Annotated in this window: 47 protein-coding genes (1 of these 47 running past the window's edge); 44 read left to right on the top strand and 3 right to left on the bottom strand. The window is 44.9% G+C overall.

Annotated elements, in window-relative coordinates:
- Nucleotides 1-292 precede the first annotated feature (292 nt).
- The 9 genes from AB5150_RS12260 (at nucleotide 293) to feoB (ending at nucleotide 9,968) form a co-directional block, all read left to right on the top strand.
- Nucleotides 293-451 (top strand): hypothetical protein, encoded by a 159-nt coding sequence (locus AB5150_RS12260; RefSeq protein WP_156327937.1) that lies wholly within the window; start codon nucleotides 293-295, stop codon nucleotides 449-451.
- 481 nt (nucleotides 452-932) lie between these two features.
- Nucleotides 933-1,910, top strand: coding sequence for a TAXI family TRAP transporter solute-binding subunit (locus AB5150_RS12265; protein ID WP_055273907.1), 978 nt, complete (start codon nucleotides 933-935; stop codon nucleotides 1,908-1,910).
- 124 nt (nucleotides 1,911-2,034) lie between these two features.
- The gene (gene gltS, locus AB5150_RS12270; RefSeq protein ID WP_055273905.1) at nucleotides 2,035-3,222 is read left to right on the top strand and encodes a sodium/glutamate symporter; all 1,188 of its coding nucleotides are present in this window, start codon (nucleotides 2,035-2,037) and stop codon (nucleotides 3,220-3,222) included.
- Between the two features lie 15 nt (nucleotides 3,223-3,237).
- On the top strand, nucleotides 3,238-3,432 hold the full coding sequence (locus AB5150_RS12275; RefSeq protein WP_004851427.1) for a hypothetical protein: 195 nt from the start codon (nucleotides 3,238-3,240) through the stop codon (nucleotides 3,430-3,432).
- A gap of 126 nt (nucleotides 3,433-3,558) precedes the next feature.
- On the top strand, nucleotides 3,559-4,509 hold the full coding sequence (locus AB5150_RS12280; protein ID WP_368291952.1) for an arginase: 951 nt from the start codon (nucleotides 3,559-3,561) through the stop codon (nucleotides 4,507-4,509).
- A gap of 99 nt (nucleotides 4,510-4,608) precedes the next feature.
- Entirely contained in the window at nucleotides 4,609-5,283 is a 675-nt protein-coding gene (locus AB5150_RS12285) for a DNA alkylation repair protein (RefSeq protein WP_368291953.1), read from the top strand.
- 112 nt (nucleotides 5,284-5,395) lie between these two features.
- A complete protein-coding gene (locus AB5150_RS12290) occupies nucleotides 5,396-6,022 on the top strand; it encodes a methylated-DNA--[protein]-cysteine S-methyltransferase (RefSeq protein WP_161172214.1) in 627 nt (208 codons plus the stop codon).
- 33 nt (nucleotides 6,023-6,055) lie between these two features.
- Nucleotides 6,056-7,471 carry an MATE family efflux transporter gene (locus tag AB5150_RS12295; RefSeq protein ID WP_015534042.1) on the top strand — a complete coding sequence of 472 codons (1,416 nt, stop codon included), beginning with the start codon at nucleotides 6,056-6,058 and terminating at the stop codon, nucleotides 7,469-7,471.
- Nucleotides 7,472-7,631: 160 nt separating this feature from the next.
- The gene (gene feoB, locus AB5150_RS12300; protein ID WP_055224543.1) at nucleotides 7,632-9,968 is read left to right on the top strand and encodes a ferrous iron transport protein B; all 2,337 of its coding nucleotides are present in this window, start codon (nucleotides 7,632-7,634) and stop codon (nucleotides 9,966-9,968) included.
- A 61-nt stretch (nucleotides 9,969-10,029) separates the two neighbouring features.
- On the opposite strand, the gene AB5150_RS12305 is transcribed toward feoB, so the two are convergent.
- Entirely contained in the window at nucleotides 10,030-11,334 is a 1,305-nt protein-coding gene (locus AB5150_RS12305; RefSeq protein ID WP_055224544.1) for an MATE family efflux transporter, read from the bottom strand.
- Nucleotides 11,335-11,529: 195 nt separating this feature from the next.
- Between AB5150_RS12305 and AB5150_RS12310 the strand changes: the two genes are divergently transcribed.
- From AB5150_RS12310 to AB5150_RS12395, 18 genes are all read left to right on the top strand, one after another.
- Nucleotides 11,530-12,408, top strand: coding sequence for an AraC family transcriptional regulator (locus AB5150_RS12310; protein ID WP_161172215.1), 879 nt, complete (start codon nucleotides 11,530-11,532; stop codon nucleotides 12,406-12,408).
- A 101-nt stretch (nucleotides 12,409-12,509) separates the two neighbouring features.
- On the top strand, nucleotides 12,510-14,015 hold the full coding sequence (locus AB5150_RS12315) for an AAA family ATPase (protein ID WP_015534039.1): 1,506 nt from the start codon (nucleotides 12,510-12,512) through the stop codon (nucleotides 14,013-14,015).
- Entirely contained in the window at nucleotides 13,999-14,766 is a 768-nt protein-coding gene (locus AB5150_RS12320) for a hypothetical protein (protein WP_015534038.1), read from the top strand. The genes AB5150_RS12315 and AB5150_RS12320 overlap by 17 nt, the downstream gene beginning before the upstream one ends.
- 39 nt (nucleotides 14,767-14,805) lie before the next feature.
- Nucleotides 14,806-14,940: a hypothetical protein gene (locus AB5150_RS12325; protein ID WP_015534037.1), complete on the top strand. Its 135-nt coding sequence runs from the start codon at nucleotides 14,806-14,808 to the stop codon at nucleotides 14,938-14,940.
- A gap of 94 nt (nucleotides 14,941-15,034) precedes the next feature.
- Nucleotides 15,035-16,438, top strand: a complete 1,404-nt coding sequence (trkA, locus tag AB5150_RS12330) for a Trk system potassium transporter TrkA (protein ID WP_055147099.1) — start codon at nucleotides 15,035-15,037, stop codon at nucleotides 16,436-16,438.
- A gap of 23 nt (nucleotides 16,439-16,461) precedes the next feature.
- Nucleotides 16,462-17,961 carry a TrkH family potassium uptake protein gene (locus tag AB5150_RS12335; protein WP_117874842.1) on the top strand — a complete coding sequence of 500 codons (1,500 nt, stop codon included), beginning with the start codon at nucleotides 16,462-16,464 and terminating at the stop codon, nucleotides 17,959-17,961.
- 254 nt (nucleotides 17,962-18,215) lie between these two features.
- Nucleotides 18,216-18,926: a response regulator transcription factor gene (locus AB5150_RS12340; RefSeq protein ID WP_015534035.1), complete on the top strand. Its 711-nt coding sequence runs from the start codon at nucleotides 18,216-18,218 to the stop codon at nucleotides 18,924-18,926.
- A 1-nt stretch (nucleotide 18,927) separates the two neighbouring features.
- The gene (locus AB5150_RS12345; protein ID WP_022216934.1) at nucleotides 18,928-20,463 is read left to right on the top strand and encodes a HAMP domain-containing sensor histidine kinase; all 1,536 of its coding nucleotides are present in this window, start codon (nucleotides 18,928-18,930) and stop codon (nucleotides 20,461-20,463) included.
- A 106-nt stretch (nucleotides 20,464-20,569) separates the two neighbouring features.
- Nucleotides 20,570-21,559, top strand: a complete 990-nt coding sequence (locus AB5150_RS12350; protein WP_368291955.1) for a 2-hydroxyacid dehydrogenase — start codon at nucleotides 20,570-20,572, stop codon at nucleotides 21,557-21,559.
- A 41-nt stretch (nucleotides 21,560-21,600) separates the two neighbouring features.
- Complete coding sequence (locus AB5150_RS12355) at nucleotides 21,601-22,401, top strand: tetratricopeptide repeat protein (RefSeq protein ID WP_015534032.1); 801 nt, start codon at nucleotides 21,601-21,603, stop codon at nucleotides 22,399-22,401.
- A gap of 74 nt (nucleotides 22,402-22,475) precedes the next feature.
- Complete coding sequence (locus AB5150_RS12360) at nucleotides 22,476-23,435, top strand: MoxR family ATPase (RefSeq protein ID WP_015534031.1); 960 nt, start codon at nucleotides 22,476-22,478, stop codon at nucleotides 23,433-23,435.
- A 36-nt stretch (nucleotides 23,436-23,471) separates the two neighbouring features.
- On the top strand, nucleotides 23,472-24,563 hold the full coding sequence (locus tag AB5150_RS12365) for a DUF58 domain-containing protein (protein ID WP_055224555.1): 1,092 nt from the start codon (nucleotides 23,472-23,474) through the stop codon (nucleotides 24,561-24,563).
- 39 nt (nucleotides 24,564-24,602) lie between these two features.
- The gene (locus tag AB5150_RS12370) at nucleotides 24,603-26,723 is read left to right on the top strand and encodes a transglutaminase family protein (RefSeq protein WP_368291957.1); all 2,121 of its coding nucleotides are present in this window, start codon (nucleotides 24,603-24,605) and stop codon (nucleotides 26,721-26,723) included.
- A 32-nt stretch (nucleotides 26,724-26,755) separates the two neighbouring features.
- Nucleotides 26,756-27,460 carry an AzlC family ABC transporter permease gene (locus tag AB5150_RS12375; RefSeq protein ID WP_118758158.1) on the top strand — a complete coding sequence of 235 codons (705 nt, stop codon included), beginning with the start codon at nucleotides 26,756-26,758 and terminating at the stop codon, nucleotides 27,458-27,460.
- Nucleotides 27,460-27,768, top strand: a complete 309-nt coding sequence (locus AB5150_RS12380) for an AzlD domain-containing protein (protein WP_117874832.1) — start codon at nucleotides 27,460-27,462, stop codon at nucleotides 27,766-27,768. The genes AB5150_RS12375 and AB5150_RS12380 overlap by 1 nt, the downstream gene beginning before the upstream one ends.
- A 90-nt stretch (nucleotides 27,769-27,858) precedes the next feature.
- Nucleotides 27,859-28,878, top strand: coding sequence for a S66 peptidase family protein (locus tag AB5150_RS12385; RefSeq protein WP_368291959.1), 1,020 nt, complete (start codon nucleotides 27,859-27,861; stop codon nucleotides 28,876-28,878).
- A gap of 440 nt (nucleotides 28,879-29,318) precedes the next feature.
- Nucleotides 29,319-31,082: a threonine--tRNA ligase gene (thrS, locus tag AB5150_RS12390; protein ID WP_055147116.1), complete on the top strand. Its 1,764-nt coding sequence runs from the start codon at nucleotides 29,319-29,321 to the stop codon at nucleotides 31,080-31,082.
- Between the two features lie 95 nt (nucleotides 31,083-31,177).
- The gene (locus tag AB5150_RS12395; protein ID WP_055147119.1) at nucleotides 31,178-32,374 is read left to right on the top strand and encodes a hypothetical protein; all 1,197 of its coding nucleotides are present in this window, start codon (nucleotides 31,178-31,180) and stop codon (nucleotides 32,372-32,374) included.
- 29 nt (nucleotides 32,375-32,403) lie between these two features.
- Here AB5150_RS12395 and AB5150_RS12400 read toward each other — a convergent pair whose 3' ends face one another.
- Nucleotides 32,404-32,838: an Rrf2 family transcriptional regulator gene (locus tag AB5150_RS12400; protein WP_015534027.1), complete on the bottom strand. Its 435-nt coding sequence runs from the start codon at nucleotides 32,836-32,838 to the stop codon at nucleotides 32,404-32,406.
- 504 nt (nucleotides 32,839-33,342) lie between these two features.
- Between AB5150_RS12400 and AB5150_RS12405 the strand changes: the two genes are divergently transcribed.
- The 15 genes from AB5150_RS12405 to argJ all read left to right on the top strand — a co-directional run bounded on the left by AB5150_RS12405 (nucleotide 33,343) and on the right by argJ (nucleotide 53,382).
- On the top strand, nucleotides 33,343-34,653 hold the full coding sequence (locus AB5150_RS12405; protein WP_022058096.1) for an O-acetylhomoserine aminocarboxypropyltransferase/cysteine synthase family protein: 1,311 nt from the start codon (nucleotides 33,343-33,345) through the stop codon (nucleotides 34,651-34,653).
- A gap of 79 nt (nucleotides 34,654-34,732) precedes the next feature.
- On the top strand, nucleotides 34,733-35,662 hold the full coding sequence (gene cysK / locus AB5150_RS12410; protein ID WP_015534025.1) for a cysteine synthase A: 930 nt from the start codon (nucleotides 34,733-34,735) through the stop codon (nucleotides 35,660-35,662).
- Between the two features lie 224 nt (nucleotides 35,663-35,886).
- The gene (locus tag AB5150_RS12415; protein WP_055273885.1) at nucleotides 35,887-36,933 is read left to right on the top strand and encodes a Fic family protein; all 1,047 of its coding nucleotides are present in this window, start codon (nucleotides 35,887-35,889) and stop codon (nucleotides 36,931-36,933) included.
- A gap of 149 nt (nucleotides 36,934-37,082) precedes the next feature.
- Nucleotides 37,083-38,150 carry a lysylphosphatidylglycerol synthase transmembrane domain-containing protein gene (locus AB5150_RS12420; protein WP_156337955.1) on the top strand — a complete coding sequence of 356 codons (1,068 nt, stop codon included), beginning with the start codon at nucleotides 37,083-37,085 and terminating at the stop codon, nucleotides 38,148-38,150.
- Nucleotides 38,151-38,251: 101 nt separating this feature from the next.
- On the top strand, nucleotides 38,252-40,945 hold the full coding sequence (locus AB5150_RS12425; RefSeq protein ID WP_055273881.1) for a translation factor GTPase family protein: 2,694 nt from the start codon (nucleotides 38,252-38,254) through the stop codon (nucleotides 40,943-40,945).
- Between the two features lie 336 nt (nucleotides 40,946-41,281).
- A complete protein-coding gene (glpK, locus tag AB5150_RS12430; RefSeq protein WP_161172246.1) occupies nucleotides 41,282-42,769 on the top strand; it encodes a glycerol kinase GlpK in 1,488 nt (495 codons plus the stop codon).
- 58 nt (nucleotides 42,770-42,827) lie between these two features.
- The gene (locus AB5150_RS12435) at nucleotides 42,828-43,793 is read left to right on the top strand and encodes an ROK family protein (protein WP_055273877.1); all 966 of its coding nucleotides are present in this window, start codon (nucleotides 42,828-42,830) and stop codon (nucleotides 43,791-43,793) included.
- Nucleotides 43,794-43,892: 99 nt separating this feature from the next.
- Nucleotides 43,893-45,311 (top strand): glycoside hydrolase family 1 protein, encoded by a 1,419-nt coding sequence (locus AB5150_RS12440; protein WP_055224569.1) that lies wholly within the window; start codon nucleotides 43,893-43,895, stop codon nucleotides 45,309-45,311.
- 301 nt (nucleotides 45,312-45,612) lie between these two features.
- Nucleotides 45,613-46,587 carry an aldolase catalytic domain-containing protein gene (locus AB5150_RS12445; RefSeq protein WP_015534020.1) on the top strand — a complete coding sequence of 325 codons (975 nt, stop codon included), beginning with the start codon at nucleotides 45,613-45,615 and terminating at the stop codon, nucleotides 46,585-46,587.
- Nucleotides 46,588-46,884: 297 nt separating this feature from the next.
- Nucleotides 46,885-47,841, top strand: coding sequence for a Gfo/Idh/MocA family protein (locus AB5150_RS12450; RefSeq protein ID WP_117874817.1), 957 nt, complete (start codon nucleotides 46,885-46,887; stop codon nucleotides 47,839-47,841).
- Nucleotides 47,838-48,587: a 1-acyl-sn-glycerol-3-phosphate acyltransferase gene (locus AB5150_RS12455; RefSeq protein WP_055147142.1), complete on the top strand. Its 750-nt coding sequence runs from the start codon at nucleotides 47,838-47,840 to the stop codon at nucleotides 48,585-48,587. Before AB5150_RS12450 ends, AB5150_RS12455 begins: the two co-directional genes overlap by 4 nt.
- Nucleotides 48,562-49,446, top strand: a complete 885-nt coding sequence (locus AB5150_RS12460; RefSeq protein ID WP_055147145.1) for a diacylglycerol kinase family protein — start codon at nucleotides 48,562-48,564, stop codon at nucleotides 49,444-49,446. Before AB5150_RS12455 ends, AB5150_RS12460 begins: the two co-directional genes overlap by 26 nt.
- Before the next feature lie 105 nt (nucleotides 49,447-49,551).
- Complete coding sequence (locus tag AB5150_RS12465) at nucleotides 49,552-50,070, top strand: pyridoxamine 5'-phosphate oxidase family protein (RefSeq protein ID WP_015534017.1); 519 nt, start codon at nucleotides 49,552-49,554, stop codon at nucleotides 50,068-50,070.
- Between the two features lie 145 nt (nucleotides 50,071-50,215).
- Nucleotides 50,216-51,892 (top strand): glutamate--tRNA ligase, encoded by a 1,677-nt coding sequence (gene gltX, locus AB5150_RS12470; RefSeq protein WP_015534016.1) that lies wholly within the window; start codon nucleotides 50,216-50,218, stop codon nucleotides 51,890-51,892.
- 245 nt (nucleotides 51,893-52,137) lie between these two features.
- Nucleotides 52,138-53,382, top strand: a complete 1,245-nt coding sequence (argJ, locus tag AB5150_RS12475) for a bifunctional glutamate N-acetyltransferase/amino-acid acetyltransferase ArgJ (RefSeq protein WP_022216915.1) — start codon at nucleotides 52,138-52,140, stop codon at nucleotides 53,380-53,382.
- Nucleotides 53,383-53,436: 54 nt separating this feature from the next.
- Here the strand turns inward: argJ and AB5150_RS12480 are convergent, their stop codons facing one another.
- Nucleotides 53,437-53,664: a helix-turn-helix transcriptional regulator gene (locus AB5150_RS12480; RefSeq protein WP_055224577.1), complete on the bottom strand. Its 228-nt coding sequence runs from the start codon at nucleotides 53,662-53,664 to the stop codon at nucleotides 53,437-53,439.
- Nucleotides 53,665-53,861: 197 nt separating this feature from the next.
- On the opposite strand from AB5150_RS12480, the gene AB5150_RS12485 reads away from it, so the two are divergent.
- Complete coding sequence (locus tag AB5150_RS12485) at nucleotides 53,862-57,116, top strand: RICIN domain-containing protein (RefSeq protein ID WP_349818844.1); 3,255 nt, start codon at nucleotides 53,862-53,864, stop codon at nucleotides 57,114-57,116.
- A gap of 227 nt (nucleotides 57,117-57,343) precedes the next feature.
- On the top strand, nucleotides 57,344-57,671 hold the 5' portion of the coding sequence (locus tag AB5150_RS12490; protein WP_349818843.1) for a Fic family protein. It continues 140 nt past the right edge of the window; the window shows 328 of its 468 coding nt (coding positions 1-328); its start codon is at nucleotides 57,344-57,346; its stop codon lies off the right edge, out of view.

Below are 57,671 nucleotides of genomic sequence, written 5' to 3' on the forward strand. Positions count from 1 at the left end.
ACCTGTACAATACAGGATAGCATCCATGTGTTCAGCCTAGTTCATAAATATGTGTCCAGGATTCTGGGTACATATCAGACTCCGCCGTTTATTTTGTTTATATTCCGGAGTGCTCCGGCATTTGCAATAAAATAAAATATGATAAAAATAATAAGCAGCAATACGGAGTTGACTTTTAAGTTTACTTATATACAATAGAAATGTGCCTTTTTATGCTGAAAATTTATATAAAGGGAGATAAAGAAAAACGAGAGACAGGAAAAATTACACATTTGTTACCGGGTTGAAGCGATTGGTTATTGCGGGGGTCGTTGCGGCGATGGTGACAGCATCTATGGGAAGTGTATGGGGAGATGGAGTTGTAACTGCAAGCGCAGCTACAGCCAAGGTCAAGATTGATAAGAAGGCATTCCCGGACAGCAAGTTCAGGCAACAAGATAACCAGACTTGATGTGAGTAAGAACAAAAAGATGAAGAAAGCTTACAGCTCTGTCGACCGGAAACACACCGAAACTCAGAACATTGTATTGTGGTAATAATAGCTTAAAGACCTTGAATGTAAGCAAGAGCAGAAGTCTTCAAAAACTGTTCTGCAAGCCTAACAAACTGACTAAGCTGGATGTCAGAAAGAATAAAAAGCTTACAGCGAAGGGCGGCATTATTGATGCAGATAAGGGCGTAAAAATTATAAAAAAGTAAATAATATAGCTCTCATAGACGGATTCAGGATGATTTTATAGATATAAAATACAATTATCCATATCATTTTGTTAAATATAGTTGTAAAATAACAATAATGATGTACATGGTATATGGACGGCGATAATAAAGGGCGATAAGCCCTTTATTTCGTGTTATACGGGCTTGTTGTATGGTGGTGGTAATAGCGAAGAGAAAGATCTTTCGCCAAGTCACGTAAGGAGGAAAATGAAATGAAACTGAAAAAGATAAAGAGGATGGTTGTAGCGGGAACAGCCATTCTGATGACACTTTCCCTTGCCGGGTGTGGCATCGGCAGTGATTCCGTGAAGCTGGGAGCCGCGGGAGTTGGCGGCGGATACTATGCGTTCTCCAACGCATTTGCGCAGATAGCATCCTCGGAGGATGAGGATCTTGATTTTGAGGTAAAGGCTACTGCAGGCTCCACGGCGAATATCAGGCTTCTGTCCGACGGATATGTGGACATGGCGATAGCCCAGGCGGATCTGGTGGATGCGGCCTACAACGGAACAGGCGCCACGGACAAGAAGAGGTACAGAGGGTACTCGGCAGTTGCCAGCCTGTACACTGAGGCGTGTCAGATCGTGGTGAGAGCTGACTCGGGAATAGACAGCTTGGATGATCTTCAGGGCAAGAAGATTTCTGTGGGTGAGGAGGAGTCCGGTACCCAGAGAAATGCAGAGCAGATACTTAAGATGACCGGCCTTGTGGAATCCCTTGTGGACACGGTTAATCTCGATTATGTGGATGCGGCAAATGAACTCAAATCAGGACAGATAGATGCATTCTTTTGTACAGCAGGTATACAGACCTCGGTGATCGAGGAGCTGTCTAAGGAATGTGACGTAAAGCTCATCGGAATAGATGACAAATGCAGGGACAGACTAAAATCCGTGTACGGCTTCTATACGGATTACACCATACCAGCGGGAACCTACGAGGGACAGACTCAGGATGTTGTGACACTCGGTGTCAGAGCAGTGCTCCTCGCCAGGGATGATATGGATGAGAAGATAGTGGAGGAGCTCACAGGACTTCTCTTTGAACATGCGCAGGATATCCAGTATTCAATAGCACTCACCTTCCAGATAGATGAGAGTGAGGCTGTGAAGAACGTGACCATTCCATTTCATGATGGTGCGAAAGCTTATTATCAGAAAAAAGGAATAGAGATCCCGGCTGAACAGTAGTTGTCAGCTGCTGATAATAAATATACTGAATGCGGAAAAGAATATATGCAGATGATATTGGGTAAATAGGTATCTGATCACGGATGTCTGCATGTGTATATAATATAGATAAGAGAGGTCTTACATGGAGATACAGATAGATATGTATCAGACACTGGCGGTGTCAGTTCTGGTACTTATATTGGGACAGTTTTTGAAGAAAAGAATTAATTTCCTGGAGAAATTCTGCATACCGGCGCCGGTCATAGGAGGTCTGCTTTTCGCAGTCCTGACCTGTGTGTGTTACAGTCTTGGCATAGCAGAATTTACATTTGACGATACGCTGAGAGAGGTGTGCATGGTATTCTTCTTCACATCCGTTGGATTCCAGGCGAATCTCAAGGTTTTAAAGAGCGGAGGAAAGTCGTTGTTCATATTCCTTGGACTGGTTGTGGTGCTTATAGTGTCCCAGAATTTTCTGGCACTCGGGGTGAGTAAGCTGCTACATCTTGATCCGCTTGTTGGACTCTGCACGGGATCTATACCTATGGTAGGTGGTCATGGAACTGCAGGAGCGTTTGGCCCGGTGCTGGAGGATTTTGATGTCAAGGGGGCAACAACTATATGCACGGCTGCGGCAACATTTGGACTTATCGCAGGAAGTCTTATAGGTGGCCCTATTGGCAAGAGACTCATAGACAGGAAGAAACTTCTGGATACTGCAGTTGCCGAGGACGACAGTATACTGGTTGAGGATGAGAAGAAACATGAGCGCCATACCAATATGTATGCGGCAGCTGTGTTCCAGCTCATCATAGCCGTAGGAATAGGAACCATCATATCGGAACTTCTCACAAAGACAGGACTTACATTTCCTATATATATAGGTGCGATGATCGCGGCCGCGGTCATCAGAAATATCGGAGAGTATTCCGGCAAGTTTGATATTTATATGGGTGAGATCAACAATCTTGGCGGTATCTGCCTGTCACTGTTCCTGGGAATGGCGATGATAACCCTGAAGCTGTGGCAGCTTGCAGAACTTGCACTCCCACTTATCATACTGCTCTCGGCACAGCTCATACTCATGATGCTGTTCACATATTTTGTTGTGTTCAACGTGATGGGCAGGGATTACGATGCGGCGGTTCTGTCCGCCGGAACATGCGGATTCGGTATGGGAGCAACGCCAAATGCCATGGCGAACATGCAGGCTATATGCGACCGCTATGTTCCTTCGGTCAAGGCATATCTGATAATACCGCTTATAGGAAGTTTATTTGCTGACTTCCTGAACAGCCTGGTAATTACATTTTTCATAAACATACTTTAGGGGGTATAACCAACTATGAGAGAAAAAAATAAAGAACAGCATAAAAAGCATCACAGATTCAACATGTCATTTGACAATCTGGCTATTCCTGAGGTGAACACAAAGAGCCATGATGACAATGAGGATAATGTGGGTGAGGATGACTCGTCTGTGACATATGACACGGTGGCAATCCCGGAGATCCACATAAGGAAAAAGAAAGACAAATAGTGATTAAAATCGTCCGGTTGTGTTAGAATACAGTCGGGCGATTTTGTATTAAGATTATTTTATTATTGACAGGTTAATCGATATTGCTGCGAAATTGACTTGTTATTGGATATATGGGGGTTGTATATGGGTGACAGCAAGGTGAAAAATGAGAATATGATTTTGGATTTTACTCACGTATATCGTGATGAGGATATAAAAGATATAGATAGATTCAGATACATAGATTGCTCTGATATACAAGAGACAGATATGTATTGTTCAAAAAATGCGTATGAAAAAATATGGGGCAGGATAGAGCCGTACGGAATTCAGGGTATACATTATATAGATTCGGGAAATTATCATTATATAACGAAGATTATAACAGATCATATAACCGAACCGTTTGGGCTGGTTATGTATGATCATCATACAGACATGCAGATACCTATGGTTCCAGAAATGATGAGCTGCGGAGACTGGGCGGGACAGACTCTTATACAGAATGAAAATCTAAGACAGCTGGTGGTTGTAGGTCCGCCGGAGTCAGATATAGAGCAGACTTTGGAAAGTTATAAAGGTTCCAAGGGGAGACAAGAAAATGTGGAAAGCTATAAATGTGGGTATAATGTACAAGAAGCTGAGTACGATGATTCGTATGATATTTCCCGGGATATCTCAAGCGAAAGACTGTTGATATTTTCTGCCAAAGACCTGCATGGTGGACTGCCTGAGGATAAGCTGAAACATATCAGAACAGATCTGCCTTTGTACATATCTATAGACAAAGACGTCCTCGGAACAGAATACACGGAGACAAACTGGAGTCAGGGGGATATGTCAATCGATGGACTTGAACGTCTGCTCAGTGTCTTTCTTGGCGGTCAGGGTGAAGAAAAAAATACTGACGCTTGTCGTAATGATGAAAGATATGACGGTGGTATAAGACATTCAAGAATATTGGGCGTTGATGTATGCGGAGAGGTTCAGACAGATATTTCAGTGCCTGAATATCTTGAGGCGGAGGAGAAGAATGAGAAGGTCAATATCGAACTGTTTCGGTTTATATCGGAGCATGTGAAGAAATTCAGATAGTATTAGATATAATAGTTGTATACAATTATGAGTTAGAATAGAAAAATGTAGAAAATGGAAAACTAACAACGAGAAAATTAGAAAGCGTAAGGTGAAAATATGGAGGAGATTCAAAAGCATCTGTTTGAACTACAGGATATGGCATACAGAGATTTTCACAGCAGGCTTATGCCTGACACCGACAAGGAGACTGTCATAGGCATAAGAGTTCCCGTGCTCAGAAAATATGCAAAGAGTATAGCTGGAACAGAACTGTCAGAAAAGTTTATAAAAGAACTTCCACACCATTATTACGAGGAAAACAATCTTCACATGATGCTCATAACCAGGATAAAGGACTATGATAAATGTCTATCAGAGGTAGAGAGATTTCTTTCGTATATAGACAACTGGGCAACCTGTGATTTTCCGGCACCGAAGTGTTTTGAAAAGCACAAGGAAGAACTGCTGCCGGTCATCAAGTGCTGGATTGCCTCAAGCGAGACCTATACTATAAGGTACGGAATAGGAATGCTCATGAGACTTTATCTTGACGAGGATTTTGAGCCTGAGTATGTGAAGCTTGTGGCGGGAGTTGAGTCTGATGAGTATTATGTCAACATGATGATAGCGTGGTACATGGCTACAGCCCTGGCAAAGCAGTGGGATGCGGTCATTCCGTACATAGAAGAGCACCGCATGTCCGACTGGGTTCACCGAAAGACGATACAGAAGGCAGTGGAGAGTTACCGTATAACGGATGGGCAGAAGAGATATCTCAAGGGATACAGGTAGTTTATCGCTTTTTAGCTGAAAAATGAAAAAAGATAAAAACAACAAGTTATGTAGCTGAGGTGAAAACTGGCAGCTAATTACATAATCGCAACACAAGAAAGGAAAAATACACATGACAACAAGGGAGGAAGTTCTGGCATATGGTCTCTCATTTCCGGACACTTACCAGGAGGCTCCATTTCATGATCAGAACTGGCAACTTGTCAGGGTAAAGGGAAGCAAGAAGGCATTCCTTTGGACTTATGAGAGGGATGGATATATCAATCTGAATGTGAAGGCTGATCCGGAAAGCCGGGATTTCTGGAGGCAGGCATTTGAGTCTGTCATACCGGGTTGGCATCAGAACAAAGAACACTGGAACACTATCATACTGGATGGAAGTGTGCCAGAGGATGCTGTGAAGCAGATGATAGCGGATAGCTATGACATAGTAACCTACAGTCCGACAAAGAGGATCTACGATGCGGTGAAGAAGATTCCGAAGGGATGTGTTGCAACATACGGCCAGGTTGCGGAGATGGCAGGTGACAGGAAGATGGCGAGAGCCGTGGGCAATGCACTTCATAAGAATCCTGATCCTGAGAATATACCGTGTTACCGAGTGGTGAATTCCAAGGGTGAGCTTGCGGGAGCATTTGCGTTCGGTGGAGCAAATGTCCAGGCGGACCGCCTGAGGGCAGACGGCATAGAGGTTGAAAATGACCGGGTAGACCTGAAGAAATATGGAATGAAAAACTGAGTCGCAATACAGACAGAAAGGCAATACAGAATCATGACATCTGATAACACAAAGACAAATGAAAATCAGAACAATCCCCTTGGATATGAGAATGAGGCACATCTGCTCACAACCTTTGCCATACCGTGTATCATATCCATGCTGGTGACAGCACTTTATAATATAGTTGACCAGATATTTATAGGACACGGAGTGGGAATGCTTGGAAATGCTGCGACAAATATAGCATTTCCTCTTTCAACGGCATGTACCGCGATATCGCTTCTTCTTGGCATAGGAAGTGCGACCAGCTTTTCATTGAAGCTTGGTGCCGGAGATGAGAAGAAGTCGGCTGAGGCAGCAGGAAATGGAATCTGTCTCATGGCGATATTTGGCGTGGCACTTTTCCTTGTGACGACAATATTCCTGACACCTATGCTAAAGGCATTCGGCGCAACTGACAAGGTTCTGCCATTTGCACAGGAGTACACAAGGATAACAGCGATAGGTTTCCCATTCCTGATAGCGAATACCGGAATGAGCAAGCTGATCATGGCTGATGGAAGTCCGAGGTATTCAATGATATCCATGCTGACAGGTGCCATCATCAACACTATACTTGATCCGATACTTATATTCGGGCTCGATATGGGTATGCGCGGTGCGGCGCTGGCAACTATCACAGGACAGATCATATCATTTGCCATAAGCCTCAGATATATGTTCCATTTCAAGACAATACATCTTACCAGGGAAAGTTTTGTTATGCGAGGAGAGCCCTGCGGCAATATATTCAGATTCGGTGCGTCGGCGTGTTTCAATCAGATAGCCATGGCGATAGTCCAGGTTGTCATGAACAATACTTTGTCAAGATACGGAGCACAGTCGGTGTATGGAGGCGACATACCACTTGCGTGTTCAGGAATAATAAGCAAGGTAAACATGATATTCATGGCGATCGTTATAGGAATATCACAGGGAACCCAGCCGATCATAGGCTTCAACTATGGCGCAGGAAAGTACAGGAGGGTGAGAAAGACTTATCTTCTGGCGCTGGCAGCAGCATCAGCTCTGTCGGTGGTGGCATTTGCAGCATTCCAGATATTCCCTAGACAGATCATAAGCGCATTTGGAGAGGGAAGCGAGCTGTACTTCCAGTTTTCAGAGAGATACTTCAGGATATATATGTTTCTTACCATCGTAAATGGAATCCAGCCGGTGACATCAAACTTCTTCAACTCTATAGGAAAGGCGAGACTTGGTGTGTTCATGTCACTCACAAGACAGATACTATTTCTGCTTCCTCTCATCATCATATTCCCTATATTCATGGGGATCGATGGTGTCATGTATGCGGGACCGATAGCGGACGGAATAACTGCGATTGTCTGCGGTGTGTTTACGGTGAGGGAACTTAAGGAACTGACTTCTATAGACAGAGATGCACATGAAAAAGCCGTGAAAATATAGACGATAATCAGGATCTATATATTGCGCATACAACGCATCGTGCTATAATTGAGAAAAAATATCAATAAACATAAATAGACGGCATTCGACAGACGATTTTGTGGTACTGAAAGACTGCGTGGATGAATCTGGATGAATGATGAAAGAAGGATAATCAATTATGACACTGAGAGATTTGAAGGTAGGACAGAGTGCCAGAATAAAGGCAGTTGGCGGTGAAGGAGAGCTAAGACAGCATTTCCTTGACATGGGTGTTATACCCGGTGCGGAGCTCACCCTTGTGAAGCTTGCTCCGATGGGCGATCCTATGGAGTTTCAGATCCATGGATATGAACTTACACTCAGACTGGCTGATGCAGAGCAGATAGATGCAGAGCAGATAGAGACAAGATCCAGAGCCCACACCAGAGTTGAGATCATAGAGGAGAAGGAACATCCAGGACTTGGCGAGGAAGGAAAATATCACGTCAAAGGGGACGGTGATCCGCTTCCAGAAGGAACAAGACTTACATTTGCCCTGGTTGGCAACCAGAACTGTGGAAAGACGACTCTGTTCAATCAGCTCACCGGATCAAATCAGCATATAGGCAATTTCCCTGGAGTAACTGTCGACAGAAAAGATGGTCCGATAAGGGGCAGGGAGAATACTTCCGTGACGGATCTGCCTGGAATATATTCGATGTCTCCTTATAGCAGCGAGGAGATCGTGTCCAGAAACTTTGTGATTGATGATCACCCAAAGGCTATCATCAATATAGTAGACGCTACTAATATAGAGCGAAATATGTATCTCACAATGCAGCTTCTTGAGATGGAGATACCGGTTGTCGTCGCACTCAACATGATGGATGAGGTCACAGGCAATTCGGGCTCCATAGATGTAAATGGGATGGAGGCAATGCTTGGAACCCCGGTTGTGCCTATATCTGCGGCAAAAAACGAGGGTGTGGATGAGCTTGTAAGACACGCCATACATATAGCCAAGTATCAGGAAAAGCCTGGAAGACAGGACTTCTGTGATGAGAATGAGTTTGGCGGAGCTGTTCACAGATGTATACATGCGGTGGCGCATCTTATAGAGGATCATGTAAAGGCGGCAGATCTGCCGCTTAGATTCGCTGCTACCAAGATCATAGAGGGAGATCATCTCATACTTGACAGGCTTGGACTTGATGAGAACGAGAAAGAGACGATAGAACATCTGATAATCCAGATGGAAAAAGAGCGAGGACTTGACCGGAGTGCAGCCATAGCTGATATGAGGTTTAATTTCATAGAAAAGGTATGTGAAAACTGTGTAGTCAAGCCAAAGGAGAGCAAGGAGAGGATCAGAAGCGAAAAGATAGATCGCATTCTTACGGGTAAGTATACCGCAATCCCATGCTTTATAGGTATCATGCTGGCGGTGTTTTATCTGACATTTAACGTGATCGGAGCAGGTCTGCAGAAACTATTAGAGATGGGGATAGATGCGCTCACGGTTCAGGTGGGAAAGCTTCTCACCGCAGCAAATGTAAATGTGGTCGTCAAGAGCCTTGTTATGGATGGAATATTTGCGGGTGTCGGAAGTGTGCTCAGTTTTCTTCCGATCATAGTGACTCTGTTCTTTTTCCTGTCGCTCATGGAAGACAGCGGATATATCGCCAGAGTTGCATTTGTCATGGATAAGCTGCTAAGGAAGATCGGACTTTCCGGCAAGAGTATAGTTCCGATGCTGATAGGCTTTGGCTGTACGGTTCCGGCCGTCATGGCAACCAGGACACTCCCGAGTGAGAGAGACCGAAAGATGACTATTCTGCTCACTCCATACATGAGCTGTTCAGCTAAGCTTCCTATATATGCGTTCTTTGTAAGCGCATTCTTCCCTGGAAAGGGCGGCCTTATTATGGCAGGGCTTTATTTCCTTGGAATTGCGATAGGAATAATTGTGGCTATGGTTTATCGGAGCACATTGTTTAAGGGCAATGCGGTTCCTTTTGTCATGGAGCTTCCAAATTACAGACTTCCGGGTGCGAAGAACGTAGGCCAGCTCCTGTGGGAGAAGGCAAAGGACTTTCTTCAGAAGGCGTTCACAGTTATATTTCTTGCAACTATATGTATCTGGTTCCTTCAGAGCTTTGATATGCACCTCAATATGGTGAAAGACTCGCAGGACAGCATACTTGCTGCGATAGCCGGACTTTTGGTGCCGATATTTAAGCCGCTTGGACTTGGCGACTGGAGAATATGTACGTCGCTCATAAGCGGTATCATGGCGAAGGAGAGTGTGGTATCCACACTTGAGATATTGTTTAACGGATCAGTGACCGCAGCTATCACAACCAGGGCTGCAGCATCGCTGCTCGTATTCAGCCTGCTTTACTCGCCTTGTATAGCAGCCATCGCCTCCATCAAGAGAGAGATGGGACATCGCTGGGCTGTCATGGTAGTGATCTGGCAGTGCGTTGTGGCGTGGCTTGCGGCATTTGTGGTGTATATGATAGGGGGAATACTGTGATAAATGCTTGGCGTATGTCTGGTCTGATACATTCTGGAATATATCTGGTACTAGGGTATTATCACACCAGTTTCTTCTCCGTCCACTTTCCGCTTCGCCAGCGCAGGACCATACCAACTGCGCGTACACATTCGTCACAGGTAAGGCCTATGTAGGCGCCGGTTGCAAGGAGCCCAAGGTGCAGGCCGAACATCCATGTACCGCCGACAGCACACACGTACATAAAGACAGCTGCTATGACGGCCGGGAATACCGCATCTCCGCTGGTCTTTAAGGCCTGGCCGTAGACAAGGTTTGTAACTCTGCCAACCTCGAGGATGATGTCAATAGCAAGGAGCCTTGTGACAATATGTACCATGTCCGGGTTGTCGGTGAATAGTTTCATGGCCCATGGGGCTGTGACTGCAAATAAAGTTTCAAGACAGGTCGCCACGATCACACCGATGATGGCGGCCTTTTTGGTATCTCTTTTACATGCATCTATATCGCCGGAACCGATATGCCATCCTGTCATGATGGCATTTGCCTGGGCGAGCGCTGAGCCGACGCAGTAGGAGAAGTTGCTTATCTGGACTGCGTAGGATCGTGCCGTGACATTTATTCCGTCAGTATCCATCTGGTTCAGGAACTTGACCACCAGCATCATGGCGACATTGTACAGAACGGATTCGAATGCAGATGGCAGTCCGACTCTGATGATCTGTGAAAGGACAGTTCTGTTAGAAAGCCTTTCGGGATTTTTTCCTGCTTTTACAAGGGTGCAGGAGAAAAAGATAACAATTGCAAGGTTGATAACCTTGGATATGACTGTCGCTGTAGCGACACCCTGCACCCCTTTATGCAGCGCAAAGAGAAATACTGCATTTAAGGCGAAGTTTACAAGGTTGCCGATTATGGTAGCGATGAGAGGCTGCTTTGTATGTCCAAATGCCCTGAGGTAGCTTGCAAATATTGGAATCAGCGCGTTCAGGAAGCACCCTCCGCCAACGATTTCAAGATAGCTCATGGCAGGTTCCCTGAGGTTCCCGGCTATTCCAATCAGATCAAGAATATTTCCGGAGAAAATGAACAGGAATATAGACATTCCCATACCTATGACTGAGTTGAATATAAGACCAAGCTGGCGTGCCTGATAAGCAATCCCAGGTCTGCCTGCGCCGATATTCTGAGTCATGACCGTCATCATGCCGGATGATATGATGGAGAACATGATGATGAACATTCCGATATAACTGTTGGCGGTTCCGACAGCACCCACGGCATAGTCGCCCACTGATGAGAGCATAAGTGTGTCAACCATGCCAGACAGCATATAGAATAGTGTTTCAAAACATATAGGTATAAAAAGTGCGGATAATTTCTTCATATAATCAGTACTCCTTTGGTGATGGGTATAAAATCATGAGTTATAACTAAATTGTATAATATCGCATTGATACCGCATGAATCTTGTACTATTTCAATTAAAAGTTGCACATATTCTACATATGAGTTAATATGACGAAGTTGCATGATATAAAAGGCAACACAATATATAATAAATCAATATCAGGGGATAACAATGTACGCAGAATTAAAGGAAAATCATCCACACGGGACAAGAGAATATCCATTTTGTGAGTATCATATGAGATACTGGTCACATGCATTCCAGATCCCGGTTCATTGGCATGATGAGGTGGAGATAATATATGTAAGGAAAGGTCCACTTATGGTCGAGATTGATGGACAGAAATTTATAGGGGATGACGGAGCTGTATATATAGTAAGTCCGGGAGTGCTGCATATGATGGCCGCCCCGGAAACACCGGTGGATTATTTTACATTTCTGTTTCCGATGGAATTCATATCATTTCAGACCAAGGATGAATTGGAGGATGAGATATTTTTTCCTCTTAGGAATCACACACGGGAATTCAGACCTGAAGTGACGAATCGGAATCTGCTTGAAAAACTTATACCTATTCTTGATGAGTTGTCAGAGGAAAATGGGAAATTTGGAACACACAGACAGATACAGGTGAGAATCAGACTGTTGCAGGTTGTAGATCTTTTAGTGGAATACGATCAGCTTGAAGCGAAGACAGGGAGAGCGTCAGGTGGACTGGAAAAGGAGATACTTATATATATACAGGATAATTATCATGAGCACATAAGTCTTGCTGAGCTTTCTGAACATTTTCATCTGTCGGAAAAGTACATGTCAAGATTCTTCAGTGAGAGATTTCACATGACGCTCACACAGTATGTGAACTATGTTAGACTTAAGTATGCAAGGCATCTTCTCGAGTCCACAGATCTGTCGGTTACCGAGATTGCCATGAAATCAGGTTACCCAAATGTAAGTTATTTTATCAGGAAATTTTCTGCGGCGGTGGGAGAACCACCGTTAAGATATAGAAATGGTAAAGCTGTGAAAGATCAAAAAAACAGAATATAAAATTCGAAAAACTTGATGGCTGTTGACGGAAATTGGAGATAACAATATAATGGTAATACAGTTTTATGACGTTATATTAAGAGCATCTGAGGAGACCGTGAATGAGAATCAGACAATTTAGAGAAGACCACTGGGATAGGCTTCCCACGATAAGACTGCAGAAAGCGGTGCTTGACAACTTCAAGAGTGTGGAGCATGGAGAGATAGTATTTGCCTGTGGAAAGAAGTTTGTTCCGTATGGAACAGAATCAGATATATTGGGACTTTATGGACAGAACGGCTCGGGTAAGACGAGTTTTATAGAGGCGCTTGCCATACTGAAGCTTCTGATGATTGGAGCTGAGGTTCCGGCGGTGTATGCAGAATGTGTGGCAAAGGGTCAGGAGATGGCCAGACTGGAGTTTACATTTGACCTTCAGTACGAGGACGGACGCATCCGAAAGGTTGTGTACGAATTCCTCATGTCCGCCGTGGAGAATGAGACAAATAACGGATTCAGACAGTACGGAGGAGAGGATCAGAACAGTGGCCAGCCGAGCTACAGAGTCCGCATATCGGGTGAGAAACTGAGTATGTCAGGTGATTTTGAGGGCAGGAAGATGATACTTCAGCCTGTGATTGACACATGCACTGACGACATGCCGTTCGGGCCTGTATCGAAGCAGAAATATTTCATAACAAATGACAGAAAGTTCGTGGATGAGCTGAATGTGGTGAGAAGACTGGCGCAGGAAAAGTCGGCGTCGTTTATCTTCTCGCTCGGAACTGCAAAGGTGTGCGATGAGTGCGGGTTATACTCTGAGTTTTATCAGGTTATACTGGAGCTGGCGTACTACAGTCAGCTCTATCTTCATGTGGTAGACACGAAATCAACAGGATATATAAGACTCAACTACGGACTTCCGCTATACACACAGAGTGGTAAATTCCTTCTGAAGACGGATGTGCCGAACATCATGCCGGAGATAGTTTTCAGCGAGATAAAGAGCCAGTTTGAGAATATAAACATAGTCCTCAGCCAGATAGTTCCGGGACTTAATGTTGATCTTCACGAGCTGTCGCCTGCCCTCATGAAGGATGGCAGTATGGGACATGTGGTGGAGATAGTGTCCAGCAGGAATGAGACGGACATGAGTGTGTTCCACAATCAGGAGGCTGCGCCTGACGGAAGAGTACACATGCCATTCAGGTACGAGTCCGACGGTATCCGCAAGATCGTGTCGGTGCTCAGTCTGATAATAGATGCGTACAATGAGCAGTCGTGCACGATAGCCATAGATGAGCTGGATGCCGGTGTGTTTGAGTATCTTCTGGGAGAGGTGCTGCAGACGTTCCAGGAGTCTGGCAAGGGGCAGTTTATATTTACATCGCATAACCTCAGACCGCTGGAGGTCATAAGCAAGGATTATATATATTTCACCACGACAAATCCGAGAAATAGGTATATCCGTATGAAGGGAATCGGAAGCAGCAACAATCTCAGAAATACTTATTTCAGGGAGATCGTGGTTGGAGAACAGGACGAGGAGCTGTATAGGAATACGAAGAGGTTCAAGATTGTATCGGCATTCAGAAAGGCAGGTATGGATCATGGGGAAACGACCTAAGAAGAAGATCTTCCTGTTCCTTGTCGAGGGAGTGTCGGACCGGAATGCTCTTGAGGTGCCATTTGGACAGCTTCTGGAGGATATAGATCCTGATATTGTTCTGGAATTTGCCATGCTCATGCAGGATGACGGAAGCTTTGGCGGTGATATAACCTCAAAGAATGGCATACATCCTGACAACATAGAGCGGTTTATAGATGAGATAATGGTCAGTCCTCTGCTAAAGAGGACGGGCCTGTATCCGAAGGACATTGTGGAGATAATTCATTTTGTGGATATGGATGGGGCGTACATAGATGACAATCTGGTCGTGACTGATGGGGGAAATGAAGACAAGCCGGTATACTACCCGGATATCATTGTGACGGCAAATCCGGATCACGTGAAGGAGCGCAATCTCTGCAAGAGTGCGAATCTGGATGTGCTCACTTCGCTGTCATCAATAAAGATAGGAAGTAAAAAGATAAAATACTCCGTATACTATTTTTCGAGCAACCTGGATCATTTCCTGTATCGGGATGCAAATTCAGATGAGCACGGCAAGGTGCGGAGGGCGGCGGAGTTCTCGATGAAGCATGAGACGTCGGGATCGCTGGAGCGTTTTTTTGAGGAGAATGAGACTGTGACTACAGATATGACTTATGGGGAGTCATGGGATTTCATAAAGAGTGGGGAAAATTCTTTGAAGAGGCACACAAATGTGAATCTGCTCATAAAGAGGCTTAAGGCTATTGCGGAAAATCACATATAAAATAAACTCATAACAATAAAACAGGAGACAGAAAAGGCTATGAAGAAGAACAAAGAAGATGACGGAATCTACAGAAAACCCACCAAAGGTTTCAGCAAGAGAACAAATATGATAGTCGGCATAGCATTTGTCATATTTGTGCTGGTGTGTTGCATAATAAGACTGTTCGTGTAAGGTTTCAGTAAAGAAAAGTGGCAGGTGTTGATTTTTATATTTAGCATGCTATACTTGGCTTAGCTAATTGAAGGTAATCAAGGAGGATAAATCCGTGTTTGGTAGCAGATCAAGCAAGAAGACGGGATTGAAGATCATAATAGTGGGCTGTGGAAAGGTTGGCGTGGCCATACTCAAGCAGCTTGCAAATGAGGGGCATGATATAACTATCATAGACAAGGATCCCCAGAAGGTCGCAACATACGCAAATCAGTATGATGTTATGGGAATAGTTGGAAACGGAGCAAATCACAGCGTGCAGCTTGAAGCGGGAATACAGAACGCAGATTTGATAGCTGCAGTCACGTCGTCGGATGAGCTCAACATCCTGTGCTGTACCATAGCCAAGCAGGTCGGAGACTGCGCGACCATAGCGAGACTCAGAGACCCGGATTACAGCAAGGAGGCAAGCTATCTCAGGGAGAAGCTTGGACTTACCATGATCATAAACCCTGAGCTTGAGACTGCAATCGAGGTGTCGAGGGTACTGTATCTGCCAACGGCTCTTGAGATAAATTCATTTGCACATGGACAGGCGGAGATGACCAGGATAAAGATCCCGGAGAAGAACGTGCTGGACAACAAGAGCATAGCTGATCTCGGTAAGGATCTTGCAAATAAACAGAAGCCGATAAATATACTTATAGCGGCAGTTGAGAGAGCCGGGGAGTTCTATATACCTTCCGGTGATTTTGTCCTCAAGGCCGGTGACATCATGTCATGTGTGGGAACACGGCCTATGTCCAGAAAATTCATGGAGCACATAGGCTTCAAGACTGCGAGAGTCAAAAACACCATGATAATCGGTGGAGGAAATGTCGCATATTATTTGGCTGGACAGCTCGTGAACATGGGAATATCCGTCAAGATTATAGAGGAGAACAAGAAGCGCTGTGAGGAGCTTTCAGTCCTTCTGCCGAGGGCGATAATCATAAATGGTGATGGAACGGATCAGGAGACTTTGAACGAGGAGGGCCTTGCGGAGACTGAATCATTTGTGTCCCTGACAGGAATCGACGAGGAGAATATACTTTTGACTCTCCACGCCCGCAAACATTCAAATGCCAAGACGATAACCAAGATAAACAGGAGCAATTTCAGAGAGGTCATAAACAGCCTCGATCTGGGAAGTGTTGTATATCCATGCAGTATAACTGCGGAGTCCATAGTCGCATATGTCCGTGCGAAGAAGAATTCCAACAGTAACAGCATAGAGACACTCTACCACATGTTTGACTCAAGAGCTGAGGCGATAGAGTTCCGTGTGGATGAGAAGTCGGAGGTGACGGATATACCGCTGAAGGATCTCAATCTCAAGAAGAACCTCCTCATAGCATTTATAAATCGAAACGGTTCGATCCTGCTTCCAACAGGTCAGGATTCTATACAGGTTGGAGATACGGCCATGATAGTCACCACTGAGACAGGATTTACGGATATAAGAGATATACTTGCTTAAGGCAGTTTGATTAGGAGAAGATTATGAATAATTCCATGATAGTATTTATACTTGGCCAGATCATAAGACTTGAGGGTCTGCTCATGATCATTCCATGCCTGACATCTCTCATATATCAGGAACATGAAATATTTGCGTTCCTTATAGTCATAATATCATGTCTTGTGATAGGAACGCTTATGACACTTAGAAAACCGGCAAATCAGACCATATATCTCAAAGAGGGATGTGTAGCCACGGCATTCAGTTGGATACTGCTCAGTATATTTGGCTGCATGCCATTTGTTATTTCAGGGGAGATCCCTTCATTCACAAATGCACTGTTTGAGACAATATCGGGATTCACCACAACGGGAGCCAGCATACTGAGCGATGTGGAGAGTATGTCACATGGCATGATGCTGTGGAGATGCTTTACCCACTGGATAGGCGGTATGGGAGTTCTGGTGTTCCTGCTTGCCATCATTCCGATGAACAGTGCGTCCGGTTCAAATATGAACCTGATGAAGGCGGAGAGCCCGGGGCCATCCGTTGGAAAGCTTGTTCCAAGACTCAAGCACACTGCCAGGATATTGTATGTTATCTACTTCGGAATGACGGTTCTGGAGGTCATTTTCCTTATGTTTGGACATATGTCATTGTTCGATGCTCTGTGTACGGCATTTGGAACAGCCGGAACAGGCGGTTTTGGAATAAAGAACGACAGCTTTGGAAGCTTCTCACCATATATACAGTGGGTTGTAACTGTGTTCATGATATTGTTTGGTGTGAATTTCAACTTTTATTATTTTGTGCTGTTCAGGAACATCCGAAAGGCACTTTCCATGGAGGAGGTCAGGACATATCTGCTGATAATACTCGGTGCAATAACGATAATAACTCTGAGCCTGATGCAGACTATGGCAAATATCGGAGATGCTATAAGACATGCGGCCTTCCAGGTGGCATCGATCATCACCACGACGGGTTACGCATCGGCGGATTTTGACCAGTGGTCACAGACCTGTAAGACGGTGCTGGTCATACTGATGTTTGTCGGAGCTTGTGCGGGAAGCACCGGTGGCGGTATGAAGGTGTCGAGACTCGTGATAATGTTCAAGACCGTTGTCAAGGAGCTGAGTTCGTATTTCCATCCGAAGAATATCAAGAAGATAAACATGGATGGCAAACCGGTGGAGCACGAGGTAGTCAGGGCGGTAAATGTATACTTCATCACGCTGATGGGAATATTTACCCTGTCTGTATTTCTTGTGTCCCTTGAGGGCAGGGATCTGGTGACCAACTTCACTGCGGTGGCATCGTGTCTCAACAATATAGGACCGGGTCTTTCCGAGGTAGGACCTACCAGAAACTTTGGCGGGCTGACGGGATTTACCAAGTATGTTCTGATGTTTGACATGCTTGCGGGACGACTGGAGCTCTTCCCATTGCTGCTCATATTCAATCCTGGCGTGTACAGGGACATGATCATGGGGGCATGGAGAGGCATAAAGCGAAGAAGACAGGAGAGAAGAGCGAACTGATAAATGTTATCATTACAAATGGCGGGCAGGTTATTGACATATGTTGGCAATTTGGATATACTCAGAAACAGTTAGACACACCTAACTATAGCTCTTCCAATCATTTTATAAAGAAAAGGCGGGGACTTCTCACATAGTGAGGGTTCCCGTTTTTTATGACTTAAATTTCCTTACAAAGAAGTTTAGAATGGAATAAAGATATGAGTATTTGTTATAATGTACATACATTTGGTGTGGATAAGGAGTAATGCGATATGGAGAACGAAAAAGAATCTGTAAAAGTACTTATAGTGGACGACGAGCAGGACATCAGAACGTTGCTCAATATATATCTCAAGAGACTTGGATACGATGTTGTGGAGGCTGCCGATGGAGTTGAGGCTGTCGAGACCGTGCGTGCGGACAAGGACATCGATCTCATAGTTATGGACATAATGATGCCAAAGCTTTCAGGTACTGAGGCATGCCAGCAGATCAGAGAGTTTTCATCTATCCCAGTCCTCTTCTTGACGGCGAAGACGAAGGAGCCGGATCAGAACGAGGCATACGATGTGGGTGGCGATGATTTCCTGGCAAAGCCATTCACCCAGAGCGAGTTTAACCGCAAGGTGAATGCTCTTATCAGAAGATACAAGGTGTACCGCGGAAAATCAGAGACCGATCCAAAGAATATCTCAGTCGGCAATATAAATATTGACTCATTTAAGAGGATTGTGATCAAGAACGGTGAGGTCATCAAGCTCACCGACAAGGAGTATGCACTTCTGTTCTTCCTGGTGGAGCACAGAGGAAAGCCATGGTCACTCGAGGCACTCTACGAGAATATATGGCAGGAGAAGTATCTTCCTTCATCTTCCAATACGGTCATGGTACACATACTCAGACTCAGACAGAAGATAGAGGACAACTCAGCGCAGCCTGAGATCATTAGGACCATATATGGAAAGGGATATCAGGTAGACTGATATGAAGATGCCATTTAAGCGGACACTCAGGGTAAAGCTGTTTGTGATCATACTGCTTGGGCTAATATTGTCCATATCGGCTTTTTTTGCAGGAACATTTGCACTGAACAGCTACATGAAAAATGTATACATGAGTGACACGAATACACAGAAGAGATCCGCCAGACAGATCCAGAGCTTTGCTTCATATGTGACCAGCCATTCCATAAAGGCTACGGATACGCAGGCACTCAGGGCATGGCAGGAGCAGCACGACAATGTGTACATACTGATTTATAACAACAATGATATAGTATTCGACTCTGACTGGATGATAGAGAAGAAGGGCGCATACAAATATGTCATAACGAATTCGGAGACTGGTGAGATAATCATTCTGTTACAGGACAACTATGGAAATATCAGAAAGATCAAGAGGAAGGCATCCTCGAGCAGCGAATCCCAGAAGAAATCCGATGCGGTGACCGCGGATGAGGGAGCTTACTACGGCAATTCCAGCATGCTGCGAGGAGACCTCAATGAATTTGACTACGATTTCTATCCTGTGCTATTCAAGGATGGAGTGTTTGATGTCTGCATAGTTGACTATTCGGATGATACGATCAAGGATGTCGGAGAGATAGCGATATTTGTCATATGCTGTATCCTGTTCATCGGTGTGATAATAGTCTATTTCGGAAGAGAGATAGGCAGAATGAGACGCCTCACAAATGAGGTCATGGATATCAAGGATGTGGATATCAATGGGCCGATAACAATACACGGTCAGGATGAGATCTGTATGCTGGCGGAGAATGTAGACACCATGAGGCAGACCATTATTGAGCAGCTCAGCAGGGAGCGTGAGGCATGGCAGGCGAACAGTGATCTGGTCACAGCCATGGCCCATGATATAAGAACTCCGCTCACAGTCATGGCGGGATATCTGGAGCTCATGCAGAACAAGGAGTATTCATCCCAGGAGGAGCTTGACGAATACATAAGGATAAGTGCTGAGAAGGCGGAGCAGCTCAGGACGATGTCGGACAAGATGTTCAGATACTTCTATGTATATTCAAAGGGCGGTGATGATCTCAACATGGAGATGTTCCCGGCGGGGCCGTTCCTTGACCAGATGCTTGGAGAGTATGTTGTGCTCCTGGGCGAGAATGGATATCAGTTCGACATTGATATCTCGGACAAGGAAGCCGAAATTTACGTTGATCTTCAGGGTATGAAGAGGATAACCGACAATGTATTTACCAACATCAGAAAGTATTCGGACAAATCAAAAAGCATAGATATAAGGGTATATATAGATCGGAGAAAGGTAAGAATTTATTTCAGAAATTATATAAATCCGGAAAGCAGCAAGGCTGAGAGCACACATATAGGTACTTTGACATGTCAGAAGATGGCGGAGGAGATGAATGGATCATTTACGACCTGCAGAAAGGGCAAGGTGTATGAGGCGACACTCATACTGCCTAACATGTTGGATAACGATGACTCACATGTTCCGACTCAGGGACTTACAGCTATACTGTCACGCAAATAATAAACGGAGATCCTCTGTACACAGTTCAGAGAATCTCCGTTTTTGTACATAGAAAAAAGCAATGCTACACATTATACCGATAGAGGAAAAAACAGGAGGAACAGATATGAATATATTATTTTATGATACAAAGCGTTATGACATGGAGTCGTTCGATGCGATAAAAGATCAGTACGACAAGCTGACCATAGATTATGTGGACACAGATCTGTCGGTGAAGACCGCAAGACTTGCAAAGGGGTATGACGCCATATGTGCATTTGTCAGCTCGGATGTGAGTGCACCCGTTGTGAATGCGCTGAGTGATGCGGGCGTGAAGCTTATACTGATGAGATGCGCGGGCTTCAACAACGTGGATATGGATGCGGCAAAAAAATGCGGTATAACTGTGATGAGGGTTCCGGGCTATTCGCCTGAGGCTGTGGCGGAGCATGCGATGGCACTTGCCATGGCGGTGAACAGGAGACTGCACAAGAGCTATATAAAGGTGAGGGAGAACAACTTCAGTCTGGTCGGACTTACAGGCATGAACTTCTACGGCAAGACAGCCGGTATCGTCGGAACCGGTAAGATCGGGGCTGCCATGGCGAGGATATGTCATGGATTTGGAATGGATGTGATCGCTTACGATATGTATAAGAATCCGGACATTGATTTTGTCAGATATGTGGAGCTCCCTGAGCTTCTGGCGGGATCTGATCTTATATCGCTTCACTGTCCGCTGACCGACGAGACCTACCATATGATAAATGAAGAGACCATTGGCATGATGAAGGATCACGTGATCCTGGTGAATACCTCCAGAGGTGCACTCATCAAGACCGACGATCTCATAGCTGGGATCAGAAGCAGAAAATTCTTCGGAATCGGGCTGGATGTATACGAGGAGGAGACTCCAAATGTATTTGAGAACAGGGAGGATGACATACTGGAGTCCTCGATCACTGCGAGACTGTTGTCATTTCCAAATGTGATAGTGACGTCTCATCAGGGATTCCTTACAGAGGAGGCACTGGAGGCGATAAGCAGGACCACTCTGGACAATGCCATGGATTTCCTTAATGGGTCTGTAAATGAATCGAATATTGTGTTATGATGTGATGACAGGATATTGTGAGAGAAATTGAGGTTGACTATATGAATATAAATGAGGTTTTTAGCGGGCTTGATAAGCTGTTCGCAGAGAACAGACTGCCGGAGGTGGAGAGATACCTTACCCAGGCACTCAGCGATGCTGAATATGAAAAGGATACTGATTCCATGCTTGCGATATACAATGAGCTTATCGGTTTTCACCGCACCACGGGAGAACACGACAAGGCACTGTATTTTTGCAGGCAGGTCATGAGGCTCGCTCATAAGATGGGGATTGAAGATACAGTTCCATATGGAACCGCTCTCATGAATATTGCAAATGAGAACAGGGCTGCAGGTAACCTGTTGGAAGCCCTGTCCTATTGCAGGAAGGTGTATGACATATATTCGGAGCAGCTCGGTCCATATGATATATTGCTGGCGGGTTATTATAATAACGTGGCGCTCATTTATCAGGAGCTTGGCGATTACGACAAGGCTGTTGATGCACTGGAGCACGCGCTCAGCATCATAGAAAGACATGAGAATGCCGGTACGGAGATTGTTGCCACATATGCCAATCTTGGCGAGAGCCTTCTCAGGGCAGGTCGGCTCAAGGAAGCTCAGGACAAGCTGACGGAGGCGGTGCGCAGATATCAGCTCAAGGGTGTCAGAGGATATCACTACAGTGCTGCGCTGTCTGCTGTTGCAGAGGTGTGGTACAGACAGGAGGACTACCAGCAGGCACTCAAATTTTATCAGCTTGCGGCAGAAGAACTCTACAGTGTCTATGGGGACAATGATACATACAGAGTTATAATGAATAATATAGAGACGGTAAAGGCGAAGCTTCAGCAGCAATGATAACAGGGAGGAAGTGGAAGAGCTTCCTCCCTGTTGCGTATGTAGACAGATAATCTGAAGGATGGGAGAACGAGATGAATTATAATGACAAGGTAATGGACGTTATAGATGAGGTGAAGAAGGTCGTCATAGGCAAGGATGTGTGTATTGCCAAGATAATGGCGGCGATAATCGCAGGCGGTAACATTCTCATGGACGATGTACCGGGAGTCGGCAAGACGACTATGGCTCTTGCATTTGCAAATGCAATGGGGCTCCAGAACAAGAGAGTCCAGTTTACACCGGATGTCCTTCCGGGAGATATAACGGGATTTACGATGTACGATAAGGCGACAAATCAGTTTGTGTACAGACCGGGTGCTGTTATGTGCAATCTGTTCCTCGCAGATGAGATAAACAGAACATCTCCAAAGACACAGTCGGCACTTCTCGAGGTTATGGAGGAGGGACATGTGACTGTGGATGGAGTGACATATCAGGTTCCGGATCCATTTATAGTAATTGCCACGGAGAACCCTATCGGCAGTGCCGGAACACAGCTTCTTCCTGATTCCCAGCTCGACAGATTTATGGTGTGCCTTAAGCTGGGATATCCATCCATAGAGAGCGAGCTGGATATAGTTAAGGGAAGAACCTCCGCTGATGGCTTTCAGGATGTACAGCCTGTAATAGGTGCGTCTGAGCTGCGGCTTATCAGGGAGGAAGTAAAGCATGTCAAGGTCAGCGATGACGTGTATTCTTATATAGGCCAGCTTGTTGTTGGAACCAGAGAGAATCCAAGCCTTGAGCTAGGAGTGAGTCCAAGAGGAACGATAGCCCTCACCAAGATGGCGAAGAGCTGGGCATATATAAGCGGGAGAGATTTTGTCATACCTGAGGATGTGCAGATGGTGTGGACGGACGTCATAAGACACAGGATAGTCTTAAGTGCCAAGGCAAGGGTGAACCACATAACACAGGAGGCTGTGCTCAAGGACATAATGGAGAGGGTGTACAAACCGTCGGTTAGACGAAGAAGTTCGGCGAAAAAGTAGCATGAGATTTGGAAGCGTGTAGTGGTAGGATGTCGTATGAGACGAGGAATATTGTATATTGTCCTGATAGGGGCATGTGTATATATAGGAATAATCAATAAAGAAAAATCATATTTTTTCGCAGCGGTGATCATGACTGCTGTCATGCTGAGTCTTATAGCCGGGCTGATCGTGCGATACATAAGAACCAGTGTTAAGATGCAGATGAATATACCTGTGGTTGAGAAGAACAGTACATTTTGTCCGGAACTTGCGGTATCTGTCACCGGTGGTCAGGTACCCCATGTGGCAGCGGTGTTCAGTGTTCTTGCTCCGGGTATGAAGAAAAAGAAGAAGAGTACATTTGAACAGATAGATGACAGGTATGGAAAGTGCGTGGGAAAGATGAAGCTGGATGTCAGCGGAAGATACGAGATAAAGGCATCGGGCGTCAGGATATATGATGCTTTCCATATTTTCTCAATCAGGAAAAAGGTTGGTGGAACGGCGTACATTTACGTATTGCCTCAGTGCTATCTCGTTCCGGTGGAGGTCACGAAGAACACAAGAGATTTTGTGACGGACAGTGATGTATATTATTCGGATGTGAGAAGCGATGACTCGACCGAGGTGTATCAGGTGAGAGAGTACAGACCTGGAGACAGGATGACCCGTATCCACTGGAAGTTGTCGGCCAGACAGGATGAGATAATGGTCAGGGATACATCAAAGGCATTGTCGTGTCCGGTCATCATCTGTATGGATCTCGATGGAAGAAACTGCCGTCACTATGGACAGGCAATGTCTGTTGCGCTGGAATCCATGGTATCGGTGAGCTTTTCACTGATAGATGTTAAAGTCCCTCACTTTATAGCGTGGTATGATCCGGAGGAGATGTCCATAACGAGATACCGCATAGTCCGTGAGGAGGATGTGTACGATGCCGCTGCAAGGTTGTCGTATGTGGATGCCAGGACAAATGACAGCTACGATGTGATAGGAATGTACAGAGAGAGATACAGAGGTGAGGATTTCACAAGCTTCATCGACATAGACATGAATGGCAATATAGAGTGTGGAGATGAAAGTTTTCAGGTGGGATTTGAAACCATAAAGGAGGATCTTGCAAAATCCTATATCACGGTGTAGATTCTCCAGGCATCATCATAGAATTACAGAGGTGTGGAATTGAGAGTTGTTTTGGGACTGGCTGTATGGGCGTTGTCGCTTGGTATGACATACCTTGTGGGCGATATCGCATACAGCTCGGATATAAATAAATATATGGACTCCACCAATCTTGTGGGTGCGTATATCATAGGAAGTCTGGTGATAGCACTGGTTTATTCTCTGTGGTACATTTTGAGAAAAGAACAGAGGATACTGGATATTGTGGTTCCGGTTACTGTGTTGCTGGGTTGGGGGCTTGCCAGAAGAAAGCTGCTCTATGCCGGAGGAAAGGGCATGGTATACAGCATAGCATATGATCTGAAAAAGGTTTATGGGATAAAGACAGGACTCATAGATCTTGACTATGTCAGCGTGAGTGCTGTGACGGAATTTGTGCTTTTTATAGTGGCGGTGTCAATGTTCTTTGCCACTTATATGATATACAGGTGTAACAGTCTGATGATAGCTATCGGACTTGCATTTTTGTTTATGCTTGCTGGCGCAACACTCAGTGTACCTGTGAGTGCACCCGGAGTAGTGCTTACTGTATTGTCACTTATCGTGGCGAGATATGTTCTCATGAGAATGGGACAGCCGCTGTCGGTGGTGTGGAACATTGCAGTTCCTGTGACGGTATTTGCCGCGTGCCTTGTTGTCACCCTTCTTGTATATGACAGCGTATACGACAGAGGTGTGAAGGAACAAGGGAAACTGCTCGACATGGTGGACAACATGGAATATTTTCTGTCGGGGGAAAGTAACAAAGGATATTCAGGTTACTATAAGGTGGATGATTCTGAGGTCAATCCCGGTGATGAAGTTGTGGATGAGATAATCAGGGAGGATAAGCCTCAGGGAAATCTCTACGTCAAGTCGAGAAGCTATGTTACATATGAGAATGGGTCGTGGCACGGAAGGGCGGATGGACACATCCCTGATGATGAGGTCATGGTGTATTATGATAAGGATACATTTGCAAGATACGAATCAGAGATACAGGGATATGCGCCAGATAAGAAGTTTTCCAATGCGGTCATGGACAAACTGGTGACATATATAAGACAGCATATGTCATATACCACAGCACCAAAGAAATTTACCGAGGGTGAGGATCCGGTCAACAGTGCGATGTATGACGTTCATGAGGGATATTGTGTTCACTTTGCTTCTGCGGCGGCGGTGGGCTTCAGGATACTGGGAATCTCCACCGTGTATAATACAGGTTATGTGGTGCCGTCGTCTGCGTGGATAAAGCAGTCGGATGGAACATACCGTGCGGTGGTTCTGGATAAATACAGTCATGCGTGGATTGAAGCGTACAGTGAGGATGCCGGTGACTGGGTGATCGTGGATGCCACACCGCTTGGAGACAGGGCGGATACTTTGGGGATACCGAAGGAACCGGATTACAGCGGTGATAATACTGCGGACAATTCATCGGATGATACAGAGGAGCCGGAGACTTCTGAGGAGACTTCAAGTCCGGATGTAACAACGGAGGCGACAACTGATTCGACAACCCAGATGTCAGAGAATACAGAAGTCACTACGGAGACGGATGGTGATTCTTCAAATGGCACAGGAGAAAATGGCAATCAGGTCGATGTCCCGAATGATGGCAGTGGAGATGCGCAGTCGGGATCACCAGGGGATGCCGGGGATGGTCTGTCGGAGCTTGTACAGAACAGAGTGTTCAGAACAGTCGTTGTTGTGCTTGCCGTGATACTGATATTGTGGGGCGCAGTCATCTTCAGAAGAAGGACGATAGTTGCGCGCAGGAGACGCAGGCTTGTGGGAAGAAACAGGATATCAGCTATATACGAGATGTCCACGGCGATGTATGATATGATGGTGTTTTCTGGTGCCATAGAGAACGTCAGTGAGAACGACACGGAGTATGCCGACACTGTAACGGAGTCGTGCAGCTTTATAAAGGGCGATGAGTTCACAGAGTTTATAAAATGGGTTCAGGCTGCTGTATACGGACGCGTTGAGCCGGATGACAGGCAGATCGCGGCTGCCAGAAAGCTGTATACAAAGGTAAGGGCATACACATATCTTGGCCTTGGGTTCAAGGACAGGTTTGTGTGGAAGTATGTAAAGTGTTACGACTGCGGAGGACGCAGAAGGAAGAGATAACATAATTTGTCACGAAAGAAGTAGTATTTAAGATGGAATTTAGAAAAGGGTTAAAGGATGGAATACCGATAGCACTGGGGTATTTCGCAGTAAGTTTTAGTTTTGGTCTGCTGGCGGTAAAGGGCGGACTCACAAGTTTTCAGGCGGTCATCATAAGCCTGACAAATGTAACCAGTGCGGGACAGTTTGCAGGACTCAAGATTATCCTTGCAGGGGGAACGCTGGTTGAGATGATACTCACCCAGTTCATAATCAATCTGAGATATTCTCTCATGAGCCTGTCACTTTCACAGAAGCTTGGGGAGGCAGTTGGAATCAAGGAGAGACTCGTAATAGCATTTGCAAATACTGACGAGATATTTGCGGTGGCGATGGGCCATGTGAAGGAATTGACATTTGGGTATATGATAGGACTTCAGCTCCTTCCGATAGTCGGCTGGACGGGCGGAACGCTGTTCGGTGCGGTGGCATCCGGGATCCTTCCGAAGTCCATCAGCAGCGCATTAAGCTTGGCACTCTACGGAATGTTCGTTGCCATAGTCATGCCGGTCGCTAAGAAATCGAGACCGGTTGCCATAGTTGCGCTTGTGGCGGCAGTCATATCATGCGTGCTGTATTACGTTCCGATATTCAAATTCATATCGACGGGAATCGCCATAATCATAAGCACTGTGGCAGCGTCTGTGATCGGAGCTATATTCTTCCCTGTGGGAGCTGAGAAAGAGGAGGTGCAGTGATGAATATATACATATATATAATAACCATGGCGGTCGTCACCTACCTCATAAGAATGGTGCCGCTGGTGGCGTTCCGCAAGAAGATAGAGAACAGATTCGTCAATTCATTCCTCTATTATGTACCGTATTCATGTCTCACGGCGCTGACACTTCCGTCTATACTATACAGTACGGAGAGTGTCATAAGCGCTGTGTGTGGATTTGCGGTTGCACTCATACTTGGAATAAAGCAGAAGGGACTTATAGTTGTGGCTGCTGCGGCGTGTGTGACGGTGTTCGTGGTTGAGTGGATATTAAAACTGATGTAGAAATTTATGATGTCTGGAGATTTGGACCGGATGGCTGAATATGATAAAACGATAAGAAGGAGGTAAGCAGGAAATACCTGTGTATGATATATGAGATTTCCGAAATTTATAAAAAAGGGCGATGCGATAGGTTTCGTTGCGCCATCATTTGGCTGTGATACAGAGCCGTATAAGACTGCATTTGGCAGAGCGCAGGAGAACTTCAGGAATATGGGGTTTGGTATACAGATCGGGCCAAACTGTTATGTCGGAGAAGGCATAGGAATCAGCAACAAGCCGGAGCTGTGCGGTCAGGAGATAAATGACTATTACACATCGGAGAAGAACGATGCACTCATATCCTGCGGCGGCGGAGAGCTCATGTGCGAGATACTTAACTATGTTGATTTTGACAGACTGAGGGCAGCAGATCCGAAGTGGTTTATGGGATATTCGGACAACACAAATCTCACATTCCTGCTCACGACATTGTGCGATACGGCGTCCATATATGGTCCGTGTGCGGCGGCATTTGGACAAGAGCCGTGGCACCGATCGATTGCGGATGCCATGGCTGTTCTTCAGGGGCAGAAGCTGTCATTTGCCGGATATGACGGATGGGAGAAGGAGTCCCTCAGGGATGAGGAACATCCATTCCTGCCATACAACATCACAGAGCCAAGAGTGATAAAGGGCTATCCTGAGAAGTTCCAGGTGAGCGGGCGAATGATAGGCGGCTGCATGGACTGTCTGGTGAACCTTATAGGAACAAAGTTTGACCATGTTGGCGAATTCCTTGAGAGATATAAGGATGATGGATTTATCTGGTTCCTCGAGTCCTGTGATCTGAACGTCATGTCCATAAGACGAGCCATGTGGCAGATGGACAACGGCGGATGGTTCAGATACTGTAAGGGCTTTATGATCGGCAGACCGCTGCAGTTCGGACAGGAGATGATGGGCCTTGACCAGTATCAGGCTGTGCTGGGGATCATAGGAAAATACAATGTGCCTGTCGTGATGGATGTGGATCTCGGACATCTGTCACCGATGATGCCTGTGGTATGCGGCAGCATGGGAACTCTTATGGTGGACGGCCAGGATATGAGTCTTTCCATGGAGATGAGGTAGAGAGAAGTCTGTTGGCTGTTTGATTGGCTGAAAAAGGCTGAAAATGGTTGAAAAAATAAAGGCAAAAAAATAAAAAATACTATTGTGAAAAAAAATATATCGTGCTACACTAGGTGGCAGATAAGATAAAGGCATAGACGGAAAGAGTAGTGTGGTGGATGCATCCAGAGAGAGCTGCATATGTGAATCGGACTCAGATATGAATCAGACGTGAGCCAGAACATATGGTGGGAGCAGCTTATGATATATCACATGAAGACCACTCCCGAGCCGTGCGCGATATAAGCGTCACCGCGTAGCTGCGTTAAAGGCATAATTGAGTTAAAAGTTAAGGTGGAAACGTGCATACGCACCCTTAGATAGATTATATCTAAGGGTGCTTTTTTAGTTGTTACATGCAATTTATTTTCACTTTATAAGAAGTAAGAAGGAGAACTGACATGGTTAATTTCAAAGAAGACGAACAGCTTAAGACACTGAATCATTCCTGTGCACATCTTATGGCACAGGCTATCAAGCATTTGTACCCACAGGCAAAGTTCTGGGTAGGACCGGTAGTTGCAGAAGGATTCTACTATGATGTAGATCTCGGCGATGACGTTATCAGAGGCGAGGAAGATCTCGCAGCCATCGAGAAAGAGATGAAGAAGATTGCCAAGAGCGGCAAGAAGATCATCCGCAAGGAGATATCCAAGGAAGAAGCTCTTGAGATGTTCAAGGATGACGAGTACAAGCTCGATCTTATAAATGGACTTGAGGATGGAACGATCACATGCTATGAGCAGGGTGATTTCACAGACCTCTGCCGTGGACCTCACGTAGACAATGTAAAGCTTTGCCGTAACTTCAAGCTCATCAGACATTCAGGAGCTTACTGGAAGGGCGACAGCAAGAACAAGGTTCTCCAGAGAATATACGGTGTGTGCTTCCCTACAAAGGAGGAGCTTGAGGAGCATCTTCAGTTACTTGAGGAGGCAAAGGAGAGAGACCATAGAAAGATCGGCAAGGACATGCAGCTCTTCATGGTCGATGACCTTGTAGGACGTGGACTTCCAATGTTCCTTCCAAAGGGATATACAGTATGGCAGGAGCTTGAGAACTACATCAAGCGCAAGGAGAGAAAGCTTGGCTACCTCCACGTTATGACACCTTGTGTAGGTACAGTAAACCTCTACAAGACATCAGGTCACTGGGATCACTACAAGGACAACATGTTCCCGGCAATGGAGATGGAGGGAGAGTCATTTGTACTTCGTCCAATGAACTGCCCGCACCACATGATGATATATGCAAACAAGATGCACTCATATAAGGATCTTCCTATCAGGATCGCTGAGATCGCACACGACTTCAGATTTGAGGCAAGTGGTACACTCAAGGGTATTGAGAGAGGAAGACACTTCTGTCAGAACGATTCACATATATTTGTGACACCAGACCAGATCGAGGAAGAGTTTGCAGGAGTTGTCAAGCTCATATTTGACACATACAAGGATTTCGGAATCACAGATTACAGATGCGTACTGTCACTCCGTGACCCAGAGGACAAGGTAAAGTATCACGATGACGATGAGATGTGGAACAAAGCAGAGAATGCACTCAGAAAAGTTCTTGATGATATAGGAATCGATTACACAGAGGAGATCGGTGAGGCTGCATTCTACGGACCAAAGCTTGATGTAAATGTTAAGCCGGCCGTAGGAAATGAGTATACGCTCTCGACATGTCAGCTCGACTTCTGTCTGCCAGCCAAGTTCGATCTGAAGTATATCGACAAGGACGGCGAGAAGAAGACACCTGTAGTTCTCCACAGAGCTATCCTTGGATCTCTCGACAGATTCATGGCTTACATCCTTGAGGAGACAAAGGGCAATCTTCCAACATGGCTTGCACCTGTACAGGTAAGAGTTATGCCTGTCAAGACAGACAACGAGGATCTCATGGCTTATGCTCATAAGGTTGTTGATGCCCTTGATGCCATCGACGTTCGTGTAGAGCTCGACGACAGAGCAGAGAAGCTTGGTTATCGTATGCGTGAGGGTCAGGTTCAGAAGGTTCCATACCTTCTCGTAATCGGATTCAATGAGGCTGAGAACGGAACAGTATCATACAGACTTCACGGTGAGGCTGACACAACAGTTCTTCCACTTGACGAGTTCGTACAGAAGATCGACACAGAGATCAAGACAATGGCTCACAAGTAAGAGTGAAAATTTTACACCACAGGTTCACTTACCCTGTCCGCAAGGACAGGGTATTATTTTTGTAAATAAATGCATAATGTGAGGAGGCATAGGATATGAGACAGGGATATAAGTTTATACGTGAGAGTGGCTGCGAGCATGACGATGATTATCTCAGTCATCTTTTTAACGATATTTTCTGCTGGACGAATGGCACATATAAGCTCTGTTATACACACCCGGATATGGAGGCCGTGAACGGAGATAATATACTCGACATTGAGAATGGGGAGAATAAAATACTGTCATTTGACTATCATATGCAGCTCCTTGTAAGCAAGAGAAATAACCTGGAAAATACAGAAAAGGATAAGGCTGGAGATAACGAAGAAAACGATAGAGAGGTGTGGGAGACTCTGATAAATGCGGCGGCATACGACTTCCCGAATGTCCGGCAGCTCAAGGCGGATATACGGACTATACTTGATTCAGACATGGAAGATGCCCAGATCGTGAGGAATAATAGCGGAGATCCGTACGAAAAAGTGCTGTGTCTTGGGACGGAGGGGACACATGTGGAGGATGGATATGTTCTCAGAAGGATAAAGAGATCCCCGGAGTGTGACAAGCCGGATCGGTATGAGCTGGAGATAGGAACTAATTGTGGTGTGGATTCTGGAATCGCTCAATTTTACCGTTTGACCGGCCTGAACAGGGAAGATATCCGCAGTCTGTATATATGCGCTACGAGATTCATAGAAAACGCTGAGGACTTGTATAATCACCGGCTGAAACTTCGCCGGGATAGAGAAAAGCATAACAAGAAAATTGATGGCGAAGTTCTGATGTGCCTGGAGAACAGCTTTGAGCTTGTCACCGAAGGCGAAGAGCTGGCCAGTATCAAATATTGGGATTTTAGAGGCGAAAAGCTGACAGAGGAATATAATGCGATGGTATGGTCTATAGATGGCGATGCTGGCAGTATTGACCTGGGAAGTGGTGAAATGCTGTATATGGATCAGATATATTCCATAGATAAAAAAAGCCCCACCGAGGAAATGTTGTGTATGGGTGTGGAGGAGATAGCCGAGGATTTCTGTGACAGCATACTTGTGAAGACGGTGACGATGCTGGATGATTTCGGAACCATGGAGGTATATGATCTCTGTGAAAAATATGGTGAATACATAGATAACAGGTATTATATGTACCGTGAGGAACACGGATTTGAGATGCCGGAAGATGTGTTCCCTGGGGATGGTGTAAAGCCGTATGTTGAGAAGGTCATACGGCTGTTGAAGTCAAAAGTATAAAAAATATAACAAAAGCATGTATATATGATTTAAATGCAATAGTTATCTGCCGCCTCAGGTCTTTCTGCCACAAGGTCAGCGATGGTGGTGGTGTCTACCACGTCCCGGATCGCTTTGTCCAGTCTGCGCCAGAGACCTATGGTGGAGCATCTTGCCTCGCGTTCGCACTGGAATTCATCTGCATCAAGGCACGCAACAGGAGATATGCCGCCCTCAGTGAGCCTTAAAACCATTCCAACTGTTATGTCTTCAGGGGCTTTTCGGAGAAGATAACCTCCCTGTGGACCTCTGGTGCTCTTCACCAGCCCGCCGGAGTTCAGCACAGAAGTGATCTGCTCAAGGTATTTCTCGGATATTTCCTCCTGTGCGGCAACATCCTTGATGCTCACTGGCTTGCCGTCTGTCCTCGATGCTATATTTATAAGAAAACGCAGAGCGTAACGCCCTTTTGTGGATACTTTCATAATATAAACCTCCCAAATGCCTGTATTTACTGATGATTTCACATCATTTACACGTCTATTATAACATCTGAAAAAAAACAATCAAGATAATTCATAAAAAACCTATTGACAAAGTGGGAATTAGGCTGTAATATACAGCTATGCTTAATTCATAGTTTCCGAGTAGGAATTCTGTGAAAAGTAAAAATAATCACAGAAATGATACGATCAAGTCAAAGTTCAAAGACGAAAATCGAGAAAGAGGTGTTGATATGCTGGGAAGGACATTTAAACCGCAGTACCTTAATGAAGACAGACGAATGTGTTGCATAGAAGTCATGTGTTGCTGCTGTTAAAGCGAACACAGAACAAATAATCATGACACAGATATAAATAACAGATCATACATAATAGACAGAGAATAATAAAGAAGAGTATAATGCCACATGAGCTCATATACATGACAAGATGAATGGGCAGGTGCGCATGACAGATAAAATATTTGAATTTAAGGAGAATAAGATCATGGCAAAGAAGACAAGAGCAGAGAGAAATTTAAAGTTTGAGACATTACAGTTACACGTAGGACAGGAGACAGCAGACCCGGTTACGGATGCAAGAGCGGTACCAATCTACCAGACATCATCATTCGTATTCCACAACTCACAGCATGCAGCTGACAGATTCGCACTCAAGGATGCCGGCAACATCTACGGAAGACTTACAAATCCAACAGAGGATGTATTTGAGAGAAGAATCGCGGCCCTCGAGGGTGGCGTTGCAGCACTGGCAGTTGGCTCAGGCGCAGCAGCAGTTACATATACAATTCAGAACCTTGCACTTGCAGGAGACCACATCGTAGCAGCAAAGAATATCTACGGCGGAACATACAATCTCCTTGCACATACACTCAAGGATTACAATGTAGATACAACATTCGTTGATCCACTTGATCCACAGGCATTTGAGGATGCTATCCAGGAGAACACAAAGGCCCTCTACATTGAGGTCCTTGGAAATCCTAACTCAGAGGTTTCAGATATCGAGACAATAGCAAAGATCGCTCACGCACACAAGATTCCGCTTGTTATCGACAGCACATTTGCAACACCATACCTTGTAAGACCTATCGAGTACGGTGCGGACATCGTAGTTCACTCAGCGACAAAGTTCATTGGTGGACACGGAACAACTATCGGTGGTGTCATCATCGACAGCGGTAACTTCGACTGGAAGGCATCAGGCAAGTTCCCACAGCTCACTGAGCCAAATGAGAGCTACCACGGTGTAAGCTTTGTAGACGCAGCAGGTCCTGCAGCATTTGTCACAAGGATCAGAGCTATTCTCCTCCGTGACACAGGTGCTACGATCTCACCAATACACTCATGGATATTCCTTCAGGGACTTGAGACACTGTCACTCCGTGTTGAGAGACATGTATCAAATGCACTCAAGGTAGTTGAGTACCTGAACAATCATCCACTTGTTGAGAAGGTAAACCATCCTTCAGTTTCAACAGATCCTGAGCAGCAGAGACTGTACAAGAAGTACTTCCCTAACGGTGGTGGTTCAATCTTCACATTTGAGATCAAGGGTGACGCAGAGACAGCCAAGAAGTTCATTGACAATCTGGAGATATTCTCACTTCTTGCAAATGTCGCTGATGTTAAGTCACTGGCTATCCACCCGGCATCAACAACTCACTCAGAGCTGAATGAGGCTGAGCTTATCGATCAGGGAATCAAGCAGAACACGATCAGACTTTCAATCGGTACTGAGAACATAGACGATATCATCGAGGATCTTGACGAGGCATTCAAGGCAATCCAGGAGTAATCGATATAAATAATGAATATAAGAGAAGACTACAAATAGTGAACATAATAAATATCAGGAAAGGTAATGGTACGATAATATGAGTAATATATATAAGAGTGCAGCAGAGCTTATAGGTAAGACTCCACTTCTGGAGCTTTCAAACATAGAGAAGAAGAATGATCTCAAGGCAAATATCCTTGCAAAGCTTGAGTATTTCAACCCAGCAGGAAGTGTAAAGGACAGAATCGCATTCCAGATGATCGAGGATGCTGAGAAGGATGGAACACTTAAGCCGGGTGCAACCATCATCGAGCCTACATCAGGTAACACAGGTATCGGTCTTGCATCCATAGCAACAGCCAAGGGTTACAAGGCGATCATCGTTATGCCTGAGACCATGAGCGTTGAGAGACGTAACATCATCAAGGCATACGGTGCTGAGATAGTTCTCACAGACGGAACAAAGGGAATGAAGGGAGCCATCGCAAAGGCTGATGAGCTTTCAAAGGAGATCCCTGGCAGCTTTGTAGCTGGACAGTTCGTAAATCCATCCAATCCAAAGGCACACAGACTCACAACTGGTCCTGAAATCTGGGAGGATACAGACGGCAAGGTAGATGTATTTGTAGCCGGTATCGGAACAGGTGGAACTATCACAGGCGTTGGCGAGTATCTGAAGGAGAAGAATCCAGATGTAAAGGTCATCGCCGTTGAGCCTGCCACATCACCAGTCCTCTCAAAGGGCGTTTCAGGAGCACACAAGATACAGGGAATCGGTGCAGGATTTGTTCCTGACACACTTAACACAAAGGTATATGACGAGATCATCGCCGTTGAGAATGATGACGCATTTGTAGCAGCAAAGGAGATCGCATCAGCAGAGGGAATCCTCGTAGGAATCTCATCAGGTGCAGCTTACTTTGCAGCAAAGCAGATCGCAGAGCGCCCTGAGTATGCAGGCAAGAATATCGTAGTACTTCTTCCAGACAGTGGAGACAGATATTACTCAACTCCGTTATTCGGCTAAATGGATATATAGTAATTGCTGTGATATAGAATTTATATGAAAAAGCCACCACATCGTGTTTTGATGTGGTGGCTTTTTTTGAAAGTACCCTTAATTAGCTGCATAAATAGTATACAATTGGATAACCTTAAAACTGATAGAACTTTGAGGGGAAATGCCCTTAATTGGGTTGACTTTCCCTTAAAATATGCTAATATTTAAGGGAAAAGGAGTAAATTAAGGGAATGAGAACTTTTAATTACAGTAAAATAAAAGAAGAAAAATGGGATTCTGAAGTGCTTGGACTCATAGCTGCAATATATAGATATGCAGGTAAACAGGAACTGTATTTAAGACAGCGTCCGGATGAACTGGATAAGCTTGTGGAGATAGCAAAGATCCAGAGCACGGAGGCGTCCAATGCTATAGAGGGTATAGTCACAACAAATACAAGAATAAAGCAGTTGGTTGAGGAGAAGACCACACCGAAGAACAGAGCCGAGGAAGAGATAGCAGGTTACAGGGATGTGCTGGGGGTTATACATGAAAGCTTTGATGCAATACCTATAACTCAGAATTATATACTTCAGCTGCATAAGATGTTGTACAGTCATATGAATAACCCATTTGCAGGAAGGACAAAGACTGTGCAGAATTATATCAGCGCAACTTATCATGATGGGCAAACGGAAGTCCTGTTCACGCCGATGGCTCCATTTGAGACACCGGAAGCGCTGGACAGGATATGTGGGGAATACAACAGGGTGATCGGTAATTTCGAGGTGGAGCCGCTGATCGTCATTCCTGTTTTCGTACATGATTTTCTGTGCATACACCCGTTTAATGATGGCAATGGCAGAATGAGCAGACTGCTCACAACGCTTTTGTTATATAGAAGTGGATTCTATGTAGGAAAGTATATTTCCCTTGAGGCTAAGATCGCAGGAAATAAGGAGTTATATTATGAGTCACTTGGAAAAGCGCAGGCAGGCTGGCATGAGGGCACGGAGGATGTGATTCCGTTTATAAAGTATCTCCTTGGAACGATACTTGCTGCTTATAAGGATTTTGAGGAGCGCTTTGAAATCGTAGAGGAAAAGTTGCCGGCGATTGAGATGGTGCGAAAAGCAATACTGCTGAAAATAGGAAAGTTTACAAAGCAGGATATAATGGAACTTTGTCCGTCTCTCAGCATCAGTTCGGTAGAGGGAGCACTCAGAAAACTCGTAAAAGAGGGCGATATAGGCAGAGGCGGTACAGGCAAGTCTACCTATTATGTCAGAATGAAATAACAAATGCTTGTTTTTTTCACTTTAGCTTGTTAATCTATTGTACGAAAGATGAGATCAGCCGCTAATTGCCGGTGCATTTGAGATGGTGGGCAGATTGGGATAAGACTGATCTGAATGAATTGATATTAGGGGAAAAGGGATATAAGACTATGAAAAAACTATCAGATAGACAGAAAACACTTATAAAATGGTTGTGTGTGCTGGTGCTGGTCGGACTTATCATATATGTGTTCCGTGACATGGCAGGCCCTATAATGTCGCAGCTTGTAAAGACAAGTCCTGTGGTCGTGGCAGCTATTCTCGGAGCGACGCTTTTATACGGAGTGATAGAGAGCTGCATAACGTTTATCCTCATGCGACAGGTGGAGAACAATATGACATTTTTCGATGCAAATATTATGACGTATTTTGTGTCATTTTACAGGGTGTCAACGCTTGGGAGCGGTACCATAGTGGCATCCACATTGTTCATGAAACACTGCAGAATACAGCCGTCGAAAGCGCTTGGTCTGTACTCTATTGATTATGCGATACACAAGATGACCATATGTGTTATGGCGGTGGCATTGTTTCTTGCGAACAGAGAATATATGCTTGGAGTATTTGGCAAATACAGTTCATATGTTGTCCTCGGCGTTATAGCGACCATACTCATAACGATGGCGATAGTGCTCTTTGCGTGCTGGCCGCCGTTTCACAGATTCCTCAGATGGCTTCTTGAAAAAGCTGATGCTTTGTTTAAAGGACGATTTGCAAAGCAGATTGACAGTTTAAGTGGGCAGACAGCTATGATGGAGGATGCCACCAGGGTTGTACTTAAGAAACCGTGGCTTATAGTGGTAGTCATGCTGCTTGATATATGTAAGTTCGCGTGCTGGTTTGCCATACCTTATATAGTGTGTCACAACTTGTGTGATATGAATATTGTCACGTCAATAGGTATAACAGCCATGAGTGTCATGCTGGCGGCAGTCATTCCTATGCCGGGAGGAATCGGATCAAGTGAGCTTGTTATGACAGCGATCTATTCGGGACTTGTTGGTTCTGCTGCAGCCGGAGCCATGGCACTTCTCTATAGATTTGCCACATTCATGTTCCCTTTTATCATAGGTGCATTTACAGCCATATTCTTCAAGAGGTTCAAGAGATATAAGGCGGCGCAGAATGAAAAACAGGGAATCCCGGATGGCGATAGCTTGGCGGATACAGACTCATAGCTGAACCGATAAATGAGTTTATAAAGAACCGATATATATCAATGGTCAGCAAGATGCATGGCAGGTGATATATATCGGCTGGTGAAGGGAAAAAGATACATATGAAGAAAATAGTCGCGGGCATACTGGCCCACGTTGATTCGGGTAAGACCACCCTGTCGGAGGCGATGCTCTATCAGGCAGGACAGATAAGAAAGCTTGGGCGGGTGGATCATCAGGATACATATCTAGATACGGACAGTCAGGAAAAGGACAGGGGGATCACGATATTTTCCAAGCAGGCAGAGCTTGCATATGCTGATATGCATATAGCTTTGCTTGACACTCCGGGACATGTGGATTTCGGAACAGAGATGGAAAGAACATTGCAGGTTCTTGATTATGTGGTTCTGGTCATCAACGGTATGGACGGAGTGCAGAGCCACACGGAGACCCTGTGGAAGCTGCTTGAGAGATATGGGATTCCTGTATTTATATATGTCAATAAGATGGACATGACTGGCTATGACAGAGATTACCTCATGGACAATATCAGACACAGACTGAGTGATGGCTGTGTCGATTTTTTATGTGAAGATTCAGGAGAGCAGATCGCCATGTGCGATGAGGCCATGCTTGAACATTTTCTTGAGACTGGGGCAAATGATGAACAGGACGTGGTAAATGCCATTGCGGGCAGAAAGCTGTTCCCATGTTACTTTGGCTCTGCACTCAAGAATGAGGGCGTGTCAGAGCTTCTTGACGGCATGAACAGATATGTAGTGGAACCTGTGCGCGGGGAAGAATTTGGCGCCAGAGTGTTCAAGATAGGACGTGACGATAAGGGCGAGAGACTTACCTACATGAAGGTCACTGGAGGAGTGTTGAAGCTCAAGGATGTGCTGACGCTCAGAAACAGTCAGGGGGAGGAGAGCCATGAGAAGGTCAACCAGATAAGGGTGTACTCCGGTGCAAAGTACGACATGGTAACCCAGGTTCCCGCCGGATGTGTCTGTGCTGTTCCGGGACTGGTGAATACCTACGGCAGACAGGGAATCGGTGCCTGCCCGGATGGAGAGCTCCCAAGTCTGGAGCCGGTTCTCAGCTATAAGGTCATGTACCCGACTGATGTGGATGCGATCACGATGGTGTCAAAGCTCAGACTGCTTGAGGAAGAGGATCCCCAGCTCCAGGTGCAGTGGAATGAGACTGCAGGAGAGATATACATCAAGGTCATGGGGCAGGTACAGCTTGAGGTAGTGGCTCAGATGGTAAGAGACAGGTTTGGAATTGCCATCACATACGGACAGGGCAGGATATCATACAAGGAGACGATCGCGGCTCCAGTCATGGGTGTAGGACATTTTGAACCGCTCAGGCACTACGCAGAGGTACATTTGTTGCTTGAACCTATGGAAAATGGCAGTGGAATGTGCTTTGACAGCATTTGCAGCGAGGATGTACTGGATAAGAACTGGCAGAGACTGATACTCACCCATCTTCAGGAGCGTGAGTTTAGGGGAGTGCTTACGGGATCGCCAATCACGGATATGAAGATAAGCATCACTGCGGGGCGCGCACATCAGAAGCACACTGAGGGTGGAGATTTCAGACAGGCGACATACAGGGCGGTGAGACAGGGCCTTATGATGGCGGAAAGTGTCTTGCTGGAACCTGTGTATGCATTTAAAATAGAGGTACCACAGGAGTATGCCGGAAGGGTTCTTGCAGACATAGTGAAGATGAGCGGAACTATGGATGGTCAGGAGATATCCGGTGAGACGACAGTCATCACGGGACATGCCCCGGTATATACCATGAGAGAGTATTACAGTGAACTCACAGCATTTTCCAGAGGTACAGGCAGGCTTCAGGTGGATATAGACGGCTATCAGCCGTGCCACAACACCGAAGAGGTTCTGGCTGAGAGACACTATGATCCTGAGCTTGACAGGTTTAATCCATCTTCATCGGTATTCTGTGCCCATGGTGCAGGTTATCTGGTGGACTGGTATGATGTGTATGAGAACATGCATGTGAAGGAGGATCCGGGATTTGAGATCTCGGGCCAGCTTGGCTACACGGAAGATGGCTATGCTATGGATATTCCGGTGAACAGGCCGGGAAAGAGTGTATCGGAGATGTCCATAACAGATGAGGAGCTCAGCGAGATATTTGCAAGGACATTTGGCGGAGATTACAAGGATAAGGATGTGGCACTGAACGGAAGATTCAGGAGAACTACATCTGAGTATAAAGTAAATGGACAGTATAATAAGAGTCAGTCCAGAGACAGGCAGCCCGGAAATGGACCGCTTGTGGGCAGCAGACCCGCTGATAGAGGTATAGCCACGCCTGGAGCGTTCAAGCGCAGGAAAAACGGCGAGGACTATGTCATAGTGGATGGCTACAATGTCATATTTGCATGGGATACACTTCGGGAACTGTCGGAGCACAACATAGACTCCGCCAGAGGTAAGCTCATGGACATACTGTCAAACTATCAGGGATATATGAACTGTAAGTTAATAGTGGTATTTGACGGCTACAAGGTGAAGGACAACAAGGGCGAGAGATTCCCTTATGATGATATAGAGGTGGTGTACACCAAGGAGGGTGAGACCGCGGATGCGCATATAGAAAAGCTCACACATGAGCTTGCGAGAAAGCACAAGGTCACTGTGGTCACATCGGACGGACTGGAGCAGATAGTCACCATGGGCCAGGGTGCAATCCGCATGTCCTCAAGAGACTTCAAGGCAGAGGTTGAGAGGGTGAACGAACATCTGAGAGAGAATTATCTGAAAAACGATTGAGAAAATTTGATCAAAACAATTAAGCTGAACTATTTGATTCTGGCTTATTTGATAGATACTTAAAAGGAAGAAGGAAAAAAGGTTTGTCAGGGCAAAATTGCCCGACGGACCATACATAATTACGGAGAACAGCGAGGCTTAACAGTGTATATAAACCAAGCTGATGGGTATGCCTTCGCAGGGGCATTTGAGCCCGCCGGTCCTTAGATGGTGCGCTAAGCAGCATCTTAGTACCGCTGCAGGGCGAAACGAGCGGGAGCGTCCCCTGAGAAGGCATACCCATCAGTTTGGTTGCAAAACACTAGAACCGAGCGTCCGCGTTAATAGGAGGGCAATTTGGCAGATTATATAATGGCGCTGGATCAGGGAACGACCAGCTCAAGGGCGATAATATTTGATAAGGAAGGCAGGATATGCTCAGTGAAACAGAAGGAGTTCACCCAGCATTTCCCGAATAACGGATGGGTGGAGCATGACCCTATGGAGATATGGGCAACCCAGATGTCGGTGATGATGGAGGCGAGGGAGACCATGGGAATCCGCACCGAGGACATAGCCGCAATAGGAATTACCAACCAGAGAGAGACAACCATAGTGTGGGATCGAAAGACCGGCAATCCGGTGTACCATGCCATAGTGTGGCAGTGCAGGAGAACTGCGGACAGGATAGAGCAGCTTAAGGCTGAAGAATATGACAAGGTGATAAGAGAGAAAACGGGACTGATAGTAGATCCGTATTTCTCTGCAACGAAGATAGAGTGGATACTTGATAATGTGCCTGGAGCCAGGGAACGCGCAGAGGCGGGGGAGCTGATGTTCGGAACCGTTGACACATGGCTTATATACAAGCTCACAGGCGGAAGAGTTCACGCAACGGACTACACAAACGCGTCGCGTACCATGCTTTTCAACATTCATACACTGGAGTGGGACAAGGAATTGCTTGCAAAGTTCAACATCCCGGAGAGCATGCTTCCGGCAGTGAGAAATTCCAGTGAGATATACGGATACACGGACAGGGAGATATTTGGCGGTGAGGTGCCTATAGCGGGAGTTGCCGGAGATCAGCAGGCTGCGCTGTTCGGACAGTGCTGCTTTGAGGCCGGTGATGTGAAGAACACCTACGGAACAGGTTGTTTCCTCCTCATGAATACGGGGGATAAGGCAGTTGACTCGCAGCAGGGACTTCTCACCACTATAGCCATAGGACTTGACGGAAAAGTCAGCTATGCGCTTGAGGGAAGTGTGTTTGTGGCTGGAGCAGCCATCAAGTGGCTCAGGGATGAGATGAAGCTCATAGACAATGCAGCGGACACTGAGCGCATTGCTCTGTCTGTGCCGGACAGTAATGGTGTATATGTGGTACCTGCATTTACGGGACTTGGCGCTCCTTACTGGGATGCGTACGCCAGAGGGGCAGTGTTCGGCCTTACAAGGGGAACAAATAAGGCGCACTTTGTCAGGGCGACAGTCGAATCGCTGGCATATGAGACATCGGATGTTCTTGCGGCTATGGAGATGGATGCAGGACTTCCTATCACAAGCCTTCGAGTGGACGGCGGCGCCAGCGCCAACAACTTCCTGATGCAGTTCCAGGCAGATATAGAGAATGCCGAGATAGTGCGGCCTGTGATCACGGAGACAACGGCTCTGGGTGTTGCATATCTGGCTGGACTTGCTGTTGGCTACTATGACAGTCTGGATGAGATCAAGGGCTACTGGAAGGCCGACAGAAGATTTGAGCCGGGGATAACCGAAGATAAGAGGGAGACGCTCCTTGCAGGCTGGAAGGACGCAGTGGAGAGAACGAGAGTGACAAGGTGAATATAAAAATATATATAGAAAGAAAAAGCAATGGGTAATGAGAAAACAGGAGGGACTTATGTATTTAGTATTTGATGTAGGGGCAACATTTATAAAGTATGCGTTAATGGACGATGAGGGCAATATATCGGGAAAGGGTAAGACTCCAACCGACAGATATGCCGAGGCTGGAACTCCGGCATTTGTGGCGCAGATCAAGAAGGTGTATGACGAGAAGGTACTGGACTGTGACATAACAGGAATTGCCATGGGGCTTCCTGGACAGATAGATGTCGAGCGCGGCATAGTGTACGGCGGTGGCGGGATCAAGTATCTTGATGGTGCACATCTTGGTGATCTCATATCAGAGGCATGCGGCGGTGTGTCTGTAGCCCTTGAGAACGATGGCAAATGTGCGGCTCTCGCAGAGTTGTGGCTGGGCAATGCCAGTACGGCTACAAATGCAGTAGTCGTTGTCGTGGGTACAGGAATCGGCGGTGGAATAATCATTGACAGAAAGATCCACAGAGGCAAGAGACTTCTGGCAGGTGAATTGTCATATGCCCTCATGAACATGACAAGGGAAGAAGCTGATAATGTCAGATGCTGTGAAGAGCTGACTGTTGAGGAGACATTTGAATATAACCCGTTCATGGTAACCTCAACATGTACTGCAAGCTCCATTACATACAAGGCATCCAAGATAATGCATATGAAGCCAGAAGAGGTGACCGGTGAGATGGTATATCAATGGATAGATGAGGGCAATCAGGAGATCATAGATATGGTTGAGGACTCATACTTCTCCATAGCAAAGCTCTGCTGTAACCTGTACATGACGATAGATCCGGATGTCATACTTATCGGAGGTGGAATGAGTGCCAATCCGAACTTTGTTCCGGGGGTTAAGAAGTATGTGGACAAGATAAGAAAGATTACAAAGACCTACGATGGCATGGTTATCGACACATGCAAGTTCCGCAATGATTCGAATCTTCTTGGCGCGTTGTACAACTATAAGCAGAAGTATGAGGGCGTGAAATAAAATCGCAATAAAACAAACGTAAGATGGAGATGAACTGGAACAGATGGTTCATCTCTTTTATAAATACTATTGAAAATGTAAATCCATGGAGGGAAAATTATGATAATCACAAAGAAACATGGACTTCCGGAGAATTTCCTCTGGGGAGCATCAACAAGCGCATATCAGGTTGAGGGCGCCAATCTGTCACACGGCAAGGGCCCAAGTGTGCAGGACATCAAGACAGTTCCAGCGGGAACAAGTGAGCTGGATGTGTGTGCTGATTTTTATCACAGATATGCAGAGGACATAGCCCTCATGGCTGAGATGGGATTCAAGACATTCAGATTCTCCATCGCGTGGAGCAGAGTCCTCCCAGAGGGAACCGGCAGAGTCAACCAGGAGGGAATTGACTTCTACAACAATGTGATAAATGAGTGCCTCAAGTACGGAATCGAGCCGCTTGTCACAATGTTCCATTTTGATCTTCCTGCGGCTCTTGAGAAAAAAGGTGGCTGGTCGAGAAGAGAGAGTGTTGACGAGTTTGTTGAATTTGCAAAGCTTCTCTACACAAATTATGGCGACAGAGTAAAGTACTGGCTGACTATCAATGAGCAGAACATGCTCACACTTGTGGGTGACGTGATCGGAACCTGCAACATGGAGGGCGTGACAAATAAATACAAGAAGCTTTATCAGGAGAATCACCACATGCTCCTTGCTCAGGCAAAGGCCATGAAGCTTCTCCATGAGATGTGTCCTGGTGCAAAGATTGGTCCTGCACCAAATATTTCACTGGTATATCCTGCCACATGTAAGCCGAAGGATGTCCTGGCAGCACAGAACTTCAACGCGATAAGAAACTGGCTTTACCTTGATATGGCAGTGTATGGAAGATACAACGACCTGGTGTGGAAGTTCCTTGAAGAGCATGACGCTATCCCTGTTATTGAGGCTGGAGATATGGATATCATGGCGCAGGCAAAGCCTGATTTTATAGGTTTCAATTATTATAACACTGCAACGGTTGAGTGGGATGACAGCCCGGTTGCTGTGACGGACTCAGAAAAAAAGGATCAGCAATCAGCCGGTATTGAGCCGGGGGTATACAAGGCGTATCCAAATCCAAATCTTCTTCGCACAGAGTTTGGCTGGGAGATAGACCCTGACGGCTTCAGGGCAACTATAAGAGAGATGTACAGCAGATATCACCTTCCTATGATCGTGACAGAGAATGGTCTTGGCGCATATGACAAGCTCACAGAGGACGGCAAGGTACACGACGACTATCGTATAGAGTACTTAAGAAAGCATATAGAGCAGATCAAGCTGGCAGCAGACGAGGGCGCAGAGATGATGGGTTACTGTCCTTGGTCAGCAATTGATCTCGTGTCCACCCACGAGGGAATCACCAAGAGATACGGCTTTATATATGTCAACAGAGATGAGTTTGACATGAAGGATCTTGCGAGATACAGAAAGGATTCCTTCTACTGGTACAAGAAGGTCATCGAGACTAACGGCGAGGATCTGAGCTAAAAATTATCCAGAAATCAACAATTTAGGCCTAAAAGATACAAAGTTCCAGAAAGTTGTATCTTTTGGGCTATATTTCGCTTGTTTAGGATAAAATTATCCTAAGACTTTGCTTTCCCTGCGAAAAAGGATAAAAACAGAATCACCAAAGATTGCATTTTTGAATAAAGTCCTTGCATTAATTTATTTGTGTGCTATACTAAATAAAGTTACTAACATACACCAACGCGTTAAAGTGACGTAAGTTTAAACCGAGAAAACTGAGGAGAAAATCAAAACAAAAAACAAGAAGGAGGACACTATTATGATAGGCGGAGATCTGATCACCTACAGACCTGACATTCAGGTACTTGACGCAACAATAAGAGATGGAGGACTTGTCAACGATTTCTATTTTACTGACGAGTTTATAAGAGCCCTCTATGAAGCGAACATCAAGGCGGGGGTTGATTATATGGAATTCGGCTATAAGGCCTCCAAGGAAATGTTTGATGTGAACAAATTCGGCAAATGGAAGTTCTGCAACGAGGAGGATATAAGAGCCATCGTTGGAGAGAACAATACAGATCTGAAAATTTCAGTTATGGCTGATGTCGGAAGATGCGACTACAAGAAGGATATCATCGACAGAGCCGACAGTGTTATCGATCTGGTGAGGGTGGCGACATACATCAACACCATGCCTGCAGCCATCGAGATGATTGAGGATGCACATGCAAAGGGATACGAGACCACATGCAATATCATGGCAGTTTCAAAGGATCAGGAGTCGGATATCGATCTTGCTCTTGAGCTGCTTGGTAAGAGCAATGTAGATGGAATATACATTGTTGACAGCTACGGCTCACTGTACCCTGAGCAGATCAAGAAACTCGCGGAGAAATATGTCGCAGTTGGAGAGAAGTATGGCAAGAAGATAGGAATACATGCACACGACAACTTAAAGCTTGCCTATGCCAACACTGTTGAGGCAATGAGGAGTGGTGCGAGCATGCTCGATGGAACTGTAAGCTGTATGGGCAGGGGCGCAGGAAATTGTGCGCTTGAGCTTCTTCTTGGATTCCTCAGAAATCCAAAGTACAACCTGTACCACATCTTGAAGTTCATAGAGCAGTACATGGTTCCGCTCAAGGCAAAGGGAGATGCAGTATGGGGCTATGATGTGCCATACATGCTGACCGGAATGCTGAATCAGCATCCAAGGGAAGCCATCGATTTCATCAAGAATGAGAGACATGATTATGCAGATATGTACAGCTACCTTATGTACAGAGAGTAACATGCGGATTGTGGAACAACATATTTTACACTGTAGAATATGTGTAGCCGATAGAGATGCATAGTACAACATATATAGTGGGTTGGGTGCTTATTATGGTGCTCAAGATAAAGGGGAGGACTCCTGGTGTCAGTTATCGCTGGCATCAGGAGTTTTTCTTCTATTTTCCCGTCTGTGTGTTATAATCTGATATGGAGTGTCAAAATATGTCGAAAACAAAAAGAGATGTACTTTTGAAGATATATATGCAGTGTCAGCGCTGGAAAACAGATAGAAAAAACAGGAGGATGACAGCATATGAACATAGGAATATTAGGCGCAGGCAAGATCGCCGGTGTCATGGCAGATACGATAAATAAGATGGATGATGTGGAGCTGTATGCGGTAGGTTCAAGAACTTTGGAAAAGGCAAATGCATTTGCCAGGGAATTTGATATAGATAAGGCTTATGGAAGTTATGAGGAACTGGTAAGTGATGATGCGATAGATCTTATATATATTGCAACGCCGCATTCACATCACTATGAGCATATGAAGCTCTGCATAGAACATGGAAGAAATGTACTCTGCGAGAAAGCATTTACCTACGATGCTGCGCAGGCTGAGGAGATCGCAGCTCTGGCAGCGGAGAAGAAGGTGTATGTGGCTGAGGCAATATGGACGCGGTATATGCCGTCCAGACAGATAATAAATGAAATTCTTGAATCAGGTGTGATAGGGGATATCAGGACAATGACCTGCAATCTGTCCTATCCGATATCAAAGATAGAGCGCCTGATCAGACCAGAGCTGGCAGGGGGTGCCCTTTTAGACGTGGGAGTTTACGGGCTGAACTTCATTGTCATGCATATGGGAAAGGATATCTCGGATATTGAGTCCTCTGTTATGATGCACGAGACTGGAGTAGACGGACAGGAGAGTATAACCGTCAAATACAGAGACGGCAGGATGGCAGTGACAACCCACAGCATGTACGGAAGATCAGACAGAAAAGGCATCTTTTACGGTGAGAAGGGATACATGATAGTCCAGAATATAAATAATCCACAGTGGATAGATGTATTTGACTGCGAGGACAGACTGATAAGACATGTGGATGTGCCAAAGCAGATAAGCGGCTACGAGTACGAGGTCATGGAAAGCCTTGATATGATCAGACAGGGACAGTTCCAGAGTAAATCGATGCCTTTGTCAGAGTCTATATATATGATGAAGCTTATGGATGACATTAGAAAAGGGTGGAATAAAAAGTGATAATTATATATATACTTGGCGGAATCATAGCCATATTTCTGATGTACATACTTTTTCTCTTCGTGTGCAGTCTGTTCGTGAGAACTGACAGGCAGTATACGGAGGACAGCAGGTTCTACAGGCATCTGCTGTATGGTGCCACCGGATTTGCCATGTGGTTTCTAAGAGTGAAAATGCATGTGACTGGCATGGAGAAGATTCCAGTGGATGTCAAACCACTCTTTGTGGGAAATCATCTGTCAAATTATGATCCGCTGATAGAATGGCATGTATTTAAGAAGTGGGATGTGGCATTTGTATCCAAGCCGGAGAATTTTAAGATACCGATATTCGGCAGGATCATCAGAAGATGCTGCTTTATGCCGATAGACAGATCAGATCCGGGTAAGGCATTGTCTACGATCAAGACGGCTACCGAGATTCTCCAGAAGGGAGATATGGCAGTTGGAGTATACCCGGAGGGAACGAGAAACAGACAGGGCGGACTTCTGCCATTTCACACGGGTGTTTTCAGGATAGCCCAGAAAGCGCATGCGCCGATAGTCGTCATGGCGATACACGGAACGGAGAATATCTACAGGAATGTGCTGAGGCGCAGATCTGACGTCTATATAGATGTGGTGGATGTGATACCTGCCGATGAGGTAAAAGCAATGAAGAAGAATGAGATCAGCGACAGGGTGAGACTTGTCCTTGAGAAAGATGAAAAGGGTAAAAACTATGGGAAAGAAGTACATTTTATATAATTCACTGGCGGGCAACGGCAAATGTATGTATGACGTGCAGGCACTTGCAGATACATATCCTGATGCGATACTCAAGAAGATGACAGAGATCGCTTCATATGCGGAGTTCATGGGATCGCTTGCAGAGGATGACGAGGTTATCCTGTGCGGCGGTGACGGAACGCTGAACATATTTGTGAATGACATAAAGGACATGGATGTGAAGAATACCATCTACTATTATGCCTCCGGAAGCGGCAATGACTTTGCAAAGGACATAGGACATAACAGTCATGACACTCCGGATTACCAGATAAATCAGTACATACAGCATCTGCCGGAGGTGACGATCAACGGCAAAAAGTGGCTGTTCATGAACAATGTTGGATTCGGAATAGACGGTTACTGCTGTGAGGAGGGCGACCGCCAGAGGACAAAGAATGAGAAAACTCATAAGAACAAGCCTGTGAACTACACGGCTATAGCTATCAAAGGCCTGCTCTACGCATTCAAACCGAGAAATGCTGTGGTGAAAGTGGATGGAGTCCGTCATGAATATAAAAATGCCTGGCTCGTGCCAACCATGAATGGCAGATATTATGGCGGCGGAATGATGGCTACCCCCGGGCAGGACAGACTGAATCCGGAGCATACAGTTTCGGTTATGGTGTTCCACGGCAAGGGCAAGCTTGGAACCCTTATGATTTTTCCTTCTATATTCAAGGGGGAGCATGTCAAGTACGAAAAGCATGTTGATATATTCAACGCAAAAGAGGTTGAGGTTGAATTTGATCGTCCGACACCACTTCAGATAGACGGTGAGACGATACTTGGAGTTACATCATACAAAGTTAAAGCGTGGAGCCTGGATCAGAAATAAAAAAGTTTTGAAAATCCGAATAATATAAAGTTCAAAAAACTTGCAAATATGCTGACGTCATTTATACTATTTTAATAGATTGTACGCTGAAAAAGGAGGTATTGTATGCGGGAGATGCGGAGAAGTGACAGGATGATAACAGATCGTGAAGAGATAGTGGATGTACTTGATTCGTGTAAGGTGTTCCGGATGGCGGTTCACGATGAAGAGGGAATGTACATAGTTCCGCTGAATTTCGGTTATACCTACGAGGAGGATGTTCTGAAGCTTTATTTCCACTCTGCCGGTGAGGGCAGGAAGGTGGATGCTCTGGCAGCGGATCCGAAGGTGGCCATAGAGATGGACACAGATCACTATCTGGTTGAGGGACCAAATGCCTGCAGCTTTGGTTATCTCTACAGCAGTATCATGGGAAATGGCACAGCCAGAAAGCTGACAGATCCTGAGGAAAAGTGCGAGGCACTCAACTGCCTTATGAATCATCAGCTTGCGAGAAATACCGAGAATATGAGATCGTTTGACAAGGTAGAAAAGAAGAAGTATAACTACTCAGACCAGATGCTTGCAGCGGTAAATGTGTATGAGATAGTTGTGGAAAATTTTACGTGTAAGTCAAGGCGATAAGTATATGGAATCTATGCAATTGCCATTGTGGTTTAAGGAATTGACGTAAAACATAATACAAATTATAATCAGACAGGATATAATGAAGCGATCATCAAGCAGACTCTTGATGATAAGTGATATAGCAGAAAGGTGAAAACAGGAGATGGATTACAACAAATTAGCGGATTTGATATTTGCAGATATAACAGATACAGTGGATGACCTTGAGAAGAGATTTCCGGAGAGAGATCTTCCAGAGGGAGCAAGGGTAACAAGATTTGCGCCAAGCCCTACAGGATACATGCACATCGGTGGACTGTATGCAGCCATGATCTCAAGAAAGCTTGCAAAGCAGAGTGGCGGCGTGTTCTACCTCAGAATAGAGGACACTGACAGAAAGAGGGAGCTTGAGGACGGTGTAAATGAGATTATCAATTCGCTGAAGAAGTTTGACCTTGGATTTGACGAGGGACCATTTGAGGGCGGTGAGACTATATATGGTCCATATAAGCAGAGTGAGAGAAAAGAGATATATCAGACATGTGTCAAGAAGCTTATGCAGGAGGGATATGCATATCCTGACTTCACAACAGCCGAGGAGCTTGATGAGATCAGGGCAAAGCAGGAGGCTGCAAAGGTTGACATAGGATATTACGGCGAGTATGCAGTAGGAAGAAATCTGACATACGAGCAGATAGAGGAGAAGCTTGCAGCGGGCGAGCCATATGTTGTGAGACTCAAGAGTCCGGGCGAGGCAGGAAAGACTGTTATCTACAGCGATCCTATCAGGGGCAAGATCGAGATGCCTGAGAATATCATGGATGTGGTACTTCTGAAGTCAGACGGAATACCTACATACCATTTTGCACATGCAGTTGACGATCATTTCATGAGGACAAATCTTGTCATCAGAGGTGACGAGTGGCTTGCATCATATCCACTTCACAAGCAGCTCTTTGATCTGTGTGGATTTGCGCTTCCAAAGTATGCGCACATCGCACCTATCATGAAGCTTGAGGTTACAGTGGACGAGGAGGGCGAGCACCAGAGAAAGAGAAAGCTCAGCAAGAGAAAGGACCCGGAGGCTGCGGTTGGATTCTATGCAGAGCAGGGATTCCCATCAGTCAGCGTGCTTGAGTACCTTATGACAATAGCAAACTCCAACTACGAAGAGTGGCATGCAGCACATGCAGACAAGACAATAGACGACTTTACATTATCACTCAAGAAGATGCCTGTCAGCGGCGCACTTTTTGACATGGTGAAGCTCAATGATGTCAGCAAGGAGATGATCTCAAAGCTCACAGCCGAGGAGTGTTACGACCTCATCATGGAGTGGGCAAAGGAGCATGACGAGAACATATACACATTTGGCACACAGGATAAGGACGGCTTCATGAAGACCATCAATCTGTGGAAGATGTCAGGCAAGAAGGTCCGCAAGGATGTCGGCAAATGGTCAGATCTGCGCGCTATGTTCGGTTATCTGTACACTCCCGAGGACGAGCTGGATCTCCAGTATGAGATAGACGAGAAGTACACACCGGAGATGATCACAGAGGTTATCGAGGAGTACAAGAAGGATCTCTTCCTTGACTCAGAAGACTGGTTCTCAAGCATGAAGGTCATGGGCGAGAAGATCGGCTACTGTCCAAATGTCAAGGAGTACAAGCAGAATCCTGACGGATACAAGGGTAGCATCACAGATGTATGTACCATAGTAAGAGTTGCCATAACAGGCAAGCAGAACTCACCTGACCTGTTCACCATCATGAACGTGATAGGAAAAGACAAGACCGTGGGCAGACTGGACAAGTTCCTTGCGTGGGTGAATAGATAGGATGTATCAATTGGATGTGCACATTAAGTTGACATAGTCTGTATCGTGTTTGACATAACCATGCAGGAGCGCTCCCGCTCAACTCAGGCTGCAGCGGCACTAGCGCTCGCAGGCTCACTGAGAGCCGGCGCCTTCGTATGTCCTGCATCAGTTAATGTCAAAACGATTACAGATTGTACTATATACTTGTGCACATCCAATTGATGAAGATTGGTTAAAATATATTTAGAAGGGATTGGATTACTATGAACAAGAAGATATATGATGGTTATACATATGTAGACGGTGGCGTGTGCGCGGCCAAGGGTTTCACGGCAAATGGACTTAACTGTGGACTGAACCCTGACAAGAACAAGAATGATCTCGGAATGGTATTTTCAGAGGTGCCATGTGTGGCAGCAGGCGTGTATACACAGAACAAGGTGAAGGGCGCACCGGTCACAGTTACCAAGGAACACCTGAAGAAATCTGGCAACAAGGCACAGGCAGTCATTGTGAACTCCAAGAATGCCAACACATGCAACGCGGATGGAATAGAGAAGGCTGAGAAGATATCCCAGCTTGCAGCGGATGCCCTGGGTATAGATGTGAACCTTGTCATCAATGCTTCAACAGGTGTCATCGGACAGATCATCCCTATCGAGCCATTTGAGGAGCATATGAAAGAACTTGCAGACGGTCTCACAGCAGACGGCAACGACAAGGCTGCAAATGCTATCATGACCACAGACACAGTTGACAAGCAGGTTGCTGTCCAGTTTGACATAGACGGAGTGACATGCACCCTCGGAGGTATGGCAAAGGGAAGCGGAATGATCCATCCAAACATGGCTACAACGCTTAACTTCATCACATCAGACATAGCCATCACATCAGAGCTGATCCAGAAGGCGCTCTCAGAGATCGTAAAGGTTACATACAACTGCCTCTCCGTAGACGGAGATCAGTCCACAAATGATACCCTGACAGTCATGGCAAATGGCCTTGCTGGCAACAAGCTCATCGACACGGAGAACGAAGCTTATGAGAAGTTCAAGAAGGCCCTCTATATAGTTATGGAGTGCATGACCATGATGCTTGCATCAGACGGTGAGGGAGCAACCAAGATGATCGAGTGTACAGTTGCAGGGGCACCTGACCTTGACACAGCCATTATCGTGGCAAAGAGCGTTATCCGTTCCCCACTTACAAAGTGTGCTATGTTCGGCGAGGATGCCAACTGGGGACGTATTCTCTGTGCCATCGGATATGCGGAGGCTGACTTTGATATAGACAAGGTTGCAGTAGATCTCGAGTCGGAATTTGGCGTGGTTCCAGTATGCCGCAACGGCGCAGGCGTACCATTCTCAGAGGAGAAGGCAGCCAAGGTATTGAGCTCAGATGAAATCCACATCAACATAGATCTCGGAATCGGCGATGTTACAGCCAAGGCATGGGGCTGTGACCTGACATATGATTACGTGAAGATCAATGGGGATTATCGTTCGTAGGTTTTACTCGTAAATAAAAATAAGACACTGATCAAAATGATGTTGGTCAGTGTCTTATTTTTTTATGGGAAATGGCTGTTTGCAGCTAGAAACACCAGTTATGTAATTCATATCAACGTTGTAATACCTGGCAAGTTCGATAAGACATTCAATCGGCATGCGAACTTTGCCTTTTTCGTAGTCAGAATATGTTGTCTGCGCAACATGTATTATATTTGCAACCTGAGTCTGGTTAAGGTCATTATCTTCACGAAGTGATTTAATTATTTCATAATAATGCATTAGGTACTCCTAAGTTACTAAAAAAATATACTTCTATAAAATATATTACAAATGTTCATTGAAATTGACTTTTAACGGGCATTCCGTTAAAATGAAAAGCAATAGGATATTAGCAAAAGAAAAATGGGGGGATGCACTTGGCAAATAATGAAGATTGTGTTTTTCTTGAGTAGTTTGTAGGAAGAGGAGGAAAATTTATGAGTATGAATGAAAAGTGGAATAAAGGTATTTCGCTACGGAAAAAAAGATGGATTAGCATGATAATGGCAGCCGTGATGATTGTTACGTTAGTACCATTTATGCCAGGAAAGAAAGCTGATAAAGTAGAGGCTGCTGGATATAACGCTGAAGCAGCGTTACAATATGCAGCAAGTCATTGGAATGATGGTGTAGGATTATGCGCTGAATTTGTTTCTCGGTGTGTACAGGCTGGTGGTATATCAATAAATACTGAGACAATAACGACAAATTGTTATAATGCAGTATCAAATGCAACTGGAGTACAAGGACAGATTTTAAAGCTTGATTCATCTGGACAGGCGACAAAAAGTCTGGATGGAGATATTCTTGCGGCTGGAGATGTTGTAATAGAGTGGTGTAATACGCATACATACAGACCACATATAATGATTTGTGGAGGATATAATAGTAGTGGTTATGCAACCTATTACGCACATAACGGAGCTAGAAATAATACTCCTAGAGCGTTTGGAAAATGGTGTGATCCACACACATGGAGTAATGGGTGTGATGTTGGTGCAAGAGTATTACACATAAGTGCTTTGAGTGGGGCTTCAGGAGAAATGACAACTCCAACGATTACAACAAACAGAGAGTGTTACATAGTTGGAGATAAAATAAATATTACGTGGAATAAAACGAGCAGTCAGAGTGATTTCTTACATTATTGGTTAATCATCACCAATACTGATACTGGGGAAGAGTGCATCGGTGGAGCAACAGGTTCAAACGGAGATGTAAATGCAAATAGTTATCAATTTACAATTCCGAAAGAAGGACATTATAGAATTGATATATATGCAATACCTTATAATGATAAAGAGCATCGTCAGAAGGAAGCAGTGAAGACAGTAAGTACATATGGATATGATAGTTCGATAGTTAACTTAGGAGATGACTTTTACGCAAATATAATCAATACAGGAAATGGTAAGTATTTGACAGCCGATAGCGATGACAATGTGACAATAAGAACCGCCTCGGGACAGAAAAATCAGCTTTGGCATTTTAGAAAGAGAGAAAGCGGATCATATGAAATAATAAACAATGCTTCTGATAAAGCTCTTGATGATACTAATTGGGGACAGGAAAATGAAACGAATGTAGGAGTATATACAAGAAATAATACGACTGCGCAAAAGTGGTTTGTGAGAGGAGCAGAAGGTGCTTATTTTATAAACGCATCATGTGGAGATGCGGTACTTGATATAGATAGCAATGGCTCGGCAGATGGTACAAATGTGTGGTTGTATGAAAAAAATGAGAGTTCAGCTCAGAAATTCACAATAAAGAAGGTGGCAACAAGCCTTGATACTTGTAATGCTCTCGGTCTGACAACAATACAGGGCGGTTTCCGGTTATCATGGGATACCGTGTCAGGTGCAACAAAATACGAAGTGTATCGTAAGAAGGCAACGGACAGTGACTATTCTAGAATAGCAGTTGTTTCAGGAGAAGACATAGATACATACGAAGATAAAAATTGTATATCAGGAATAACATATGAGTACAGGGTTAATGCAGCAAATGATTATTGTTTAGGTGCATCAGGTGCCGAATGTCATGGCTTGTATCTTGATTCTACAAATGCATCACTTGTAAAGTATTCTGCTGATAGTGTAAACATATCATGGGATTCAGTAAGAGGAGCAGATGGATATAATATTTATTTGTATAATCAGAATGATGATACATATTCAAAGGTGAAGGATATAGCAAATGGTTCAACAACCTCTTGTGTTATATCTGGTTTAAAACAGAATACTACATATACTTATTTGGTAGAAGCATATGGTATATGTACATATGAAAATAAGAACGAAATTTATACTGGATGTAGAAGTAATATCTTGACCATTGCGACAAAAAGAATATTAAGTAATCTTGCAGTTAAAATGTCTGATTGGGATTTGAGCGGAACGGCATCACAGCCAGTATTACTTGGAAATGATGGTAATGGTGCGGTAACATATACATATGCACCAGAGGGAAGCGATGTTTTCACAGCAGAATTTCCGACAAAAGCAGGAACATATACTGTAAAGGCAGAGGTAGCAGGGACTGATAGATATTGCGCTGGAGTGGCAACATGTACGTTCACAATAACGGATAACAATAGTAAGCCAGCTCCGGTAGTCAAAAAATTATTGGATAACTTAGTATTAATACTTGACGATTGGGATATAAGCGAAAATGCATCAACACCAATTTTGACAGGCAATTTGGGCAATGGCGCAGTAATATATAGCTATGCATCAGTTGGAAGTACAGAGTACACAAGTGCTATACCAACAAAGGCGGGAACATATATAATAAAAGCTGTTGTTGCAGAGACTGATGAATATTATGGTGGAGTTGCAACCTGTAAGTTTACAATTACAGATAAATATAGTAGTTTACAGCCTGTAACGAAAAAGTCACTCAATAATCTTGTTTTGATGATGGCGGGCTGGCATGTTGGTGATCGCCCATCTTCTCCAGTTCTTACAGGAAATGATGGAAAGGGTAAAGTTACATATACATATTCTAAAGTAGGAAGTAACAAGTATTCAAATACTGTACCATCTAATGAAGGAAAGTATATAATTAAGGCATATGTTGCAGAGACAGAGGATTATTATGCAGGTACAGCAACATGTGTTTTTGAGATAACCAAAAAGCCTGTAGTTAAAAAGACACAGACAATAACAACGAATGCTGCAAATTATACTTTGGTATATGGCGGAAAGTCTGTTACCATAAAGGCAAAGACAAATGGAAATGGAAAAATATCATACAAGTCTTCTAATAACAATGTAGTTTCGATTGATAAGACTGGAAAAATGATTGTTAAAAATACAGGTAAGGTGACTGTTTCCATTTATGTAGCAGCGACGACCGCATATAAGGCCGCAACAAAGAAGGTAACAGTGGTTGTAAAGCCTAAGATACAGGCAATAAAGGGAATCAAATCACAGAAAAAGTCAAGCATATATGTTAAGTATGTTAAAGATACAAAGGTAAGTGGCTATGAGATTCAAACAGCTCTTGATAGCAAATTTAAAAAGTCTGTAAATACATATACAATAAAGCCGTACTCGAAGTATAGAGTGACATTAACTAAGAAGCGGACTGGTAAAATCTATTATGTAAGGGTGAGAAGTTATAAGATCGTAGGATCACAGAAAATATATGGAAGTTATAGTGGTATAAAGAAGATAAAAGTTAAATAATTTTTATGCCATATAAAAAATAGGGGAAAGTCTAGAAAATTTAGTCTCAGACTGTAGACAAACTACTCTGCAAAGCAATGCTTTGTAGAGTAGTTTTTTATTAATGCTTATCGTTGTTTGCGTTGATTCTTCAAATTCCTACATTGGGATCTTGCGATATGTATATAAACATCATTGAAAATCCCACAATAAATTGGTAAGATAATAAGCAAGATTGAGGTGAGCTGATGAGCGGTTATATACCACTATATACGATCTCAAATAAAATGCTTGAACTTGTTTCAGAGATATCTGAAAAAGTTGGAAGGATTACCAGTCATAAAGAGCTGGAGTCAAAACCACATTTGCGCAGAAACAACAGAATAAGATCAATTCATTCTTCGCTAAAGATAGAGGCAAATTCGTTATCATTGAATGATGTCAGAGATGTAATAAATGGACATCTGGTTCTTGACGATCAAAAGGAAATACAGGAAGTGCAAAATGCATACGTAGCCTATGAGAAGATCCCCGAAATAGATCCGACAAGTATATCAGACCTGAAAAGGATTCATG

Origin of the sequence: Coprococcus sp. RTP21281st1_F1_RTP21281_210402, from assembly GCF_040915325.1 — a bacterium.
GTDB lineage: Bacteria > Bacillota > Clostridia > Lachnospirales > Lachnospiraceae > Coprococcus > Coprococcus aceti.

Excerpts from the sequence above, each read along its gene's own strand:
- AB5150_RS12265 (WP_055273907.1), top strand. The coding sequence starts at position 933 with ATGAAACTGAAAAAGATAAAGAGGATGGTTGTAGCGGGAACAGCCATT.
- gltS (WP_055273905.1), top strand. The coding sequence starts at position 2,035 with ATGGAGATACAGATAGATATGTATCAGACACTGGCGGTGTCAGTTCTG.
- AB5150_RS12275 (WP_004851427.1), top strand. The coding sequence starts at position 3,238 with ATGAGAGAAAAAAATAAAGAACAGCATAAAAAGCATCACAGATTCAAC.
- AB5150_RS12280 (WP_368291952.1), top strand. The coding sequence starts at position 3,559 with ATGGGTGACAGCAAGGTGAAAAATGAGAATATGATTTTGGATTTTACT.
- AB5150_RS12285 (WP_368291953.1), top strand. The coding sequence starts at position 4,609 with ATGGAGGAGATTCAAAAGCATCTGTTTGAACTACAGGATATGGCATAC.
- AB5150_RS12290 (WP_161172214.1), top strand. The coding sequence starts at position 5,396 with ATGACAACAAGGGAGGAAGTTCTGGCATATGGTCTCTCATTTCCGGAC.
- AB5150_RS12295 (WP_015534042.1), top strand. The coding sequence starts at position 6,056 with ATGACATCTGATAACACAAAGACAAATGAAAATCAGAACAATCCCCTT.
- feoB (WP_055224543.1), top strand. The coding sequence starts at position 7,632 with ATGACACTGAGAGATTTGAAGGTAGGACAGAGTGCCAGAATAAAGGCA.
- AB5150_RS12305 (WP_055224544.1), bottom strand. The coding sequence starts at position 11,334 with ATGAAGAAATTATCCGCACTTTTTATACCTATATGTTTTGAAACACTA.
- AB5150_RS12310 (WP_161172215.1), top strand. The coding sequence starts at position 11,530 with ATGTACGCAGAATTAAAGGAAAATCATCCACACGGGACAAGAGAATAT.
- AB5150_RS12315 (WP_015534039.1), top strand. The coding sequence starts at position 12,510 with ATGAGAATCAGACAATTTAGAGAAGACCACTGGGATAGGCTTCCCACG.
- AB5150_RS12320 (WP_015534038.1), top strand. The coding sequence starts at position 13,999 with ATGGGGAAACGACCTAAGAAGAAGATCTTCCTGTTCCTTGTCGAGGGA.
- AB5150_RS12325 (WP_015534037.1), top strand. The coding sequence starts at position 14,806 with ATGAAGAAGAACAAAGAAGATGACGGAATCTACAGAAAACCCACCAAA.
- AB5150_RS12335 (WP_117874842.1), top strand. The coding sequence starts at position 16,462 with ATGAATAATTCCATGATAGTATTTATACTTGGCCAGATCATAAGACTT.
- AB5150_RS12340 (WP_015534035.1), top strand. The coding sequence starts at position 18,216 with ATGGAGAACGAAAAAGAATCTGTAAAAGTACTTATAGTGGACGACGAG.
- AB5150_RS12345 (WP_022216934.1), top strand. The coding sequence starts at position 18,928 with ATGAAGATGCCATTTAAGCGGACACTCAGGGTAAAGCTGTTTGTGATC.
- AB5150_RS12350 (WP_368291955.1), top strand. The coding sequence starts at position 20,570 with ATGAATATATTATTTTATGATACAAAGCGTTATGACATGGAGTCGTTC.
- AB5150_RS12355 (WP_015534032.1), top strand. The coding sequence starts at position 21,601 with ATGAATATAAATGAGGTTTTTAGCGGGCTTGATAAGCTGTTCGCAGAG.
- AB5150_RS12360 (WP_015534031.1), top strand. The coding sequence starts at position 22,476 with ATGAATTATAATGACAAGGTAATGGACGTTATAGATGAGGTGAAGAAG.
- AB5150_RS12365 (WP_055224555.1), top strand. The coding sequence starts at position 23,472 with ATGAGACGAGGAATATTGTATATTGTCCTGATAGGGGCATGTGTATAT.
- AB5150_RS12375 (WP_118758158.1), top strand. The coding sequence starts at position 26,756 with ATGGAATTTAGAAAAGGGTTAAAGGATGGAATACCGATAGCACTGGGG.
- AB5150_RS12380 (WP_117874832.1), top strand. The coding sequence starts at position 27,460 with ATGAATATATACATATATATAATAACCATGGCGGTCGTCACCTACCTC.
- AB5150_RS12385 (WP_368291959.1), top strand. The coding sequence starts at position 27,859 with ATGAGATTTCCGAAATTTATAAAAAAGGGCGATGCGATAGGTTTCGTT.
- thrS (WP_055147116.1), top strand. The coding sequence starts at position 29,319 with ATGGTTAATTTCAAAGAAGACGAACAGCTTAAGACACTGAATCATTCC.
- AB5150_RS12395 (WP_055147119.1), top strand. The coding sequence starts at position 31,178 with ATGAGACAGGGATATAAGTTTATACGTGAGAGTGGCTGCGAGCATGAC.
- AB5150_RS12400 (WP_015534027.1), bottom strand. The coding sequence starts at position 32,838 with ATGAAAGTATCCACAAAAGGGCGTTACGCTCTGCGTTTTCTTATAAAT.
- AB5150_RS12405 (WP_022058096.1), top strand. The coding sequence starts at position 33,343 with ATGGCAAAGAAGACAAGAGCAGAGAGAAATTTAAAGTTTGAGACATTA.
- cysK (WP_015534025.1), top strand. The coding sequence starts at position 34,733 with ATGAGTAATATATATAAGAGTGCAGCAGAGCTTATAGGTAAGACTCCA.
- AB5150_RS12415 (WP_055273885.1), top strand. The coding sequence starts at position 35,887 with ATGAGAACTTTTAATTACAGTAAAATAAAAGAAGAAAAATGGGATTCT.
- AB5150_RS12420 (WP_156337955.1), top strand. The coding sequence starts at position 37,083 with ATGAAAAAACTATCAGATAGACAGAAAACACTTATAAAATGGTTGTGT.
- AB5150_RS12425 (WP_055273881.1), top strand. The coding sequence starts at position 38,252 with ATGAAGAAAATAGTCGCGGGCATACTGGCCCACGTTGATTCGGGTAAG.
- AB5150_RS12435 (WP_055273877.1), top strand. The coding sequence starts at position 42,828 with ATGTATTTAGTATTTGATGTAGGGGCAACATTTATAAAGTATGCGTTA.
- AB5150_RS12440 (WP_055224569.1), top strand. The coding sequence starts at position 43,893 with ATGATAATCACAAAGAAACATGGACTTCCGGAGAATTTCCTCTGGGGA.
- AB5150_RS12445 (WP_015534020.1), top strand. The coding sequence starts at position 45,613 with ATGATAGGCGGAGATCTGATCACCTACAGACCTGACATTCAGGTACTT.
- AB5150_RS12450 (WP_117874817.1), top strand. The coding sequence starts at position 46,885 with ATGAACATAGGAATATTAGGCGCAGGCAAGATCGCCGGTGTCATGGCA.
- AB5150_RS12460 (WP_055147145.1), top strand. The coding sequence starts at position 48,562 with ATGGGAAAGAAGTACATTTTATATAATTCACTGGCGGGCAACGGCAAA.
- AB5150_RS12465 (WP_015534017.1), top strand. The coding sequence starts at position 49,552 with ATGCGGGAGATGCGGAGAAGTGACAGGATGATAACAGATCGTGAAGAG.
- gltX (WP_015534016.1), top strand. The coding sequence starts at position 50,216 with ATGGATTACAACAAATTAGCGGATTTGATATTTGCAGATATAACAGAT.
- argJ (WP_022216915.1), top strand. The coding sequence starts at position 52,138 with ATGAACAAGAAGATATATGATGGTTATACATATGTAGACGGTGGCGTG.
- AB5150_RS12480 (WP_055224577.1), bottom strand. The coding sequence starts at position 53,664 with ATGCATTATTATGAAATAATTAAATCACTTCGTGAAGATAATGACCTT.
- AB5150_RS12485 (WP_349818844.1), top strand. The coding sequence starts at position 53,862 with ATGAGTATGAATGAAAAGTGGAATAAAGGTATTTCGCTACGGAAAAAA.